50 protein-coding genes (1 of these 50 only partly in view) are annotated in these 57,671 nt (G+C 45.7%); 13 read left to right on the top strand and 37 right to left on the bottom strand.

What is annotated here, in order from left to right:
- Positions 1 to 70: 70 nt before the first annotated feature.
- From JOD82_RS03530 to JOD82_RS03500, 7 genes are all read right to left on the bottom strand, one after another.
- Positions 71 to 808, bottom strand: a complete 738-nt coding sequence (locus JOD82_RS03530; RefSeq protein WP_209947617.1) for an ABC transporter permease — start codon at positions 806 to 808, stop codon at positions 71 to 73.
- Between the two features lie 30 nt (positions 809 to 838).
- On the bottom strand, positions 839 to 1,549 hold the full coding sequence (locus tag JOD82_RS03525; RefSeq protein ID WP_209947615.1) for an ABC transporter permease: 711 nt from the start codon (positions 1,547 to 1,549) through the stop codon (positions 839 to 841).
- Positions 1,542 to 2,468, bottom strand: coding sequence for an ABC transporter ATP-binding protein (locus tag JOD82_RS03520; protein WP_069012244.1), 927 nt, complete (start codon positions 2,466 to 2,468; stop codon positions 1,542 to 1,544). Before JOD82_RS03520 ends, JOD82_RS03525 begins: the two co-directional genes overlap by 8 nt.
- A gap of 190 nt (positions 2,469 to 2,658) precedes the next feature.
- Positions 2,659 to 3,687: an NADH:flavin oxidoreductase/NADH oxidase gene (locus JOD82_RS03515; protein WP_029518752.1), complete on the bottom strand. Its 1,029-nt coding sequence runs from the start codon at positions 3,685 to 3,687 to the stop codon at positions 2,659 to 2,661.
- Positions 3,688 to 4,006: 319 nt separating this feature from the next.
- Positions 4,007 to 5,311: an ABC transporter substrate-binding protein gene (locus JOD82_RS03510; RefSeq protein WP_029518753.1), complete on the bottom strand. Its 1,305-nt coding sequence runs from the start codon at positions 5,309 to 5,311 to the stop codon at positions 4,007 to 4,009.
- Positions 5,312 to 5,417: 106 nt separating this feature from the next.
- Positions 5,418 to 7,064 carry a response regulator gene (locus tag JOD82_RS03505; RefSeq protein ID WP_209947613.1) on the bottom strand — a complete coding sequence of 549 codons (1,647 nt, stop codon included), beginning with the start codon at positions 7,062 to 7,064 and terminating at the stop codon, positions 5,418 to 5,420.
- On the bottom strand, positions 7,057 to 8,922 hold the full coding sequence (locus JOD82_RS03500) for a cache domain-containing sensor histidine kinase (protein ID WP_209947917.1): 1,866 nt from the start codon (positions 8,920 to 8,922) through the stop codon (positions 7,057 to 7,059). Before JOD82_RS03500 ends, JOD82_RS03505 begins: the two co-directional genes overlap by 8 nt.
- 121 nt (positions 8,923 to 9,043) lie before the next feature.
- Between JOD82_RS03500 and JOD82_RS03495 the strand changes: the two genes are divergently transcribed.
- Together JOD82_RS03495 and JOD82_RS03490 are read left to right on the top strand one after the other, a co-directional pair.
- A complete protein-coding gene (locus JOD82_RS03495) occupies positions 9,044 to 9,940 on the top strand; it encodes a carbohydrate ABC transporter permease (protein WP_029518756.1) in 897 nt (298 codons plus the stop codon).
- Positions 9,940 to 10,770 carry a carbohydrate ABC transporter permease gene (locus tag JOD82_RS03490; RefSeq protein ID WP_039271872.1) on the top strand — a complete coding sequence of 277 codons (831 nt, stop codon included), beginning with the start codon at positions 9,940 to 9,942 and terminating at the stop codon, positions 10,768 to 10,770. The genes JOD82_RS03495 and JOD82_RS03490 overlap by 1 nt, the downstream gene beginning before the upstream one ends.
- 94 nt (positions 10,771 to 10,864) lie before the next feature.
- Here the strand turns inward: JOD82_RS03490 and lepB are convergent, their stop codons facing one another.
- Positions 10,865 to 11,485, bottom strand: a complete 621-nt coding sequence (gene lepB, locus JOD82_RS03485; protein ID WP_029518758.1) for a signal peptidase I — start codon at positions 11,483 to 11,485, stop codon at positions 10,865 to 10,867.
- Positions 11,486 to 11,816: 331 nt separating this feature from the next.
- Here lepB and JOD82_RS03480 point away from each other — a divergent pair, with 331 nt between their 5' ends.
- The 3 genes from JOD82_RS03480 to JOD82_RS03470 all read left to right on the top strand — a co-directional run bounded on the left by JOD82_RS03480 (position 11,817) and on the right by JOD82_RS03470 (position 15,991).
- A complete protein-coding gene (locus tag JOD82_RS03480) occupies positions 11,817 to 13,169 on the top strand; it encodes a right-handed parallel beta-helix repeat-containing protein (RefSeq protein WP_069012247.1) in 1,353 nt (450 codons plus the stop codon).
- Positions 13,170 to 13,281: 112 nt separating this feature from the next.
- Positions 13,282 to 14,814, top strand: a complete 1,533-nt coding sequence (locus JOD82_RS03475) for an MFS transporter (RefSeq protein WP_069012248.1) — start codon at positions 13,282 to 13,284, stop codon at positions 14,812 to 14,814.
- A gap of 49 nt (positions 14,815 to 14,863) precedes the next feature.
- Positions 14,864 to 15,991 carry a glycoside hydrolase family 88/105 protein gene (locus tag JOD82_RS03470; protein ID WP_209947611.1) on the top strand — a complete coding sequence of 376 codons (1,128 nt, stop codon included), beginning with the start codon at positions 14,864 to 14,866 and terminating at the stop codon, positions 15,989 to 15,991.
- Positions 15,992 to 16,073: 82 nt separating this feature from the next.
- Here the strand turns inward: JOD82_RS03470 and JOD82_RS03465 are convergent, their stop codons facing one another.
- The 4 genes from JOD82_RS03465 to JOD82_RS03450 all read right to left on the bottom strand — a co-directional run bounded on the left by JOD82_RS03465 (position 16,074) and on the right by JOD82_RS03450 (position 23,517).
- Positions 16,074 to 17,021 carry a polysaccharide deacetylase family protein gene (locus tag JOD82_RS03465; protein ID WP_209947609.1) on the bottom strand — a complete coding sequence of 316 codons (948 nt, stop codon included), beginning with the start codon at positions 17,019 to 17,021 and terminating at the stop codon, positions 16,074 to 16,076.
- Positions 17,022 to 17,217: 196 nt separating this feature from the next.
- On the bottom strand, positions 17,218 to 19,176 hold the full coding sequence (locus JOD82_RS03460; protein WP_483874244.1) for an acyltransferase family protein: 1,959 nt from the start codon (positions 19,174 to 19,176) through the stop codon (positions 17,218 to 17,220).
- A gap of 276 nt (positions 19,177 to 19,452) precedes the next feature.
- Positions 19,453 to 20,802, bottom strand: a complete 1,350-nt coding sequence (locus tag JOD82_RS03455) for a sodium-dependent transporter (RefSeq protein WP_013312591.1) — start codon at positions 20,800 to 20,802, stop codon at positions 19,453 to 19,455.
- A gap of 162 nt (positions 20,803 to 20,964) precedes the next feature.
- Positions 20,965 to 23,517 carry a DUF2339 domain-containing protein gene (locus JOD82_RS03450; protein ID WP_029518765.1) on the bottom strand — a complete coding sequence of 851 codons (2,553 nt, stop codon included), beginning with the start codon at positions 23,515 to 23,517 and terminating at the stop codon, positions 20,965 to 20,967.
- Between the two features lie 523 nt (positions 23,518 to 24,040).
- Here JOD82_RS03450 and serS point away from each other — a divergent pair.
- Complete coding sequence (gene serS, locus JOD82_RS03445; protein WP_209947915.1) at positions 24,041 to 25,330, top strand: serine--tRNA ligase; 1,290 nt, start codon at positions 24,041 to 24,043, stop codon at positions 25,328 to 25,330.
- A 110-nt stretch (positions 25,331 to 25,440) separates the two neighbouring features.
- Here the strand turns inward: serS and hmpA are convergent, their stop codons facing one another.
- Positions 25,441 to 26,670, bottom strand: coding sequence for an NO-inducible flavohemoprotein (gene hmpA / locus JOD82_RS03440; protein WP_209947605.1), 1,230 nt, complete (start codon positions 26,668 to 26,670; stop codon positions 25,441 to 25,443).
- Between the two features lie 344 nt (positions 26,671 to 27,014).
- On the opposite strand from hmpA, the gene JOD82_RS03435 reads away from it, so the two are divergent.
- Positions 27,015 to 28,556, top strand: a complete 1,542-nt coding sequence (locus JOD82_RS03435) for a family 43 glycosylhydrolase (RefSeq protein ID WP_209947603.1) — start codon at positions 27,015 to 27,017, stop codon at positions 28,554 to 28,556.
- A 94-nt stretch (positions 28,557 to 28,650) separates the two neighbouring features.
- On the opposite strand, the gene JOD82_RS03430 is transcribed toward JOD82_RS03435, so the two are convergent.
- From JOD82_RS03430 to JOD82_RS03410, 5 genes are all read right to left on the bottom strand, one after another.
- Complete coding sequence (locus JOD82_RS03430; protein ID WP_029518770.1) at positions 28,651 to 29,361, bottom strand: GntR family transcriptional regulator; 711 nt, start codon at positions 29,359 to 29,361, stop codon at positions 28,651 to 28,653.
- A gap of 207 nt (positions 29,362 to 29,568) precedes the next feature.
- Positions 29,569 to 30,978 carry a glycoside hydrolase family 1 protein gene (locus JOD82_RS03425; protein ID WP_049817047.1) on the bottom strand — a complete coding sequence of 470 codons (1,410 nt, stop codon included), beginning with the start codon at positions 30,976 to 30,978 and terminating at the stop codon, positions 29,569 to 29,571.
- A 72-nt stretch (positions 30,979 to 31,050) separates the two neighbouring features.
- Positions 31,051 to 32,379, bottom strand: a complete 1,329-nt coding sequence (gene celB, locus JOD82_RS03420; protein ID WP_029518772.1) for a PTS cellobiose transporter subunit IIC — start codon at positions 32,377 to 32,379, stop codon at positions 31,051 to 31,053.
- 84 nt (positions 32,380 to 32,463) lie between these two features.
- Complete coding sequence (locus JOD82_RS03415) at positions 32,464 to 32,796, bottom strand: PTS sugar transporter subunit IIA (protein ID WP_013312602.1); 333 nt, start codon at positions 32,794 to 32,796, stop codon at positions 32,464 to 32,466.
- Positions 32,789 to 33,106: a PTS sugar transporter subunit IIB gene (locus JOD82_RS03410; RefSeq protein ID WP_029518773.1), complete on the bottom strand. Its 318-nt coding sequence runs from the start codon at positions 33,104 to 33,106 to the stop codon at positions 32,789 to 32,791. Before JOD82_RS03410 ends, JOD82_RS03415 begins: the two co-directional genes overlap by 8 nt.
- Before the next feature lie 330 nt (positions 33,107 to 33,436).
- Here JOD82_RS03410 and JOD82_RS03405 point away from each other — a divergent pair, with 330 nt between their 5' ends.
- Entirely contained in the window at positions 33,437 to 34,552 is a 1,116-nt protein-coding gene (locus JOD82_RS03405; RefSeq protein WP_209947601.1) for a WG repeat-containing protein, read from the top strand.
- A gap of 73 nt (positions 34,553 to 34,625) precedes the next feature.
- Here the strand turns inward: JOD82_RS03405 and JOD82_RS03400 are convergent, their stop codons facing one another.
- A complete protein-coding gene (locus JOD82_RS03400; RefSeq protein WP_165145680.1) occupies positions 34,626 to 35,063 on the bottom strand; it encodes a hypothetical protein in 438 nt (145 codons plus the stop codon).
- A 327-nt stretch (positions 35,064 to 35,390) separates the two neighbouring features.
- On the opposite strand from JOD82_RS03400, the gene JOD82_RS03395 reads away from it, so the two are divergent.
- Positions 35,391 to 36,776 carry a transcriptional regulator gene (locus JOD82_RS03395; RefSeq protein ID WP_209947599.1) on the top strand — a complete coding sequence of 462 codons (1,386 nt, stop codon included), beginning with the start codon at positions 35,391 to 35,393 and terminating at the stop codon, positions 36,774 to 36,776.
- A gap of 732 nt (positions 36,777 to 37,508) precedes the next feature.
- Here the strand turns inward: JOD82_RS03395 and JOD82_RS03390 are convergent.
- Complete coding sequence (locus JOD82_RS03390) at positions 37,509 to 38,186, bottom strand: cell surface protein (RefSeq protein ID WP_209947597.1); 678 nt, start codon at positions 38,184 to 38,186, stop codon at positions 37,509 to 37,511.
- A gap of 17 nt (positions 38,187 to 38,203) precedes the next feature.
- A complete protein-coding gene (locus JOD82_RS03385; RefSeq protein ID WP_209947595.1) occupies positions 38,204 to 38,734 on the bottom strand; it encodes a matrixin family metalloprotease in 531 nt (176 codons plus the stop codon).
- Positions 38,735 to 39,544: 810 nt separating this feature from the next.
- Here JOD82_RS03385 and JOD82_RS03380 point away from each other — a divergent pair.
- On the top strand, positions 39,545 to 39,724 hold the full coding sequence (locus tag JOD82_RS03380) for an aspartyl-phosphate phosphatase Spo0E family protein (protein ID WP_209947593.1): 180 nt from the start codon (positions 39,545 to 39,547) through the stop codon (positions 39,722 to 39,724).
- A gap of 84 nt (positions 39,725 to 39,808) precedes the next feature.
- On the opposite strand, the gene JOD82_RS03375 is transcribed toward JOD82_RS03380, so the two are convergent.
- From JOD82_RS03375 to JOD82_RS03360, 4 genes are all read right to left on the bottom strand, one after another.
- Positions 39,809 to 40,057: an AbrB/MazE/SpoVT family DNA-binding domain-containing protein gene (locus tag JOD82_RS03375; RefSeq protein ID WP_209947591.1), complete on the bottom strand. Its 249-nt coding sequence runs from the start codon at positions 40,055 to 40,057 to the stop codon at positions 39,809 to 39,811.
- A 268-nt stretch (positions 40,058 to 40,325) separates the two neighbouring features.
- On the bottom strand, positions 40,326 to 40,484 hold the full coding sequence (locus tag JOD82_RS03370) for a hypothetical protein (protein ID WP_176715748.1): 159 nt from the start codon (positions 40,482 to 40,484) through the stop codon (positions 40,326 to 40,328).
- A gap of 9 nt (positions 40,485 to 40,493) precedes the next feature.
- Positions 40,494 to 41,060 carry a hypothetical protein gene (locus JOD82_RS03365; protein ID WP_029518788.1) on the bottom strand — a complete coding sequence of 189 codons (567 nt, stop codon included), beginning with the start codon at positions 41,058 to 41,060 and terminating at the stop codon, positions 40,494 to 40,496.
- Positions 41,061 to 41,073: 13 nt separating this feature from the next.
- Entirely contained in the window at positions 41,074 to 42,585 is a 1,512-nt protein-coding gene (locus tag JOD82_RS03360; protein WP_029518789.1) for a DUF4153 domain-containing protein, read from the bottom strand.
- 147 nt (positions 42,586 to 42,732) lie between these two features.
- Here JOD82_RS03360 and JOD82_RS03355 point away from each other — a divergent pair, with 147 nt between their 5' ends.
- Positions 42,733 to 44,469, top strand: coding sequence for an ABC transporter substrate-binding protein (locus JOD82_RS03355; RefSeq protein WP_069012260.1), 1,737 nt, complete (start codon positions 42,733 to 42,735; stop codon positions 44,467 to 44,469).
- Between the two features lie 209 nt (positions 44,470 to 44,678).
- On the opposite strand, the gene JOD82_RS03350 is transcribed toward JOD82_RS03355, so the two are convergent.
- A complete protein-coding gene (locus JOD82_RS03350) occupies positions 44,679 to 46,079 on the bottom strand; it encodes a transcriptional regulator (protein WP_069012261.1) in 1,401 nt (466 codons plus the stop codon).
- A gap of 213 nt (positions 46,080 to 46,292) precedes the next feature.
- Here JOD82_RS03350 and JOD82_RS03345 point away from each other — a divergent pair, with 213 nt between their 5' ends.
- Complete coding sequence (locus JOD82_RS03345) at positions 46,293 to 46,538, top strand: DUF6953 family protein (protein WP_069012262.1); 246 nt, start codon at positions 46,293 to 46,295, stop codon at positions 46,536 to 46,538.
- 42 nt (positions 46,539 to 46,580) lie between these two features.
- On the opposite strand, the gene JOD82_RS03340 is transcribed toward JOD82_RS03345, so the two are convergent.
- Positions 46,581 to 47,546 (bottom strand): helix-turn-helix transcriptional regulator, encoded by a 966-nt coding sequence (locus JOD82_RS03340; RefSeq protein WP_176715751.1) that lies wholly within the window; start codon positions 47,544 to 47,546, stop codon positions 46,581 to 46,583.
- 106 nt (positions 47,547 to 47,652) lie between these two features.
- Between JOD82_RS03340 and JOD82_RS03335 the strand changes: the two genes are divergently transcribed.
- On the top strand, positions 47,653 to 48,600 hold the full coding sequence (locus tag JOD82_RS03335) for a Gfo/Idh/MocA family protein (RefSeq protein ID WP_209947589.1): 948 nt from the start codon (positions 47,653 to 47,655) through the stop codon (positions 48,598 to 48,600).
- 42 nt (positions 48,601 to 48,642) lie between these two features.
- Here the strand turns inward: JOD82_RS03335 and JOD82_RS03330 are convergent, their stop codons facing one another.
- From JOD82_RS03330 to JOD82_RS03285, 10 genes are all read right to left on the bottom strand, one after another.
- The gene (locus JOD82_RS03330; RefSeq protein WP_209947588.1) at positions 48,643 to 49,659 is read right to left on the bottom strand and encodes an asparaginase; all 1,017 of its coding nucleotides are present in this window, start codon (positions 49,657 to 49,659) and stop codon (positions 48,643 to 48,645) included.
- 229 nt (positions 49,660 to 49,888) lie between these two features.
- Positions 49,889 to 50,656 carry an amino acid ABC transporter ATP-binding protein gene (locus tag JOD82_RS03325; protein ID WP_029518797.1) on the bottom strand — a complete coding sequence of 256 codons (768 nt, stop codon included), beginning with the start codon at positions 50,654 to 50,656 and terminating at the stop codon, positions 49,889 to 49,891.
- A gap of 4 nt (positions 50,657 to 50,660) precedes the next feature.
- Positions 50,661 to 51,377 carry an amino acid ABC transporter permease gene (locus JOD82_RS03320; protein WP_013312615.1) on the bottom strand — a complete coding sequence of 239 codons (717 nt, stop codon included), beginning with the start codon at positions 51,375 to 51,377 and terminating at the stop codon, positions 50,661 to 50,663.
- 30 nt (positions 51,378 to 51,407) lie between these two features.
- Positions 51,408 to 52,217, bottom strand: coding sequence for a transporter substrate-binding domain-containing protein (locus tag JOD82_RS03315; protein ID WP_209947586.1), 810 nt, complete (start codon positions 52,215 to 52,217; stop codon positions 51,408 to 51,410).
- A gap of 143 nt (positions 52,218 to 52,360) precedes the next feature.
- The gene (gene nikE, locus JOD82_RS03310) at positions 52,361 to 53,170 is read right to left on the bottom strand and encodes a nickel import ATP-binding protein NikE (protein WP_209947584.1); all 810 of its coding nucleotides are present in this window, start codon (positions 53,168 to 53,170) and stop codon (positions 52,361 to 52,363) included.
- Positions 53,171 to 53,208: 38 nt separating this feature from the next.
- On the bottom strand, positions 53,209 to 54,033 hold the full coding sequence (locus JOD82_RS03305) for an ABC transporter ATP-binding protein (protein WP_209947582.1): 825 nt from the start codon (positions 54,031 to 54,033) through the stop codon (positions 53,209 to 53,211).
- 20 nt (positions 54,034 to 54,053) lie between these two features.
- Positions 54,054 to 54,884 (bottom strand): nickel ABC transporter permease subunit NikC, encoded by an 831-nt coding sequence (gene nikC / locus JOD82_RS03300; protein WP_080658671.1) that lies wholly within the window; start codon positions 54,882 to 54,884, stop codon positions 54,054 to 54,056.
- Positions 54,884 to 55,828 carry a nickel ABC transporter permease subunit NikB gene (nikB, locus tag JOD82_RS03295; protein WP_209947580.1) on the bottom strand — a complete coding sequence of 315 codons (945 nt, stop codon included), beginning with the start codon at positions 55,826 to 55,828 and terminating at the stop codon, positions 54,884 to 54,886. Before nikB ends, nikC begins: the two co-directional genes overlap by 1 nt.
- 46 nt (positions 55,829 to 55,874) lie before the next feature.
- Positions 55,875 to 57,500: a nickel ABC transporter substrate-binding protein gene (nikA, locus tag JOD82_RS03290; RefSeq protein ID WP_209947577.1), complete on the bottom strand. Its 1,626-nt coding sequence runs from the start codon at positions 57,498 to 57,500 to the stop codon at positions 55,875 to 55,877.
- Between the two features lie 159 nt (positions 57,501 to 57,659).
- Positions 57,660 to 57,671: the final stretch of an ABC transporter ATP-binding protein gene (locus tag JOD82_RS03285; RefSeq protein WP_209947575.1), read on the bottom strand. It continues 765 nt past the right edge of the window; 12 of the gene's 777 nt are visible here — the last part of the coding sequence; its start codon lies beyond the right edge, outside the window; the stop codon is at positions 57,660 to 57,662.

The following is a 57,671-nucleotide window of genomic DNA, read 5'->3' as shown; positions in this document are numbered from 1 at the left end:
CGACAACATTTTACAGATTCATCCAGCCAATCTTATATGGACACTCATCGTCCTTTGCTGCTTACACATTCTACTGTGTCTCTATATGGGTATAGCTTCTTAACGCCAATAAAAGCCCCAGCACAAAAATGAAGCAAATACTGATGATTCCTCCAGGAACATTCGTAAATGTTCTGCCCAGTGTGCCGTGTGGAGAAAACAATAACGGCACGGTCCATGGATAAAAGGTATTTCCAGGTGTATTAACCAAAACAAAATTTAAACACATAACGGTACACATCCCCATAATGGCGGGCACAAATTTTCTCCAGCGAATGGCGAAGAACGTGATGATCGGGATGAGCATAGCGTGCATAATAATCATTTTAGTGAAGATTCCAAGCTGATATATAACGATTTCAAAGGTTAGCGGTCTGTCCGTAATTAACATACCCAATAGCGCAGATAGCGCAAATGCCAACAAAAGGCTAACAGCGATGTACATATAAATAACAAGCAGCTTGCTGAAGTAAAGACGACTCCGGCGAACCGGGCTTGTAAACAGGGCCATATGGGTCCTCTCTTGATATTCTCTCGCATAGATATAGCAAGTCAAAATATAATAGCTCATATACCCAGTTAGGAAATTAATAAGAGTAACAATACTCATAAAATAGTCATTCCAACCATCACGATCTATCGAATACTTGGGACTACCCGTGTAACTATAAAATTCCACCACAATGGTTAATACTAAAATCATTACACTCAACAAAAGAATCTTAGTTCTTTTCAGCTTCAAGCACTCTGCTTTAAACAGGGCAAACATAACAAACCTCCTTTGAAAAGCTCTCTCCATCTAGCCCCTTCTTTGATATGCCCATAGGGATAAAAACAATCCAAGAAGAAAAGTTACTGATAAACTCAACCACGCTATGAGAATATTGACGAATATAATCGCACTTCCTTCATTGGGCGACAAAAGATAGGGTACAATCCACGGATACCATTCACTTTTATACATAAAATTTAAAAATATAACAGTACAAACTACGAGTACAACCACCATAATGCTCTTCCAGCGTATAGCAAAAAAAGAGGCAATTGGGATTAACATCGCATGCATCACACACATTTTGGCAAACACTTGAATTTGGTATACCCAGATAGCCATCGTTAAAGGTCGATTTGTAATAAGCATGCCTAATACTGCAGACAGAAACAGAACGATAAATAGCGACACAATAATAAATCCATAAATAATGATCAATTTACTAAAATAAAATTTTGCCTTGGTGACAGGCGTAGTAAACATAAAGAGGTGCGTGTTTTCCTGGTACTCTCTCGCAAAAATATGACCCGTTAAAATGTAATAACTGACAAATCCGGCTGCAACATTAACGAAAAGAACTATGCCTTCAAAATAGTAGGTCCAACCCCGTTTATCAATTGAATATCGGTAAAAAACGGCGCTTGTTACGAATTCCAGCAACACAACAGCCAGCAATATTATAAAACTCAACAAGAAGGCTTTAGAGCCTTTAAGCTTAATGAGCTCTGCTCTAATCACGTCGCCCACCCTCTCCTGAAATGAGAGTCAAAAAGTACTCCTCTAGCGTCTGCTTTGTGGTGTGTATCTCATAAACTGAAAACTGATGATCTATTAACTGTTTATTTAACGCAGATGTATTTTCAATCGGACTATGAATTCTTAGTTGTTGTGGGGATATCACATTAGATTGAAGCTGCTTCATGTGCTCTTGCAGAAATGCTTGCACTGCTTCTGCATCGTCTACCTTTACATCTGTATATTGCTCAAAGCCTTCCTCTAACCGGCTCAAACGATCTTCCGCTAACAGTTTTCCATTATGTATAATCCCGATGTGTGTAGCTAACTGCTGAATTTCGCTCAAGATGTGGCTGGAAATAAGAATTGTTTTCCCGTCTTCCTCGCACAACCGCTTCAATAGCTGACGAATTTCCTTAATTCCAGATGGGTCCAGTCCGTTTGTTGGCTCATCCAATATGAGCAACTCAGGGTCATGAACAAGCGCCCTCGCAATCCCCAATCTTTGCTTCATCCCTAGGGAAAAATCTTTGAACTTCTTTTTACCGGTATGCTCTAAGCCTACCGTGGTTAAGGTACGTTCTATTCTTCCATCATCCTTCATTCCCATGTACTTACAGCATATTCTCAGATTATCACGCGCACTCAGGTTTTCGTATAAACCTGGTGTTTCAATAATCGTTCCAATTTTGGAAAAGATAGATGGATAATTCGTCTCCAACCGCTCGCCAAATAAAAAAACCTCCCCACTTGTAGGCTCAATCAGCCTCATCAGCATGCGGATGGTCGTTGTTTTGCCAGCCCCATTCTCACCGAGGAAACCGTAGATACTGCCACGCTCCACGTGTAAGGAAATATCGTCTACAGCTACCGACATCCCGAACTGTTTGCGGAGGCCCTTCGTTTCAATAACATACTGCATTTCTTTCATCCTCCTATACACACCAAATATAATTATTATACAGATTGAATCATCCACAAAATGTAAAAACCATCACATTTATTCATTTGCCAATCATTATCCCGATAAAAACAAAACAGGCACCTGACGAAGCGTACACTTCGTTGCAGGTGCCTTGTTTATATATAAACAACGTGGGATTACTTAGGCCTCAGTAGCCACGTTGATATTGTTCAGGTATGGAAGGCTTCTCGCCGCGCAGTGCCACCGCTGCATGAGTAGCCCAATATGGATCACGCAGCAATCCGCGTCCCACAGCGACCAGATCGGCATCCTCATTGCCGATAACAGACTGCGCCAAGGCCGGTTCATCCAGTGCGCCAACGGCGATGACTGGGATGTTCAGCGCCTCGCGGATTTGGCGAGCAAACGGCACTTGATAGCCCGGATAGTTGCCTGGCTTTCTGGCGCCTGCCGGTCCTTCTCCGCCCGAGCTGACATGGATCACGTCTACGCCTGCAGCCTGATATGCTCGGCTCAGCTCAATAGCATGATCCACATCGTATCCACCATCTACATATTCCACCGCGCTGATGCGGAAGATTAACGGCATACCCGCAGGCATTTCCTTGCGCACAGCCTGAATGACTTCAACGCCGAAAAGGGATAGCTCCTGACCATACACGTCATCACGCTTGTTTGTAACCGGCGAATGGAATTGGTGAATCAAGTAACCATGTGCACCGTGAAGCTCAATCGTATCCACGCCCGCTTGAACCGCACGCCGGGCGGCGTCTGCGAATTTTTGTACCATGCCACGGACTTCCTCTGTGGTCAGTGCGCGCGGCTGCTTATAACTCGCATCCGGGTATGCGATGGCCGAGGGAGCGACCGGCTCTGCTGCATCCTCAGCTTTACGGCCCGCGTGAGCAATCTGAATGCCTACCTTGGACCCGTGCGCATGAATACCGTCAACCAGCTTCTTATAAGCCGGAATATGTTCATCTGACCAAAGGCCCAGATCATAATCGGTAATTCGTCCATCCGGTTCCACGTCCGTCATTTCTATAATAATCAGCCCCGTGCCTCCAATTGCTCGGCTTAGGTAGTGAACATGATGCCAATCATTCGGAATCCCATCCTTGGCTGTGACCGAGTATTGGCACATCGGTGCCATGACCACACGATTCTTTAACTCCAAATTTTTGATTGTATACGGTGTAAACAACGAAGTCTTCAAAACGCTCATCTCCTTTTTCATCTCTACCACATAACTAAAAATGCGTTCCAAATTACACGGTCTATTATAAGCACAATCGGCACAGTCCAAACGAAATAAAGAGATTCCCCAACCGGGGCCTCCCTCGTATTTGCACCGTGCAGTCATTATGTATATCGTAAGGTTGTAGATGTATTGCACACAATCTATTATCCACAACCTAATAACTTTTTGCAAGTAAATATTTAAATATTATTAAATATTTTTTTGTTCACACTCTCTCGACCTCCTAACTCTAACACAAAAAGACGCCCTTACGGACGCCTCTGCGAAACCAGTTTTATTGTGCTGAACCTAATTGCACCCATGCCTTCTCAATCTCTGCAACCGCCTGATCCTTGTTCATGTTACCACTGATATAAGCCTGCATCAGCTCGCCAAATTTTTGATGGAATGTATCCAAGGAGTAGTTAACAGACAGATCACCGGACTTCGACGTTTTCAAAATGCTTTCCATTTCCTTAGGCATTTCCAGATCAGGAAGCGGTGCATCCTTAATTGGAGGAATCACCTTCGCTACCTGGGAGAACCAGTTCTTACCGTATTCCGAAGTGTACAGCCAGTTGAAGAATTCAATTGTTTCCTTCGATACTTCGGAATCCTTATTGATACGCAGCGCCTGATCTGCACCGGTAATGATGACCGATTGATCCGCTTTGTCACTCACCGGATATCCCATGATGCCAATCTTGAGATCAGGGTTAATTTTCTTGATCGCTTCCTCATCCCACGCACCTTTACCCGTCATAAATGCAGCTTTTCCAGATGCAAAATCACTTACTCCCGCATTGCTGTCCCGTTCCAGCGGCTTATCTGTGCCATGTTTCACCGTCAAATCAATGAAGCTAAAGAAGTTGTTGTACAGCACTGGGTAGTCCTTGATTTTTGCTTTACCTGCGATAAAATCACTAACGAGCTGCTTCGACTCCACGCCTGCATCCTGTGCAGCAGCATCTACATAGTGCATGAAGATGTGCTTCCATACCCACCACTCTTTATATGCGTTGGCAAATGGAGTAATGCCCTTCGCCTCCAGCTTGGTGACCGCGTCCTGCATTTCTGCAATCGTCTTTGGCGGGGAGGTTATCCCAGCTTTGGTAAGCAAATCTTTGTTGTAAATCAACGAAAACAGGTTCCCCTTCACCGGGAGTCCGAGCACTTTGCCGTCACTGGAACTCATATTCGCTCGAACAGCATCCGTCATGGCTGCTGCTAGCGGCTCATTGGTCAGATCGGCGCTATAATCCGCATACGTGTCGATGTCGCCTCCTGCCGTCGTTTGGAATACATCCGGTGTACTACCTGAAGCTATTTTCGACTTCAGAATCGTGTTGTAGTCTGCCTGCATGATCTCCAAATTGATCTTCACGTTAGGTTTGACCTTCTTATACTCCTCGATATACGCGTTAAAGGCATCGGTATACTCCGGTGAGGCTGTGAACATATTTATTGTAACCGTTTTCAAATCTTTTTTGCCGCCAGCACTTTCTTTCGACGCATCCGTGCCGCCGCTGCTTCCACATCCGCTCAACAAACCGACCGTCAAAAGCAAACTGCCGGATAACGCCATCATCTTCTTTAACATGGATACTCCCCCATTTGTTTGTGATCAACGTCCATGCGATCATTCTAAAAAATATACTCCAATTTAAAAAGGCAGATTAGTGAAGCATTAAGGGTAAAAAAGTGGTTTATTGCAAGCTCACACGATACTCAGACGGTGACACCTGATAATAATTACGAAAAGCCTTACTGAAATAATTTTTATCCTTGTAGCCGAGCATATCCGAAATTTCCTGTATTTTCAGGCTGGAATCGCCCAGCAGCTCCTTCGCCTTGTCCATCCTAACCTTCTGTACATATTCGTGAATACCGTAACCAAACTGCTGCTTAAACAGCTTCATCAAGTATTCCCGACTCAAAAAATAGGTTTCAGCAAAGAACGAAATTTTAATATCCTCAAAATAATAACGGTCGATGTGCCTTTTGATGTCTGTTATGTCAAAGGGCTGGTTCCCCGCTTGAGCATGTTGGACCCCAGCAATGTAAAGCTCCAGCATCCGATTCAATCTCTGACCGTAGTGAACAAAGCTCGTAAAATCAGCAGACAAATCGCTTTCCCCCATGTGCTCCGGTTCTTCCAAAGCTCCATCTTGATTCAACGCTGATGTAGACGCACCCAACTCAATCGCTGCCTCTTTCAGTAGAAAATGGAACTCCCGCATCAATCGATCAGCATCTTGTAAACGGAAAACAGGACCTGTTGCCAATTGTTTCAGCAGATCACCCAGCAGTACCTTTGCCCGGTTTGCCTGACCTGTCTGAGCATCCTTTTGGATCGACAACAGTTGCTCCGTCCATGACATTTCCTCTGACGCAGCCATTTGCCGGGGCACCGTATGGAGAATAGATTCCCCTTCCAGCTTCAATACATCCGTGCTGTGAATGAGCGTTTTGGCATCCCTATAGGCAGAAGCCAGCTCCACTACGTCTGTACAGAGCTTGCCCACTCCGGCCGCTACTACCATACTGAACAGCCCATGCAGGTTCACAACCGCCTTCTGTGCCACTTGTGCCAGTAGGAGGGACATATGTTCTTCATGTCCTGGGGCCAGGGTACAGATCGAAATGACCTCGCGCTCCCGTCGCGGATGGGGGAAGCTAAAACAACTCAACCGTTCATCTGATGTCTGCGCTAATACATTCGTTACAGCAAAATCCATCAGATCGACATCGCCATGAAAACGTGTCCTGCGGATCACATCCCTGTTGAGCAGCCGCAGCACGATCACCCCAAAGCGATTCCCCGGCTGATCCGCTCCGATTAATGGGAGCAACGCCGTATTGGCCTGCTTTTTAAAGCTACCGTCCAAAATGGACAAATACAGCTTCTCTTTCAGCTTCGGCAGTGACATATTCAGCGTAATGTTCTGGCTAATGGACTTGTTTTTGCTTTGCTCTCGGCTTTCCAGAATGTCCACTGCTTTGCGCAGTGCCTGGTTCAGATCCTGACGATTGATAGGCTTGAGCAGATAATCCACCACCCGGGATTGAATCGCCTGCCGTGTAAATTCAAAGTCGTTGTAGCCGCTAATGACAATCGTCAACAGATGGGGATATGCCTTCTCGATGGCACGGAGAAATTCGATACCGTTCAGCTCAGGCATTTTCATATCGACCATCACCACATCTATAGGGTGCTGACCCAGCAGCTCCAGTCCCAATCTTCCATTCGTCGCTTCATAAATATGTTCGATCCCCAGACGGTCCCAGTCCCCGATAATACGAATGGCTTCGCGCAACGGCTCTTCATCGTCAATAATCAATACGTTATACATGACTACTTCCTCCCCGGGGAATTTGCATTCTCATTTCCGTTCCCGTTTCATCCGTAAGGATGAATAATCCTGCCTGATCTCCATACAAAAGCTTCAACCGTGTGTTCAGATTTTTCAAACCAATATGCTCACTCTCCCGTTCTTCCCATTTTTCATGGAATGAATCCAGCACCAGTCTCAGCTTGTCCTCTGAAAATCCAGGCCCGTTGTCCCTGACTGCAATTGTGGCATTTGCATCTGTAGAACTCGAATCGGCTGAAATGACGATCAGAATATCGCTTGATACTTTTTCCAACGCATGCTTGATAGCGTTTTCCACCAACGTCTGCACAGATAACCTTGGAATCGGCAGCTCCATCAGCATTTCCTCCCATACCACTTCGACCCGCAGTCTCACCCCGAATCTTGCTTTTTGCAGACCTATATATCGTTCAATATGCTTGAGCTCCTCGCGGGCAGCTACGATATCCTTGCCGTTGATGGAATACCGTAACGTTTGGGCCAACGCATCCACCATATCCGCCATATCGAACATCTCCCGCTTTAATGCCTGTGTGGATATGGCTTGCAGGGCATTGTACAGAAAATGAGGATTAATTTCAGCCTCCAACGCCTTGAGTATGGCGTTCTTTTCGACCAGCTTCATGCGATAGCGCTCATTAATAAGCTCTTCGGTTCTTTGAACCATTTCGTTAAAATGCAGCGACAAATATGCAATCTCGTCATGTCCCTTCACAGGAGCTGTTGCTCCAAAATCTCCGGTGCTAAACCGCTTCATCTGGGTGGACAGCTTATGTAAAGGTCGGGTAATGGCGTTCGAGGTCAGTGTCACTAATATAATAGACACGCCTAAAAATAAAGCCCCGATGGCATAGCTCCAATTCCGTGTTGTCGTAGCTGCTTCATAAATCTGGCGGTATGGGATGGGCTTAATGAGCTGCCACCCATCTTTTTCGCCAGCATCATAGACGACCAAATACTCCTGATTGCCACTGCGATCAGACCACGTTACTCGCCCGCTTCCTCCCTTGCCGATCTGTGCCAACACTCCGGAATCACGCATCCGCTCATATAGCGGAAAGCTGTTCACATAAAAGGGAACCCCTTTAGGGCTCATTAGCATCAATTGGTCCCCTTTGCCCAGTGGAATGTTCTGCATGATTTCATCCACGGTGCTCGTATTGTAATAAAAGGACAGCACCGCCTGCGGGTGACGGGATGCAATCGACCTCAACACTCGATGGTATGCCATAAAGCTGGCTTGTGGCGCCACATAGCCCATATCAGAGCGGGACCCCACAAAGGATTGAAATGATTCGTTCGTGGTACTGGCCATCGCCTCTTTATACCAAGGAAGCTTGGGAATATCTGTATTTATTCCTTTGCGCACCGTAATGTTATACGTCTCCCTGGTCACCACATAGTATTGATGTCGGTCCGCCACGTACAGATAGATCGCTTCCAGATCGGTACGCGAATAAAACATGCTGCGCAAGTAATTCTCAATGACCATTCTCGAAGCATAGTCCCAGTTCTCATTGGCAATCGCGTTCATAATATCGTTGTAACGTAGCTGCGGAAGAGCCAACTGCTGCATTCCCTCCAAGTAATCCTCCAAATTCTGATTGACCAGCAACAGATTATTGGTCGTGCTGGCGATGCTATGGTTAACCGACTCCTTTTCAATCATCTGATAGGAAATAATTGTGAGTGAGCCCACCACCAGAATAATCACCGAGGTAAAAAGTAGAATGAGCTTGTTCACTAATTTTTGCGTGATTCTCCTCCACATAGAGCGAAGAAACGTTCTTACACGCTCTGACATCATGATAATCGCCCCTTTTGAAAGCGTACACATTTTTACCCTCAACTGTTTTCTTAAATCCATTGGTCCGGCCCTAGAGCTATCCTATACTTTCATTATATCTTAAACAGCTTGGAACGTAAGAGCGGAAAATGTTGAGAAAAAGAGGTGCGTTATGCTGAAAAAAAGGGGAACCCGGGGCGACAAGGGCAGTAAACTGGAATTCGGTTTATTCACACTGCCCGTAATCTTGTGCATTACGATTGCATTTTATATTCCGTTTTTGATGACGATACGCTATTCCCTGACCAAGTGGAACGGCATATCCAAACATCCGAAATTTGTAGGTCTGGATAACTTCAAGCAAATCTTGCTTGGAGACGCCAATTTTGCACATGCAGCCTGGTTTACCGTCAAGTATGCCATCCTGTACATTGTATTGGTGAATGTGCTGGCCATTTTGCTGGCGCTCGTTCTCGATATGAAGTTGAAAAGCTCAGCTTGGTTGCGAGCGGCCTTCTTTATCCCTTATATCCTCAGTCTTGTAATTGTTGGATTCATATGGAAATTTATCTTCATGCAAGGCTTTGAGTCATTGGGTCACAGTACAGGCTGGGGCATCTTCCAGCTCAGTTGGCTGGGTGAGGAAGGGCTCGCGTTTGTTTCCATTTTGGCGGTATCGATCTGGCAATCCATTGGCTTTTACATGGTCATTTATATTGCAGGCTTGCAATCTGTGCCAGAGGATCTAAAAGAAGCTGCCATTGTCGATGGCGCGGGGCCGATTCGGAGATTTTTCAGTATTATTCTACCGATGCTTGCACCTTCCATTACGATCTCAGTCTTCATGGCACTGACCAACTCAATCAAAGTGTTTGACGTCATTTTATCTCTGACCGGCGGTGGGCCGGGAGGTACGACATACAGCATTGCGTATGATATTTACCGGGACACGTTCCAGAACAATCTGTATGGCTACGGAACAGCCAAAGCATTGATTTTATTCGTTGCAGTCCTGATCATTACGATTATTCAATTGTCTATTTTCAAACGCAGGGAGGTTGAAGCCTGATGCAACGCAGCCGTACGGGACGTATTTTGCTAGAAGCGGGCATGATTGTATTATCACTGTTATTTTTGTACCCGCTGTTTCTCGCCATTAACAATTCGTTCAAAAGCTTCGCCGAGGTCATGACCGACGTCATTGCCCTGCCTAAGCAGCTTTCGCTGGATAATTACGTATATGTATGGAAATTCATTGACTATCCACGCCTATTTCTGAATAACACCATTATTACCGTCGTCGGACTGGCAGGTATCGTACTGATATCTTCCATCGCGGCCTACAAGCTGGCAAGAACCAAGAGCAAATGGAGCTCCGTGATTTACATGCTGTGCATTATGCCGATGCTGATCCCGTTTCAGTCCATCATGCTCACTGTCTTGCGACTAGCGAAAGACTTAAATCTGGCAGACAGCACTTGGGGACTTGGCTTGCTGTATTGGGGCTTCGGCGCTCCGCTGGCCGTGTTTATCTATCACGGCTTTGTGAAGGGCATTCCGGTCGAGATTGACGAAAGCGCCAAAATCGATGGGGCCTCGGGCTTCCGGCTTTTCTTTTCCGTAATTTTCCCCTTGCTGAAATCAGTCACCGCCACCATTGTCATTATCGACGTGATGTGGATTTGGAACGATTTTCTGCTTCCGTTACTCATGGTTAACGGCTCGCCCAGCACTAAGACACTGACGCTGGCCGCCTATACCTTCGTCGGACAGTACACATCCGACTGGCAATACGCCATGACCGCGATGGTAATGGCTGTGCTGCCTTCGATTATCGTATTTATTTTTCTGCAAAAATACATTGTCAAAGGCGTTGTTGCCGGAGCCGTCAAAGGCTGATTCAACTACACCCTTACAGATGACCCAAAGAGGACTTGCGTAAACTTTACGCAAGTCCTCTTGTCTTCGTGATGTCCATGCCTGTACTCTGGCCTTATTTATGCTTAACCCATTGCGCGCTATCCACCGGCCAAAAAATCACATCCGCACGGCCAACAATATCTTTAATAGAAACAAAGCCAATAGCACGACTATCCCTACTATTATTGCGGTGGTCGCCCATCACAAAAATATACCCCTCAGGTACCTTGGAATCGGTTATGGTTCCATTTGGAAAGTCCACATTGTTATATAGTTCTCCCTTGGCGTGCGCATCCTGAATAGCTCCCTGAATGTATGACTCCTCTACTTTCTTACCGTTCACATAAAGATTGTCGCCTTGATACCGAATCGTATCGCCAGCCACCCCAATAACACGCTTAATAAAGTCTCTTTGTTCCTTTCTCACATGGAATACAACAACCTCACTCGGCTTGGGATCACGAAAATCGTAAATCACCTTGTTCACGACTACTCGTTCATCTGTCTTGAAATTCGGTTCCATGGACGCTCCCTCAACAATAAATGGCGCAAATAATAGCCAACGTATAATGAACACGAGCACAATGGCTACAATAATGGCCTTAAGCCAATCGATCATCTCCTTTTTCACTCTTGGCTGCTTTTCCTGCAATTGTTCGACAGTTGAATCTGTCAAATGATTTCCACTCTCCATGCGCTAAAACCACCCTTTCCCACAGTCTTCATTCCTATTATATGTATAATGTTTAAGTATAATCAAATTTTCCCAGTCTGACAAAAGTGCATTTTTAGTTGAAACAAAAGTGTGAACTTTTTTTCACAACATTAAAAAAACAGTAAAAAACTGTTGATGCAAACGTTAACATATATTACACTGTGCATATACTTCATAGAGCGTATTAGACATAGGTTAGATCAATCTGTCACCCCAGGAGGTGTCCTGTTTTTACTGGTAAGACAGCATGAGCCACTTTTATATATGCTATCTTCTTTTAAAATAAGAACTCAAATGAGGAGGAATTTACATGTTTAAACGGAATGATCGTCCAAAAAACGGATTTAACGCTCTAAGACTCAGTGTTTCTTTTGTTTTCGCCTCTTCTTGTATTATTGGAACCGCTTACGCAGATACGTTACCCAACGACACCCCTTCTTCCGCACTCACAGAAGAGGCAGTTAGTACAACTGACTCAACCACCGTCTCCACAACGTTAGCGGCAGGAGATTTGTATGTGGCGCCAAATGGTAACGTGTCCAATCTGGGCACCATATCTAGTCCTACCACACTCGAAGCAGCTCTTACACAAATTGCTCCTGGTAAAACCATTTACCTGCGCGGTGGCAACTACACCTACTCCTCAACGATTACAATTCAGCGTGAAAATAGCGGCAATAACGGCTCACTCAAAGGGTTGGTCGCTTACGGTAGTGAAAAGCCGGTACTTGATTTCTCTGCTCAAGCCTTTGGTTCAGCCAATCGTGGACTTCAGCTTAACGGAGACTTTTGGCTGGTAAAGGGCCTTGAAGTAAAGGGTGCCGGAGATAATGGTATCTATATCGGCGGTAGCAATAACCGAATCGAAAACGTGGAAACCCACCACAACCGGGATACTGGACTTCAGCTTGGGCGTTACTCTCCTAACGCTTCCACTAGTGAGTGGCCTTCGAATAATTTGATTTTGAATTCTTACTCTCATGATAACGCTGATCCCGATAATGGTGAGGATGCCGATGGCTTCGCGGCCAAATTGACTGTAGGATCAGGCAATGTGTTTGATAACTGCTTGGCTGCGTACAACGTAGACGATGGTTGGGATTTGTATAGCAAAACAGAAACAGGCCCTATCGGTGAGGTAACCATCTTGAACAGTGTGGCCCACCACAACGGGCAGACCGCAGATGGAACGTCTACCGCGAACAGCGACGGCAATGGCTTTAAGCTGGGTGGAGACAAAATCAAAGTCAACCATATTGTGAAAAACAGTATTGCTTTCCAGAACAAAAAACACGGCTTCACCTACAATAGCAACCCCGGCAGCATTACGTTGACCAATAATACCTCGTGGGACAATGGACAAAGTAATTTTGCTTTTGACAAGGGTGATCACGTGTTCATTAACAATCTTTCCTTTGAGGGAAGCGCCAGTGACAAAACAAGCGGTACAGATCAAGACAACTCTAGCGTTTGGTGGAAAAACAAAAAATCGACGAATGCCAAAGGTCTGGTAGTCAGTGCAGACGACTTTGTTAGTCTCACGCCTTCTATCACTCGAGGTGCAGACGGTTCCATCCAGCTAGGTGATTTCCTTAAGCTGGCCAAAGGGAGCGATCTGATCGGCTCGGGTACTCCGAGCGGAAAAAATATAGGGGCACGTTAAAAGCCCAGCTTAATCAGGACGCCCTGGCCCATCTACCAACTTAGACAATTCTGCATAATATAGCGACCGGTGATTGTCCTCATAACCAGACAAAATATGAGGTGAACAGATCATGGAACGAAGAATCACACTGAAACATACACTCGCCTATGGAAGCGGTAACATGCTGGGAAGTGGCGCACTTGCGATTAGCGGTGCATGGTTAATGTACTTCTATACAACCTTTTGCGGACTGTCTCCCGTTCAGGCCGCGGCCATTTTCTCTGTTGCTAGCATCATAGATGCAGTCAGCAATCCGGTCATGGGCTTTATCAGCGATAACTTTCACCGGACCCGCTTGGGCCGTAAATTCGGCAGACGACGCTTTTTCATCATGATGGGTATCCCGCTGATGCTCGTGTATCCGATGCTTTGGGTAGATGGGTTGGGCTTCTGGTATTACCTGAGTACGTACGTGCTGTTTGAACTGGTGTATACCTCAGTCATGGTGCCGTATGAAGCACTAGCGTCAGAGATGACCCGCGACTTCGGCGCACGCTCCAGATTAACTGGATGGAAGGCCATGTTTGGCAAAATTGCCAATTTTGCCGCTGCCTTTATCCCTGGTCGCTTTATTGCTGAGTATGGCAAAGACTCTCCATTGCCTTTCTTTTATACCGGTCTCGTTTTTGCAGCTATTTTGCTGATTGCGATGGCATTCTTGTACAAAAACTCCTGGGAACGTCCAAGTGAGGAACTGCAAAAGGAACTGGAAGGTGAAGCTCCGCTTTCCTTTATAGATTCGATGAAAAAGTTGTTTATCGACATTTCCTCTACCTTCCGGGTCAAGACGTTCCGTCATCATCTCGGGATGTACCTGGGCGGCTTTTCAGCTGAGTGGCTGTTTACTTCTGCTTTTACGTACTTTATTGTCTTCTCCTTGTTTCAAAGCTCGGAGATGGTGTCCAATCTGAATAGCTTTAACTCTGTCATTCAATTGATTTCTACCTATTTCTTCATCCAATTCTGTGTGCGTAAAGGATTCCGTATGCCATTCATCGCTGCACTCGTTGTCGTTTGCTTTAGCGTAGCAGGCTATGGCCTGCTCTATATAACGGGAGCCTCTAATACGATGGTATGGCTATATGTCATCACACTGTTCATGGGACTTGGTACAGGGGGCGTCTACTATATCCCTTGGAATCAATATACGTTCCTTGCCGATGTGGATGAAGCGTTGACTGGCCGTCGACGGGAAGGAATTTATGCAGGTATGATGACTTTTGCCGGAAAAATGGTGCGGGCCGTTGTCGTCTTCATTCTCGGCTGGGTGTTACAGCACTTTGGCTTTGTATCCGGGGCTGATAGTCAGCCCGTCGCTGCTCAGCACGCCATCTTTTATGTACTCGTGGTCGGTACCATCGTTCTCGCGATCATCGGTATGATTGCTTCTGTCGTGATGAAGCTGGATATTGACAGCCACAAGAAGCTAATCGCCGAAATTGACCGCCTCAAAAACGGTGGTTCCATGAAATCAGCTAAACCGGAAGCCCGGAAGGTATTCGAGGAACTGACAGGTTTCCATTACGATCGGTGCTGGGGTAACAATAATGTGGGCTTCAAGAACAAACCCGTTGACCCTAAGACACACACTCCATCTATGTAACAACAATAACAATTACAGATTAAACATTTACTAAAGAGGTGACTGTATCATGGCAAATCCAACATCACAACCAACCCCCAGCCCTACAAAAACAGATTCTTGGGCTGTACGTATGAGCGATTCCGTTCTACAACGGAGCCCGGAATTTTATGAAAAATGGGAATATGACCATGGCGTGATTTACAGAGGTCTGGAATGGGTCGGCGAACTGACAGGCGATCCCAAGTACATGGAATTTATAAAAAAACATATGGATCATTTTGTTGACGAAAATGGCGTAATTCAGCGCTATAAAGTAGATGAGTACAATATTGACCACGTGAATAACGGCAAGCTGCTCTTCTCTCTGTATCGTGCCACAGGAGATGAACGATACAAAAAGGCTGCCTACCAATTACGCAGTCAGTTGGAAAAACACCCACGCACAAGCGAGGGCGCATTCTGGCATAAGCAAATTTATCCGTATCAAATTTGGCTCGACGGCTTGTACATGGGTGCCCCGTTCTACGCTGAATTTATCCGCGAATTCGGAGATCCGTCAGAGTTTGACGATGTGACCCTACAATTCAAGCTTTGCTACAAGCATACGCGTGATCCTGAAACGGGTCTGCTCTACCATGCTTGGGATGAGAAGGGTGAGCAGCATTGGTGCAACCCGGAAACAGGCTGTTCCAAAAATTTCTGGGGACGCTCGATGGGTTGGTTCGTTATGGCACTCGTTGACGTGCTGGACTATATTCCAGAGGATCATGCAGACCGTCCTGTCCTGATCGATATGCTGACGGAAACACTGGAAGCCCTGCTGAAAGTGCGTGATAAAGAAAGTGGAGTCTTTTATCAAGTGCTCAACCTGGGCCATGTGAAAGGCAACTATCTGGAAGCCTCTGCTTCCTGCATGATTCTTTATGCTATTGCCAAGGGCGTTCGCAAAGGCTATCTGCCAGAGCAATATCGTCAAGAGGCAGAAATCATCCGTAAGGGAATTATCGATGAATTTATCACGATTACTGAAGAAGGACTCGTGAATCTGAACAAAACGGTGCAAGTAAGCGGTTTGGGTGGTAAAGATCGTCGGGACGGTACCTTCGCTTACTATATCAGTGAGCCGATTATAACTAACGATCCCAAAGGTATTGGCGCTTTCATTCAGGCGATGGGTGAAGCGGAGCGCATCTAAACGATGCGGACTATATACTCTTAGATAGCACAAAGGACGGTGGCGATCAGCCCCGTCCTTTCCTCATTTATGCCTATCTTACTTACTTCATAACTTTAAATTCATATCCCTGTTTCTTCAGATATTCTATGATTTGCGGCAATGCTTTGGATGTTTCTTCTTTACCATAGGTGTCATGCATGAGTATAATTGCTTTTTCTCGACCTTTGACTGACCTTATAAACTGGTTGATTAGTGCCGGTGCTTTCTTGGATCTTCCCTCTGCATCCTTCGTTAATACATTCCAGTCCACCTGATGGTAATCCTTTTGACGCAAAACCTTATCCAGAGCAGCCATTCCCTGTGGATCTCTTCTGTTCCATGTCATGTGCCCCCCAGGGAAGCGGATCATTCTGGTGGAGAATTCTGGCCCCAGAATACTTTTTAGAACCTGATTGTTCTTCTCGATCTCCTGCATAACATGATCCGTATTTACTCGTCTGTTCGGATATAAATATTTATAATTATGTGAGTACGTATGGTTTCCTATCGCGTGACCCTCTTTGACAATTCTTTTGATAAGGTTCCTGGTATGCTCATTTTCATTGGCTTCTTTACCTACAATAAAAAAAGTTGCCTTGACCTTCTGCTTTTTCAGAATATCCAATATCTGAGGTGTGACCGTCACGGATGGTCCGTCATCAAAGGATAAGTAGGCCACTTTTTTACCATCAGCTCCATCGGGCATTTGTCCTAGCATTTGCTGATTTAAATATTTTTCAACAAAGGCACCGTCTTCTACATCGGGATCGTTTTTTGGAGAGGCCGCTTTACCCTTTGCCCCTGCGCTGGATTTAACGTTTGATGATCCGGAATCCGTTTTTTTAGCAAGCTCCTGGGTCGGCGCGTGTGGCTTACTATCCGAAACCTTTATCGCAATGAAAGTAATGCAGCCTGCCACAAATAATATAATAGCAATCAGTATCAGCCTTCTTCTGTTCCTCTTCAAGCGGTGCTCACTCGTTCTACTATGTGAATAGCCCTTTTCCATTAGCTTATGTACCTCCACACTAAAATAAGAAAAACCACCGGATCAGGGTGGATGTACACACCTTAGAATGGACATTGGAAAAACCCTTAGGTTTAAGCCGGTGAAAATTTAGGGATGCACTTCAACCAGAGGACAACCTACTCCCGGTGGCTTTCTTGTCTTGCATTTGCATAATTACGAGTATCATTGCAGTTTATTACGATTGTTTCGTTAGGACCTGAGCTAACAAGGACGCATAAGCTTTAGCACCTTTAGGTTTTAAATGTACTCCGTCATGCTCGAAATATGAATTTTTACCAGAGCTTGCTGCATACCAGTCAATCATTGTAATTCGTGGGTCTTGGGATGCAGCTTCGGCAAGATGCTTGTTCACAATACTCTCCCATGGCCGAGGCACACGGGTATTCACGAGTATAATACGCTTCGTATCCTTCAGACTGGCGAGCAAATTCGCCAACTGATCCTTAGTGAAAGCGCCGTTCGTGCCCAGCTCAATGATAACTGTCTTACCTAGCTGTCCGTTCTGTCTTAGCTGCTCCAGTACGGCAGGCGCTTCGGCCATCTGACGACCGATCCGCCCATCTACAACAGCTCCCGGGAAGGATTCCTGAAGGTACGACTGTACATCTAACATGACAGAGTCTCCAATGGCGGTCACACTCGACCCATCACCTGTCATAGGCGTATCTTCTTTGGGTTTGTCCGAAGGTTCCGACGGTTTCGTAACATCATCCGTAGTACCCACCTGGACCACCGTGTTTTTAGGCGTCTGGGCTTGAGACGGGGCTGGGGTCTGCGCCTTGCTGCCCCCGGACCCTTGCAGCTTGGTGGCTTGGGGCTCCTTGGAAGCCACGGATACCGTTCCGTGAAGCGGCGGCATCGCTTTTGCCTTTGCGACTGGCTTCTCATCACTTGATGCCGCCTGAATCGTTGCATCAGGAGAAGCCACGTACAGGTGGACGGTACCCATGAGAATACCTGCAAAAAGCACAGCCGCTGTAGTTGTAGGCATCCATCTCCACCGCGCCTGTCTACGAACCGCTGAACGGATTTCTGTAATCCAGTGGCGGAATCCTCCATGGCGAATCGGCTCCTCGATATATTTAAACGAGAGAGACGCCAGCAATACGGTAGCTAGCAATTGTAAAATGATACGCGTCACATGTACGCCATCGGTATCTACTTGAGGCGTCGTTAGCGTAATAACCGGAAAATGCCACAGATACAGACCGTAGGAACGGGCTCCAATCCAGCGTAGCGGCTTGATTCCAAGGAGACGACCAAGGTGGCTTACCGGATGAGCCAACGCTGCGACCACAATAGCAGTGACCAAGGCTATGCCCAGCAGGCCGCCCCGGTACAGAGATGGGTCGTATTCATTCGAGGCCCACGCCCAGTGACAAAGCAGCAGCAAGCTTATTGCACCGATGCTGTCCAGAAGCATACGCGCCTTAGCAGAAGCTTGCTCTTTCAGCTTGCCGCTTGGCCACACCAAGGCCAGCGCTGCACCAATTAGTAAAGCAAATCCACGCGTATCCGTGCCGTAATACACCCGGCTCGGGTCGCTTCCCGGTACGTAAATCACGGCCATCAGGAGCGCAGATATTAACGCCAGACAAGTCACCCAGCCTGCAAGCACAATACGCTTGGGCATGAATTTTAGCCCGAGCGCCAGCAGTAAAGGCCACAGGATATAAAACTGCTCCTCCACCGCCAGTGACCACAGATGCCCAAGCGGAGAAGGGGGGCCGAAACTTTCAAAATACGAAACCTGATGGAAAATAAACCACCAATTGCTCATATACACCAATGCTGCAGGAACATCTCCGCGCAAGGCCGTTAGCCGTGACGGATCGAAGAGCAACGAGCACAGGACGATGACAGCCACAACCGTCAACATGGCAGGCAGCAACCTTCTGGCACGACGCAGCCAGAAATCTTTCATTTTAAAACTATGATATGTATCCCACTGACTAACCAAAATATCTGTAATCAGATACCCCGACAACGTAAAAAACACGCCTACACCCAACAAACCACCCGGCAACCAATCCGGATTCAGATGATACACAATGACTGCGATGACCGCCAGCGCTCTTAAACCATCCAAACCTGGCATATAACGACGTTGTGACGACAACCGATTAGACTTCATTTCAGCCGCCGTCCTTCTTGCAAATTCAAGCTCCCTGTCTGTTTCAATGCTCTTCTGCCCTTTCCCTCTCCTGCACATCGTCTGTGCGATGCCTTGTAGCCTTTTCATTCATTATATAAAACTTCATAATCGTAATGATTTCATTGAAGTTAAAATTAATGACAATGTTTTTATTATATCATTCCTTTCCACAGTTAGGTAACCACTGATAGATATACAAAAAAAGGCATCTCTTCCCTTAGGAAGAAAATGCCTCTTTATTCGGATTCTATTCTCTTAAAATTTGATGATACCTGAGGTATGAAGGAAGACCAACAACATCAGGATCGGTGCAACATACCGAAGACCGAATAACCAAACATTGAACCAGAAGGGTTTGATGTTCGCATGCTCAGCCGCAGTCTTCCAGTAGTAACCTGTGAATATAACAATCAACAAACCGCCTAACGGTAAGAAGATGTTGGACGCGGTGAAATCTACGAAATCAAAGAATGATTTATCCCCCACTTTTAACTCTGGCACCAGCCCCATGGACAATGCAGAAGGGACGCCCAGCATCAAGCACAGGACCGATACGACGATAACGGAGCGAACCCGGCTCCAACGCATACGCTCCATGACATAGGCTACTGGAACTTCCAGCAAGGATACCATAGAACCTAACGCAGCAACCGCCAGCAGTACGAAGAACAAACCGCCGAAGAATGCACCAAAAGGCATTGCCGAGAATGCAGCCGGTAAAGCAATGAAAACCAGCGATGGTCCTTGAGCTGGATTAATTCCGAAGGAGAAGGTTGTAGGGAAAATAATCATACCTGCGATAAACGCATAGATTAAATCTCCACCACCAACTGCCAGCATGGCTCCCCCCAGGGATTGACGGCGATCCACATATGCACCGTACGTGATCATAATCCCCATCCCCAGTGAGAGTGAGAAGAAGGCATGTCCCAAAGCAACCAATGCAGACTCTATACTTAGCTTAGAGAAGTCAGGATTCAGAAAGAAGGATACGCCCGCACCAGAGCCTGGCAGCATAAGAGCGTTAATCATCAACACGAGCAGCAGGATGACCTTGGCAGGAATCAAAATTTTATTAAACTTTTCAATCCCGTTCGATACCCCAAGCGTAACCACGACTGCTGTAAATGCAAAAACAACTAACAGCCAAACCAACGGCGCATAGCCGGAGGAAAAAGAAGCGAACTGTCCAGCAAAATCATTATTTGAAAACAGATTTCCGCTAAATGCCTCTACGGCATAATGCAGTGTCCAGCCTCCTACAATGGCATAGAACGACAAGATAACAAACGGCACGATAACAAACATGATGCTCATCTTGCCCCAAATCGGATGGCCGCCTACTTTTACCATTGCAGAAGCAGCACTTCCTCGACCTGCACGACCAAGCGCAAGCTCTGCTAAAAGTACAGGCAAACCAACAAGCAACAGGCAGACAATAAACAATAAGAAAAATGCAGCTCCGCCATATTGTCCTGTAATATACGGAAATTTCCAAATATTACCTAGTCCTGCCGCACTTCCGATCGCCGCCAATATAAATCCAGCTGACGAGAAGCGTTCATTTTTATCAGACAGGCTATTCTGCCCCTTGCTCAAATTCATTATATCCCCCTCATTCTCTCTACTTACGCATAAACATGAGCATGCGTACATAAATAATTTTTACTCATTATAGCGTAAGTAGGATGTAAGGTCATGCATAATTTTTCACTATTACCGGATTTATTTTCATAATGTTCGGTATCTACAAAATACAACAGAAAACTACATATTTTCTTCAACATCCTTCTTTATTATGGTCTCTCCCATGCGATTAGATACTTTTTGATAAATATACGAAATCGCCAACAGTACAACACCAAAAGAGAAGTAGGCTACAATCGTGCTTCCTGTCGTTAATAGATGCAGATCATACAACAGCAGCTTACCTGTCGACAGCAAGGTCAAGCCCAATCCAAATCTGCGAATGTAGACCACTCGCTTGAGGAAGCCGTATACAATATACAAAATGGCCAGCAGTAAATACACCAGACTGAACACAAGACCAGCATCCCCCAGGCGGAACTGAACTCCGAGGAAGGCGGTTATGATGCCCAGCAAATATACACCCATAATGACCGGATACAGCTCATTACTTCTATAATGTCGGGTCATCAGTGCGTTCAGGAAATCCCTACTGCTGAAGAATACCAGCACATTAAAGGCTGCAAGTACCACCAACGCCACATAATCAGCAGCCGTATTTTGCGCATAATTTTCATGCAAAGTTGGAATCGCTACGGTGGCCACCAGTGCCAGCGCATAGCCTATGACGTACAACGCCAAGCTGTAGTATTTAATCACCCGATCGTACAGCAGCTTCACTTTAGGCAGGAAATAAGCCAACACCAGCGATACGCAGGTGTACAACAATACTTTGTACAAGGTGTAATGGGCAAACTCGTCGGATACAACGATGTTATACCAATGCCCGGCTTCATACAAAAGGTAGAAATACACGTTCACCAAAGCTACATATTTAAATCCTTGCATGATATGCATTTCGTACAACCGATTGTTTTTGAAAGCATTCGGACGGCTGAATTCAATCGCATAGAAGACGGTAACGACCAACATTCCCAGTGTAATGAGCGTATATTTGAGTCCAAAATAATCCGTCTCAAATCCTGACAACAGATATATAGGGAAATCGACGAAAAAGAATGCGCCCAGACACAGTAATAAAATGCCCCAGCCAGCTCGTTCCAATTCCTTCAACCGGTAACGGTGGCCATATAATGTAAGAAGAACCGCTTCAATCAACCACCCCATGGATAACCATCTAACTCCAAACTGGAACGGAATCATAAGGATGGCAAAGGTCAACGAAGTCGCATAAAATAATATTTTGGTTTGTTTCTCCTCTGGAATATATCGACGGACCCATTGTCCCAGACCCCCGTACACCAAGCAAAAGACGAGAGCCAACAAGCCTTTATAATCATCCAGGCCTGCATCACCGAACAGAGAATACAGAACGGAACAGCTCACGACTGTATTCAGAGCCAATAGGGAGAAATCCAGCCATGACAGTTTTGTTTTTAAACGGAACGGCACCCACAGTGTCATCCCGAGGTACATCGCAAATGTAATGACTGCATACAGCATGCTCGCTACGGCGCTTTCCGATAACCACGCCAGCACAATCATCAAGGGCGTATTAAGCAAAAAGCTGATATATTGCACGACGACCCACCGTTTGCGGAAGGATACAAGCAGAATCAGCAAGTTTAACAGGAACAAATAGCCCATGGCGATATACACGGCGTTCCCTTCCAGCCCGTTCGCTGCCATATAGGAAAAGAGCGGAAGATATCCCCCTACTAAACCAAAAGAGCATATCGTTCGGGATTCATACCTTAATGACAGTAGCACAGCGGTCACTGTAACGAGTACGGACAAGCCTATGCCTGTATACATTCCTATGATTTCTAACAAAAAGTAGCTGTAAAAAATCGATCCGTACAGTACAGAAATACCGCCGCCCAAAATACCGAGCGCAAAGGTCTGCTTCTGCTTGCGGTACAGCCATTCGCCGCCGCCCAGCATCAGCGCTCCTAGCAGAAAGAAGGCAACGCCCTTCATATTTCCTGTAAACCAGTTCGAGTATGAGTATTTAAATGCGGCTCCCACACCCAATATAATGAGCAAAATCCCCAGCTTGTTGATCCAGTTCAAGCCTAACTTCATTTCAAACTGATTTTGCTTCATGCGCTTCTGCATCGTTTCTTCGCTGATCTCTTCTTCTCCGAACTGCTGGAACTCGCTTGCCGTCTGATGAAGCAATTTGCGCTCGGCCTCCTGAAACCGCCTGCGTTGCTCCATGATTCGGTCTCGAATCTCCTCTGAGAACAGTCGTAATCGGGCGACGATCTCGTCCTGATCTTCTTTAAGCTCATGCGTAGTTTGCTGAATAAGCTGGTCCACTCGGTTTTTAGCCCCATATTCAAAGGATGTCAGCCGATTTTCCCCTTCTGTGGTTCTGGAAGCAAAATAGGTCTCCAGCTTTTCACGCGAAATGCGAATCATATTCGCCTTTTCGCTCAGCATTTGCTCCGTCAGCGCAGTGCGCAATTTTCCATTTTCCTGCTCAATATGTCGTACTCGCTCTTCCAAGTGAATGCAGCGAGCCTGATAATCCTCGAACTTTTTTCGCAGAACCTCATTCTCCAAAATGATATCTGAGGCTTCATAGTCTGCGATTAATGTTTGATACTCCTTGAGCAGCTTGTTCTGTTCTTGGCGGATCGTATGTAAACGATCTTTAAAATCCTCCATGTTCTCCTCCATCGCTGTCCATTTTGGTAATCATTACATTTTACATGAAATTAAAAAGGCATTATAGAGACTATAGCCTAGTTTGAGCGTTAAATTGGGGCTTTTACTTAAATTTTCTTCCAGTTTCATCATCACAGAAAAAGCAGAACGGATATACATAAGAAATAAAGCCTACCTTTTCCCTTCGCAAACATGAAACCCGCATGGATGTGTTGCAGAGTCATGCCCTTGATTACCCTGCCGAAAATCAGTATACTAACAAAAAAGCAAACGATATTATGCCTGTGAAGAGCATCCAACTCGGAGGCGTTTACGCCAAGGACCATACGTTAGCGTAGGATATGGCGATATGTACCTAAGTAAACCGGACCCGCCCGTTACAGCGGAGCAAAGTGGATTGGAGAGTCATGACATCTGTCATGCTGTCCGGTCAATTTGGGTGGCACCGCGAGATCAAAGCGCTCCTCGTCCCTTATGGATGAGGGCGCTTTTTGTATTTTTATCCGAAAAGGAGTGCGGTGTCATGTTGGATATCAAATGGATCAAAGAGCATCAAGAACAGGTTCAGACGGCAGCAGACGGCAAAGGAATACAAGTATCGGTCGCAGAGCTGTTGACTCTGGATGAGCGGAGAAAACAGCTGCTTCAGGAAGTGGAACAGCTTCGCCAGAAGCGAAATCAGTGTAGTCAGGATATTGGTGCGCTAATCCATGCTGGTAAGAGTGAGCAGGCCGAAGGAGCAAAGCATCAGGTCAAAGAAATTAACGGACAGCTAGATCTTCTGGAAGCCCCGCAACAGGAAGTAGAGGAACAGTTTCAACAGCTTTTGCTTCTGATGCCTAATATCGTATCGCCAGATACACCACGGGGGAGATCAGATGAGGATAATGTAGAGCTGGAGAGGATTGGAACGGTTCCGAACTTCGGATTTGAGCCAAAGGATCACATGGCGCTTGGTGAGCTTCACAAGCTTATCGACGTCCCTCGGGGTGTCAAAACAGCCGGTACCCGTAACTACTATCTGACGGGAGCAGGGGTTGCATTGCATCGGGCTGTGCAGCAGCTTGCGGTGGATCTGCTGACTGAACGCGGATTCCAGTTGCTGGACGTTCCACTGATGGTACGTGCAGAGGCGATGCGCAGCACTGGTTTCTTCCCGCTCGGACTGGATCAGACGTACCGCATCACAGGAGAGGATCAGTGGCTTGTAGGCACTTCGGAAGTGCCGCTGGTCTCGTATTACAGCGGTGAGATCGTGGATGTTACGGACCCGATTCGGCTGGCAGCCGTGTCCGTATGCTTCCGCAATGAGGTCGGCTCGGCCGGAAGAGATGTGCACGGACTGTATCGTGTGCACCAGTTTGCCAAGGTCGAGCAGGTCATCATCTGTGAAGCCAGCCTGGACGCTTCAGAGAAGATGTTTCAGGAGATTACTCGCAATGCGGAGGACCTGCTTCAACTGCTGGAACTGCCCTACCGTAAGATGGCTGTCTGTACAGGCGACATGGCGCAAAAAACCTACAAGCAGGTGGACATTGAGACATGGATGCCTAGCCGTCAAGCTTACGGCGAGACACATTCGTCGTCGCAACTGCTTGATTTTCAGGCGCGTCGTTCCAACATCCGCTACCGTAATGCGGACGGCAAGCTGCGATATTGTTACACGCTCAACAACACAGCGGTTGCTTCGCCCCGGATTTTGATTCCGTTGCTGGAGCATCACCAGCAAGAGGACGGTTCGATCCGTATTCCGGAGGCTTTACGTCCATATATGCCGCGAGGTATGGTATTTTTGCGTACTCCCTTGTTATGAAAACAGGAGTGCACTTTGAAAAGTAGTACCCCATGAGCAGGATTTCCCATTGTATCATCGCAAAAAAGACGAAGGACAAATATCCTTCGTCTTTTTGATGTTTCATTGTGTCATTGTGCTTCTGCTTCCCAAGCGCTGGCAGGGCCAAAGAATTCATAGTGGATATCCGAAGCAGGGATATTCCACTCCTTCAACAGGCCGTATACCGATTGCATGAATCCCTCAGGGCCGCAAAAGTAATATTGTGCGTTACGTTCCGGTATCACGGATTGCAACCAGGCCAGATCCAAACGACCTTCCTTGTGAAAAGCCTGTGCCAGCCGATCTTGCTCCGTTGGTCTGCTGTAACACCAACGAACTGCAGCCTGTGCATGTGTGGCGACCAGCTTTTCCACCTCATTGCGCAGAGCATGGTTATCTCCGTTGACTGCTGCGTGGACAAAGGTGACAGGCCGATGCGGAGCAGATTTCACCAAGGAAGCCAGCATACTGACCATTGGGGTTAGCCCGACCCCGCCGCTGATCAGCACGACAGGTCTGCGATCTGCCCGATCCAGCGTAAAATCACCCGCCGGTGCAGATACCTGAAGCACATCGCCCTCTTGTACCTGCTCATGCAGATATACGGATACTTTACCTGCCGGACGTGACTCTACGGCATCCTCGCGCTTTACAGATATCCGGTAGTGGGATTGGCCCGGTGCATCCGAAAGGCTGTATTGACGAATATGGGTATTATGTTCGCCCGGAATTTCCATTTTTAAGCTGATATATTGCCCAGGCTCGAATTCAGGCAGCACCTGTCCATCCTGCGGCACCAAATAAAAGGACGTAATTTGGTCGCTTTCCTTAACCTTTTTCTGCACAACAAAGCTCTTAAAGTCTGACCAGCCTCCCTGCTGCTGTCCAGCCTCCTTGTACATTTCAGCTTCCATGTCTATAAATACATTAGCGATCACACCATAGGCCTCAGCCCATGCGGCAATGATCTCGTCTGTAGCCGCATCTCCCAGTACGTCTTTGATCGCAGCGAGCAGATATTTTCCGACAATTGGATAATGCTCGGGCTTAATTCCCAAACTGCGATGCTTATGTGCAATCTGACGTACCACCGGAATAATTTCCTCCAGACGGTCAATGTGCTGTGCAGCTGCGTATACAGCATTGGCCAGCGCCCCTTGTTGACGTCCTTGCTTCTGATTCGCGTGATTGAATATATTGAGAAGCTCGGGATGGACCTCAAACATCATCTGGTAAAAACGCTTGGTGATTGTAGTTCCATGTACCTCCAAAACAGGTACAGTCGATTTGATCGTTGCAATGGTTTGCTCACTTAGCATCTTTGTATCCCTCTTCTCTCCAAAATAAGATCAACAAAGGGTGTATCAACATATGCCCCATTTGTTAATCCTCAATTTAAAGCAAGTATACCCAACTAAAGTAACCGTTTATGTGATTCTAGTCACTTTAAATTTGAATTATTCGAACATGTCAATGACAAAACGCACATTTAAAAACAATTCCGATATAACTAACGCACTTTCCCCTAACAACAGTTTCACCATTCTAAAGACTTCAATTTATTCCACTTGTAAACGCTTCCAATTGGGATAAAATCGAAGATGAGGTGCCGGACAAGCCGTTACGGCCCATCCTATTCGTGTTAAAGGAGGCAGATGATATCGTGAAGTGGATCCACAGCAGCAAATGGTTAGCCGCATGGATTTGTATCCTGTTCGCAGTGTCCAGTGCGGGTCTTCAACCCGACGCAGCCCATGCCAATACAACAGGAGTTACGCAAGCAACCTACGGGACCGAAGTGAACCAGGCGCTGAATGGTTTGGACGTCGCCAATGCCGAACTATCCCTGAGCGCAACAGCAAGCACGGCCATTACGAACGGAACGGATTGGAAAGACACCGCAGGTAACCCCATTCAGGCGAACAGCGGTAATATCCTAAAAGTAGGTTCCACTTATTATTGGTACGGCGAGCACGCCGAAAACTGGAAATTTGAAAAAGTGAACGTGTATACCTCAACCGATCTGAAAAATTGGTCCTTCCGCAGCACTATTCTCACCAAAGGTTCCGCCCCTGAGCTAAATTCGAGCAAAATCGAACGTCCCAAAGTCATCTACAACAAAACCACCGGAAAATATGTATTATGGGCGCACTATGAAAATGGCACGGACTACTCCCTAGGTCGTGTAGCCGTCGCTACCAGCGATACACCCGACGGAAATTTTGCCTACCAAGGCAGCTTTCGCCCGCTGAATTACGAGTCTCGTGATATGACGGTGTTCACGGATACTGACGGTAGCGGCTACCTTATTACAGCTTCCCGTAAAAATGGCGGCGCCAACGATACGATGGCGATCTTCAAGCTGACAGCTGATTATACAGGCGTGCAGTCGTTTGTTGGCTGGATTTTTGAAAATGGCTATCGCGAAGCTCCTGCTGTTGTGAAAAAGAACAACACCTACTACCTGTTCACCTCGCAGGCATCCGGCTGGTATCCGAATCAGGGCGCTTACGCAACCGCCAGTTCCATGACGGGAAGCTGGTCTGCTCTATCGCCCTTCGGTGATCCGGCGGCTTATGGATCGCAAATCCACTCCATCGCCACGATTACGGGTAGCGCGGGAACCAGCTACATCTATATGGGCGACCGCTGGAACCCGCTCAATCTGAGCGACCACAAATTCATCTGGTTACCACTAACTCTGAATGACGCCAACAAAACAGCAACCCTGAACTGGTACAGTAGCTGGGATCTGGATGCTGCCACAGGCACAGTAATTCTACCGTCCCTTGTGAATCATGCACAGGGCAAAACAGCGACTGCTAGCTCAGCCGCATCCGGTTCTCCAGCTTCACTGGCGAACGATGGCAACGCCCAAACCTCGTGGAAGGCTACTTCCGCATCCTGGCCTGCATGGTGGCAGGTCGATTTGGGCAGTTCCAAGACCATCCGCGAAGTGGGTATTTCATGGTTTATGTACAAAGGATCTGAAGCGTATTATAAATACAAAATTGAATACAGCATGGATGGAGTCAACTACTCCACGATTGATCGCACAGGTAATACCACATATGGTTTTACCAGTGACAAAGTCAATTTTCAAGCTCGCTACGTGCGAATCAACCTTGTAAATGCAGTGCTATTCAATAATCCGAACAACTGGTATACCCCGACAGTGCATGAAGTCAGATTGCTTGGCAATTAACTTGCTTCATTAAAAAGAACATGACAGGAGAATCCCATATCAAATAGGCTTCTTCTGCCATGCTTGCTTTACCACCTGTTTCGTACTCATTCGCTCAACGTATCCGATTTACTGTGGTAAACACAAATTTATCATACCGATGCCGTGAGAATGAGTATTCAAACGGTATACCCGTATCCAGATAACCTACCTGCTCAATTTCTAAAACCGGATCATCCACACCACAGTCCAAATACTCCCAATCTAGCTCAGTCGACTTGGACGCGCGGATGGTACGATGTGAACTGACAATATTAAGGCCCAGCTCCTCCTTAATATGTTTGTACACTGAGCCGTGCAACACCTGCTCGGTAATACCGCTGATCAGCTTGGTAGGCATGTATGTGCGCTCTATCACATAGGGCTCGCCCTCTACAATACGCAGACGGACGACATGATACACAGGAGAATTGGCATCAATAAATAGATGCGCCGCTACCTCTTCAGATGGAAATTGAACGTCAAACGCTATGATTTTACTTTTGATTTCTTTCCCGCGCAGTACGTTTGTCAGCCCCAGCATTTCATTCACAACGACATTAACCGGGACATTGTAGACCGATTTGACGATAAAGGTTCCGTGTCCTCTTTTACGATTCAACAGCCCTTCCGACACCAACGTATCCAATGCCCGCTTAATCGTCATCCGACTTACCCGGAACTCACTGGCCAGTGAAATTTCATCGGGAATCGGATCATCACTGCTATAGGTCTTATCTATAATACGCTTCTTGACCTCTTGTGCAATCCGTTCGTATTTATTCATCTGTCTACCACCTGTACTAAAATTTGTTTTATGTCAGCATTTTACCAAAAACATCGGTAGCGCTGGTTCTTTTGGTTCTGCAGGCGGGGACATCGAGGTATTACGGTATAAGTAAGTATACCGAACAATATACTTTCTCACCAGCAGTATACAGAGTAACTTGGCACGGTGATAAAAAAAAGGCGGTCCAGAGGACCACCCACCACCTTAGAATCCGTTATTTTCGATCACTTGTTTGAACCAGTGCCCACTCTGTTTAACGGATCTTTTGCCGCCGTCCTGAAGATCGACAGACACAAAACCATAGCGATTCTTATAAGCATTCGTCCAGGACCAGTTGTCCATAAACGTCCATAAGTGATAGCCTTTCACATTGGAGCCCTCCAAGATGGCCCGTTGAACCCATTTGAGATGCTCACGGATAAAATCAATGCGATAGTCATCATGGATCATGCCGTGCTCATCCCTGAATTTTTCCTCGCCTTGAACACCCATCCCATTTTCTGAAATGAAGCATTCAATGTTGCCGTAATTCAGTCTGACATTGGTCAGAATGTCGTAAATGCCCTTCTCATAAATCTCCCAGCCCCGCATCTCATTCATCTTACGGCCAGGCATAGCGTAATAATCGAAGAATCGTTCCGGCACAAAAGGCGCGTCCGGATTCGGCAGACTTTCGCGAGCCTTGACTCTGCGAGGCTGATAATAGTTAATCCCCAGCAGGCCCACCGTGCCTTGACGTATAATCTCCCGGTCCCCGTCTTCCATCAGCGGTACAAAGCCCTCTTGGCGCAACAGTTCCACGAGCAAAGGGTTAAATTCTCCCGTCACAGATGGGTCTAAAAAGGAACGGTTAAAGAACGCATCGCATATTTCAGCAGCCTGCACGTCTGCCGGGTGCTGACTACGCGGATAGGTCGGCGTCAGGTTCAAAATAATTCCGATTTTGCCCTTGTAGCCTCCCTCTTTGTATGCCTTAATGGCACTCGCGCTCGATAACAGGGTATGGTATCCCACCTGTACAGCTTTACCGAAATCCACTTCATTCGGATAATGGAAATCGTACAGATAGCCGCCTTCCACTGGGACAATCGGCTCATTATGCGTAAACCATTTGGCCACACGATCTCCGAATAGCCCAAAGCAAGTGTTAGCGTAATCTACGTAAGCTTCGACCGTCTCCCGGTTCACCCATCCTCCTTTTTCCTGTAAAGCCATCGGCAAATCAAAATGATACAAACTCACAAATGGCTCAATCCCCGCCTGATGCAACTCTGCAATGACGGCATTATAGAAATCAACCGCCTTCTGGTTCATCGCACCCCTTCCCGCTGGAAACAGACGCGACCAGGAAATAGAGAACCGGAAGGAGTTGTGACCAAGCTCTTTCATGAGTGCAATATCTTCTTTGTAACGGGTATAGAAACGGGACGTTTCGCCAGGTCCAACCCCGTCATAAAAACGGTTCGGCTCCTGCTCAAACCAATAATCCCAAATGTTCGGTCCTTTGCCGTCTCCCTCCATGGTTCCTTCTGTCTGGGTAGCCGAGGCCGATGAGCCCCACCAGAAGTCGGATGGAAAACGGTATTGAATGGTTTGCTGCTCGATATCTTTCATTTCGGTATGATTCACAGCTCTACTCCTCTCTCTTTTGCATGAATAAGCTGCTAATCCAGCAGCTTATTCACATTACATTCCAACAGTTTGATCCTTACCTGCAATGGCTGCTTGGTTAAGCTCCTCTTCCTGCTCTTTACGAACGTTCATCCGATCAATAAATTTCAGGAATGGGAACCAAATGACAAAAACGACAGCCATATTAAACAACTGCAGTACGCCTCCCATTAGAGATCCCGTAGCCATCATTCCACTAAAGAACAACGGCATCGTCCAAGGGACCTGTATTCCGTTAGGCGGTGGTACAAGCCCGGTGGACATCGCGAAGTAAGTAATCAGCGTAACGATCATTGGAGCAATGACCCATGGGACAAAAATAAGCGGATTCATCACAATCGGCAAACCGAAAATGACGGGTTCATTGACATTGAACAGACCTGGTCCAATGGCCAACTTACTGACCTGCTTCAATTGCTTGCTCTTCAGGAAGATCAGAATCGTGAGCACGACTGCCAGTGTCATACCTGTACCACCGATACCTACGGTATAAATATCCACAAACTGCTTGGTGATAATATGCGGCAGTTCCGCTCCTTTGGAGTATGCTTCATAGTTTTCAAGTGCCAGCGTATTCCAGATCGGCTCCATAACCGAGTTGATAATGATTTGACCATGAAGACCAAAGAACCATAAAAGCTGAACAAAGAAAATAGCAATCAATGTAGGGATAATGCCACTGCCCAAATGTACCAGCGGTGCCTGTACGGCATGATAAATCAGATCATGCAGGTTATTATGAAGGGTCAGTGTAACTACAACATTAATGATCAAAAATATGCCCAATGTAATACATGCCGGAAGCAAAGCGGCAAATGACTTGGCAACTGCCGGCGGAACGCCTGGAGGCATTTTGATAATAATGTTCCGCTGTGTCACTCTTCGGTAAATTTCACCAGCTATAAAAGCAACGATCATGCCAAGGAACATGCCTTTGGCCCCAATCCGATCCAACGGAATGACACCAGCAATCGTGGCACCGCTTTCTTGTGTCAGCACAAACGGGGTGAGCATCAAGAAGCTGACCAACGCGATCATGCCGCCGAATATGGGCTCGACCTTATAACTTCGGGATAAATAATAGCCGATCCCGACAACCACGAATAAGGTCATGATGTTCAGGGTCGCACTCGGCGCAATGTTCAGCAGACTGTTAAAAGTCGCATAATTACCGTCGCCCATCCAACCTTTTAGAAACGGCAGATTGATAATAACGACAATGATGGAGCCAAAAACTGTTAATGGAAATGACAGCATAAATGCATCACGCAGTACAGTAAGATAGCGGTTGTTGTTCAGTTTACCGGCAATAGGTATCAGTATCCGGCTTAATTTCTCAAACAAAGCCTATTCCTCCCCGCGAAGTGACTTGCATCAATAGGGTTGCAAGCTTTTCATGTCCTCAATTTCACATACTTATATGTTTCGTTATAAATTTCTGGATTTGAACAGCTCCAGCAATTCTAGAACCAGGTCTTTCATGGTAACCGTGGACATCAGATGATCCTCGGCATGCATCAGAAGGAGCGAGAAGGGAGTTTGGGTACCTCCCGCTTCCTTCTTAACCATTTGAAAATGGATATCATGTGCAGCACGTAAATCCTGCTTGGCTTGTTTGAGCAGTTCGTCCGCACCTTCTACATTCTCATTTCGGTATTCGGTCAGCGCCTGAATTACTTTACTGCGAGCGCTTCCACTATGAAGAATAAGTTGGAAACTAATCTGTTCTTCCGTCAGTTCAGCTATATTGACTTTATCCATTTTTGCGTTCCACCAGCTTCACGGCCTGTTCATAGGCTTTCTTACCGTCAACCATTCCGTAGGCCATCATGTCGATCACTTCTACGTGAATACCATATGGAGCTGCTTCCTTTTCCAGTTGTCCTTTCAGAAAACTCATTTGTGGTCCAATCAATACCGCGTCAGCCTTAGCCATGTCTTCTGCCGCCTGATCTTGACCTACTGCCCAAATTTCAGCCTCGTCCCCAATGGACTTAGCATATTCCTGCATCTTAGTAACCAGCAAACTTGTAGACATACCTGAGCTGCACGCCAGTAAAATTTTTTTCATGATTATTCCTTCCCTTCAAGGTATTATTGGATGTTAAGTACTAGAAAACGTTTACAGCGTAATTATAAATCCAGTCTTTTGATTTGTCTATACATTTAGGTTATATGTATAGACTTTTTTTAAAATGACACGACTTCTCCACTTTTTTTCTTAAAAATGAACGTGATCTCTTATCTTTAATCTCTCAGTAATAGCTGAAAATTAGAAAAATTTAGAATATCAAGAAACATTCCTACATTTTTATCGTCTATATTATGGAAGACCTTACGTATGAGGGTAAGATTTTCCGAAGCCCAAAGTTAAAAAATCAACTCACAAAGGAGCTTATGCATGTTAAAAAAGTTAGGATTAGCTGCATTGATTCTGGTTACTAGCCTCTCCGTTATTGGAACAGGCTGGGCCGCATCCAGCACAACAACCATTGAAGTTTCTAAAACTGCTCTGGATTACAACATTGCTCGCCCGCTGAGCGATGGTGCTTTTCATGATGGCTTATTGGCCGCTGAAACATCCGCTGGAAACCTTGTGTATTACAATACCAAAGGAGCAAAAGCTTTCTCACTTCCCGCCGAGCTTAAACCCGTTGGCGATTTTCATGAGCAGCGAGCCGTCGCCAAAAATACAAAAACCAATCTCTATGGGTACATGAACACCAAAGGAACACTAGTCATCCCTTGCCAATATACCGAAGCCAATTTCTTTTCGGAAGGAAAAGCCAAGGTCACCATAGCAGACACCAAAGAAAATGCAATTATAGATCGAACGGGAAAAATCCTTTCTCATTTTAAAGAAAATGTGGATTCAGAATATATATTTACGGACGGTCTGGCTCTTGCCTACGCCCCCAACACTGGCAAGATCGGTTTTGTGAATGCCTCTGGTCAACTAGCGATTCCTTATAAATACAAATACAGTCGTGGTTTCTCGGATGGCTTGGCTATTGTTCAAAATAGCAAAGAGCTCTACGGGTATATCAATACAGCAGGGAAAGAAGTCATTCCTCTTCAATATAAATCTGGCGGAGACTTCTCGGAGGGATTGGCCCCGGTGCAAAATACCAAGGGGAAATGGGGATTCATCAATAAACAGGGGAAAGTCGTGATTCCCTTTAAATTTACGGATGCTCAGAATTTTAGTGAAGGCCTGGCGAGTGTGAAAAATGCAAAAAACGAAATCGGATTTATTGATAAAAACGGAACGCTGGTCATTAAATATCAACTTAAATATGATGTTACCTCTCCGTTCAAAGAAGGCTTTGCTTTAGTCGGTAAACAAACACAATCATCCGTCTCAGACGGCAAATTTGGCTACATCAATCGTCAAGGGCAACTGCTGACTAAACTTGAGTACAGAGCGGAATCCTCCTCCTTCTCCAATGGCTATGCTGTTGCTTTTATCAAGCCAGGCAAAGCTTTCATTGTATCTAAACATTCCGTTTCAAAATAAAAAAGACGACCCCGGAAACAGATCGAGTGGATCTGCTTCCGGGGTCATTAAATTTCCAATATATCGAATATAATTAGTCGTGTGTGTAGAATTTCACTCCAGGCAGATCTGCTGCCACCCACGAATAGTTAATGGTGTTACTGTTATAATTCTTGGTCCCCGCCTGAGCAACCTGTACTTCTTTCAAAATCGTAATCGATGAACCCTTCGGTCTGACAACGACTACATGACCATGTCCATCCTCTTTTTTGATCCCGATCGTAGGATACCCGAGATTAGCTCTTTTTTGAGCATCCTGAAAGGTTACAGAGTACCAGCCCGGCGCTTTTTTATTCAGTAAAGCATCAGCCATTTGATTGGCTAAGCCGCTTGGCAAGGGTGCTGACATCGCAGACATCACGTCTTGAGCGAAAATATTACATTTCGTTCCACCTACTGGCGAATACTTCTTGTTCGTTTCTACCTTAAAACCGTCAATTACAGATGCGTAAGTACTTGCACTTCTAGCCATTGAAATTCCCCCTGAATATAAGTTGTAGAGGAAATGAACGGAGTCGCTTGAACATCTGAATGGCTCCACATTCAATTGATGTTGGCCTCCATTCCCTCTCAACTATTAGGGTGATTTCCGGCTTACTTTAACAACGCAATACGCAAGGAAATAATCCTAATTCACAAAAAAGTAATTAGTAGAAAAGTATATATAATACATCCATAAGATGGTATAATATCTCCCAGAATGGATTTATATTTTAGCATCGGATTGTCCCAATAAATATCCTTATAGATCGCTATCTAACGGAATACATAAAATGTTACGTTAAAGGGGTTGTTACACTTGGAACCTACAACCACGATACGCGCAGAATTGGAAAACTTCATGAAACAGAACGAGTTAAACATTACTCAATTCGGTCTGGTGGCAGGTATAAACCCGGGTACAGTAAGCGGGATCGTCACAGGCAACCGTACACTTTCCGTTCAACAATTAGATCGTATTACAGCCACGTTGGGTCACCCCAAAGGACATTTTTACAAGAATTATATTGAGGAATTTTTGAGTGCAACAACCCCTAACATACGTAGAGTCAGGCCCCTTTTCTATCATTGTGCAGAATTGAACATGTTGGACTGCATTGAGCAGGTCGTTAACCTGCTCATGGAAAAGCTGGCATACGGCGATGCCCTGTTTACCATAGCTGAGGACTTTTTCCAACAAGGAAAGTTTGCAGCGTCCATCAGTCTTTATGAGAGCGTAGCCGTTGGTGAGAAAAAGCAGCACTCCGAGCGACTAGCCCTTTGTCAGTACCGCATTTTTATGGCAAAGCAAGGAGACGATCAACAGAAAAACCATCAGGCTGCTACTCAGTTTGAACCTTTCATCGAACGTCTGGATGACATAGATCAATTGGATGCCTTAAGAGATTTAGCCAACACATACCGTTCATTGCGATTATTTAACAAACTAGAGGAACTGATACCTGTATTGGAGAGTAAGGCCGAAATTCAATATTCATTGAATGAGAAACGCGAAACAAGAAAAAAATCCAAAATGCCGTTATTCTTCTATCGCGCCCTTCCGCATTTACTACGTGCTTGTGTTAGTGAAGCGACTGGGGATTATAAGCAGGCATTACAACATACTTACGCTTATAGCGATTTAAGTTGGGTGAGGGAGAAGGATAAGGAAACTCAATATTGGATAAACCGATTTAAAGAATGGGCACAAGCTAATACTTATGTAAATAAGCTGTTATCTGGAGATATAAGTATACTTCCTGAATATGTAGCGTATATTGAATCTAAAAAAGATGAATTGCTTCCTGCTTTATTAAATATAATAGAAGCAGCCAATCGATTTGATATTAATGTGGATCATATATTACAGAAATTCAAAATTGAGATCAAAACATTAGCTGAACAGCATAAAGATGAACGTGTGTATACTAAACAATTTATTTCAGAACGTTTTGCTCGTTATCTAAATGAATTAGCTGATTACTATTTACGTAAAGGTATGTATAGCGTGGGTTTAGACTTTGTTTTAAGTAGTCTAGAAAAATCTTCTAAGCTGAAAAGTAAAGAATGTATAATTAGGTGCGTAGGAGTATTTGAACGTTTTAGAAAGCATGCATCTTCTGAAACTATAGCAACCTACCAAAATCTGATTGATGAGGTGTATAAAGATGAAAAAAAAACTAGGAATAATTCTTCTAGCAACTAGCTTTGTGTGGGGATTGTTCATCCCAATACATCCCCAAGAAAAATTACCTACCCAACAGCTTATGGAACAACATGGTGGCTAATTAATTTTAAGACCATTCTTGTAAGTAGATCTATTTTATTGCGGATGGATTTATATAAGCATACAAAAATCCTTTATAATGTAAGCCCGGCTTTTTGAGCTGGGTTTTTTATATAGGATTTATAACCTACTCTTTTCAGAAAAATAATGGTGAATAGTAATGCTAGTAAGCGGGCCATAATTGAGAACTACACGCCAATTTTATATTGCATCTTCAAAGAATAACATAAAGCGTCTTAACTAAGAGATTGGATTTCCAATGAAGGCGTCCTAAATGATTCATTTTAGCTTTTTCATTTGAGCTAATCTTTTGTTTTTATTGAAGAGGATCTTTTATGGTAACAAATGAACTGCTTCGAGAAACGGGGCTTCCCTCTTCAATCCTTGGGCGCTTTCTATCGAGAATATCTATATAAGCCTGATCGACTTACAGTTAAATTGCCCTCTAGTTCTCCTGTAGAATTGTTGCCTTCGTTACTTTTGAAGGTGGTTCAAGGCGGGTAGCTGAATTAGGTTTTTAGATTAAAGCAGTCTAAATCCCCTATATTTGAGGTTTAGACTGCTTTACAAAAATCTATATCACAAATTGGTATTCAGAGTTTCGCATCATCCGATTGAAGTCCCTCCGGAAATTTATGCAGAATGCTCATATTAAGAAGCTTCATACTTGGAAGTAAATCTTTTTCGATCTTTATCAATTTCGTTTTTATACGCATCCTGATACTTTTTATACTCATCTGTTTTGGTTAGTTCATTAGCAATGCTCTCTTCACTAAGTTTCTGGATACTGTTTTTCGAAAAGAAATCTGTTTTTACTTCTATATTAGAATTTGGCCCTGATACTAACAACGAACCATCGGGCTGAGTCGCAGCAGTAAATACGTATGCCTTCCCTTTTTGTGGGAGAAAGTCATCTTCATATAAAAGATATGTGCTCTTATCTTCACTCAATCCCCCGGACTTTTGAAGAGGAATGGAAACATCTTTCTTTAGATTACCTTTTATATTATCAAGCACTTTAATGGAATAATTCGTATAGGGACTTTTCAATTCTTTTGGCCCATCTTCCGTTTCTTTCGTTACAGGAAATTTATAATCAGTTCCAGTCATTTCTTCTACAAATCCTACAAATACATAATCTGCAAAACCTACAACCTCTTTAGGGTTATCTACATTTATATCAAATGAAGCATGTAAATAACTGGTTGGAACCTCGCCAGCCTTCGTTATATTCTTGTCTACATTACTATTGGAGCAACCGGAAGCCAGCATGGAAATCATTGCGAAAAGAGACAAGAAAATAAAACTTTTCTTCATGTTAATTATCATTGATTGTACCTCCTTAATTAGTATTTTTTATAAGCGAGATCGTATGAAGCTTTATCATTAGCGCTGAGCGTTGTTATAGACGTAACATACATATACATTACATCACTACTTGTATTATGACCCAATCCAAGAGCATGACCAAGCTCATGAGTAGCAACATTTTGCTTTTGATTAGAGCTATAGGTATTCATTCGATATTCATTGAATTTCAATGTACCCGCTGAAGAAGTTACACCGGCAGTTGTACTGACTTCGTAATAATCGGATAATGTAACATCTTCAATAGTTGATACATAGTCTGGCCTAATAATACCAAACTTATAATTTTCCCAAGAATTTACTCCTGCATTAAATGAATTTTGATAAGCTGTACTTCCTCCCCATTCTAGGTGCTTAGTAGAATCAACTAAATCCCACGACAATAAGGATGTGGTAGCAGCAGATGCTTGCAAAGAAAAAAACAATGAACTGTGTAATGATAAAATAGTAAGTGCAGCAATTGTAACAATTTTTTTAGTCGTAACTTTGCGAATATTCCCCTTCTTCATTCTATATCCTCCCTAAATTTTAATATAATCTACTTTTTTCACAAAATGATTTTATAGATTAAATTTGAACTATATATTTCTTAAAACGTTGAGGTTTATAGTTAGCCCCATACCTCTAATTTTCCATACATGAACACCTCCTTTTATGGTGTGCTCCCATTAAGATGCATGAGGTTTGCACACAGCCCTTTGAGTCCCTCTATTCATTAGACACTCATTGTTGTAGTTCTAAGGTGAGCGGAGAGGATTAAGTCGCCCCTTATCCCAAACTATAGCAGTAACACCTCTTTATGTCATTTACTATAAAACTATGAAAATACCAAAATATATGACATGTTTATGTACCTTGTTTTATGCTCTATTATCCGTCTGAACGTATGCAGGTAATTCCATCCAAGCTTGATGCAACAAGCCTTTTATAATAATTTGAGTTTAAAAGAGTAGTCGTACTTTGGGTTATAATCAGTAATCTTTAAAAATATTAATTCAAAAAAATCTGAATGTTCCTTTAGTGATTGATGGGATTGGTAGCCCAAATCATCGGTTCCAACTAGGTATTTCCATGATCAAATAGGATAAAACCTCCCGTATATTCAACTCTTGGGTTAAACATTACCCATTCGGTCTGGTAGCAGACATAAATCCAGGCACGGTAAGCGGGATCGTCACGGGCAACCGTACAATTAGATCGTCTTACAGCTCCTAAAGCTGGTTTTTAATTTTTAGAAAAGATATTCCTCATGTACTTTCACTTTTCCCATAAATACACATGGCATCCTAAAATAAGTATCACCTAAGGAGGGGTGTATGATGGGAAGTGAAGAAACTTTGCAACAACGATTGGAGAAAAATCGACAGCGGCTCTATGATTTGCAAGCGAAATATGGACTAGAGCATATCTATGTACTCCGTCAATCTATGGTCTTGGACGAACTGATTAATCAATACAATCGGATATACTATGCAAAATTAAAAAAGCCGATTGCTTGAAGGCAATCGACCGGGCGAGAAACTTGTGGTGGGTCACTCGCCCTTTTATTGTAACATACATGCCAAATAATCCGATTGCCAGCTTTATCGTTTATTTTTCAATTCATTCATACAAGAGATACAGATCCAAGCATTTTTAAAATATGTAAGATGTTGAGGTTCGCCACATAAGGTACAAACTTTCCCCGTGCATTGTCGCATGATCAAACCACTCTCCGTCATCCAAAACTCCATCGCTGTATGCTTGCCAATCCCCAGACGCTTTCTTATATCCACGGGGATGACAATCCGACCTAAGCTATCCAAGTCCCTGACCATTCCTACGCGATCCAAAAAACAACCTCCTTATTTCAAAAATATCAGTAGCTCAAAAATAGGCATAAATGCTTGAAATAAGGAAATATTTATCATCACATGGAAAGAACCGGAAAAAACCGTGTTCAACATGGAGAAAATATACAGCGCCTTGCCGGGGGAAACTTCCCAGCAAAGCGCACAGTTACGCGCTAAAGGAGAATCATAGGTACGTTCATGCTTTTTGCCTTAATAAGCGAGACTCCCTCCCGAATATCCAACGATACGAGCGGGCAGAAGAAAAAGCCTAATCATCACTTAACTGAAGGCTTTCTTCACTGATTACGGTTGGAACGATAAGCTCAGGAGTAGTCGTAGGCTTAGCTTGTGTTAAATAGTCTGCTGCCCCCACCATCAGAGCGATGCCGATAAATAGCACGATCCAATTACGATTCTTTTTTATCATCTGTACCTCTCATTCTTCACTTCGCCCGTTCAGCCACTTGAACCAATGGAGCAGATGACTGAATCGGTATTCATGCTGCAAAGCATACGTCCATACTTCAGGCTCTTCACCGGGTTCCTTCCAGACGAGCATGGAAAAGTGACCCTCTTCCTCGCTTGCAACCGACAGCAGCGAAAGACGATCATCCCCGAATCGGTATGGAGCCGATTCCACCCAGTAATTCCGCATATCGCTGATCCAGCTGCGAAACTGCTCTGTACCTGCGATCCGCAGCACCTCATCCGGCAGGAGCAGGTGCTCGTCGATGTCCTTCCAATCCCCCGCATATCGGTACCGCGCTGCCAGCATCGGACTGAGCGGTCGGGTTTTACCCGGGGCCAACGTAGGCATATAGGCGACGGGAACGACCGGACCGATACTCTGGATAGCATAAGACCGAGCTTCCTCCTCACTCATTCCGTAGGACATCGCCTCCGCAAGAAAATGGTTTCGTCTTACACCAAATTGATGCTGATACTGTGACATCTCATCCTGTAGCTCCAATACCATACCCTCCACTGTATCTGTTCCGATCATTCCCAAACACCTCTCATTCCAAAATATAGTTGTGCAATTCTCGTTGCGCTCGATACTTTGCCCAATTGAATTCAGACCAAGCCGATTCTTCTCTCGTCATGCTCGTCAAACGGGCTTGTAAAAACTCATCCAGCGCTCCATGTTCCTTACGGCTAAAGTCAATCAGCAGCGGAATCGCGTCCGCCGATAGCTCACTCAAATATTCCTTATCTATCACCGATGTCGTGCGATACCGTTCGAGATTATTTTCAGCAATCCGTATATCAATGCCCACATAGTTCACGACGACATAGGCGACCAGAGCGAGTACAATATAATATTTCGCCAACGGCAGTTGACGGAAATGAATGCGCATTGCTGCAATAAGCAGTAGCAAGCCCAGAAAAATCATAAACGCGTGTACCAAATAGCGGGTGTACGTATAGCCGTATGCTTCTTCGTACATAACCAGCCGGGTATATCCCGAATACAGCATCACACCCGAACAACCCACGAGTATGTACAGCAGGCCGCTGTTCATTTTTTGCACTATACCTGAGCCAAATTCAGTCCACTTCAATACACTGATCATCAGCACAAAGTTGATACCTGTTACCATAACCAGCTCCCCGAATCCTCTTCTCGCATATTCGGCATACGAGGTTCCTTCGGGCAGAGCACCTTCCCATGCACCAAACAAATATCCGAACTGCAACACGACGAACACAACATACACCAAATTCATGACAATCAGCACCGTAGCGGTAATTACAGGATCAAACTTGATCGCAACCGGCTCGTGGTAAGGTACTGTTGATGACTGAGTTTCTCTCTGCGTATTACGCGGAGCAGGCTGTACAAATCCCCACAAGTAACAGAAGAAACAGAAGGTGAAAAAGCAGATCCAGATCAGCCGCGGCAAACCACTCCCAAAGGTCAATGTGCCAATCCATTCGGGTATGCCAGATAACAACTTTTCGAACATCCCGTCTGCCGAAGCCAGCAGAGATATAATAATGAGTAGCAACGGCAAGGCAATAAGTAGACCGATTATCACTTTACCCAATACACGCTTACGCTCATCCTTTACATTCCGAAAGGCTGCCGTCTTAAACATTCGAAACGGAGTCACGATATGGCGAAAATTTTGATAAAACCAATGGCTTAGCGCCTGACCGATAATACCGGGTTCTGACCAGCCATGCCTTTTCTCCCCGAACAGCAGCACCATATGTACGCTAATCAGAGCAGGTATCGCCAGCGCATTTAACACATATAGGATCGGATTATTGAACAGCACGTATGTCAATGCCAGCATGAAAATGATCACAAACAGCAAACGCCCTATCCATGATTTGAGCTGGAAACGATCTCGATTAAAGGCATACATATAGGCGTAAAACCCAATAACAAAAATGGGCATAGACACGCCCAGCCCATGTCCGAAGAACAGATATTGATGAACCAGCGCCAACACAATTGCGCCAGCAAAGGCAGACAGAAACGACGTTTTCGGCAAAGACGTTCCATTCATCTTGTCATGCATGATAAATACCTCCGCAAATATGCTTTATAACCCTTATTGTAGATGATAAAATAAGAAGATAAAGAGAAATTAATTCAAACAAAATTTCCTATTTTATAAAAGTGGCTACGCTTTTAATCAAATATAGGGGAAACGGAGCAACCTTGAATGAAACTCCATGCCCAATTTTTACGACTTCACTCACACGCAGCTGACGACAAGGACGAAAACCATACTATAGAGACGACGCTGGATGAGCTAGCAGCTATTTTTGACTGTACTCACCGCAACGCCTTGATGATCATTCAGAAAATGGAGCAGCATGACTGGATACAATGGACTCCCCGCCGAGGCAGAGGCCGCCGCTCCAGTCTGCGCTTCCTTATTCAGCCGGAAGACATTGCCGTGCAATCCATGATGCAAGCCATAGACCGCCATGATATCAAACGCGCGCTGGATGAGATCCGAGTTCATTCGCGCTCCTCCACCATGCAAGAGCATTTGCAAGGCTGGCTGCTAAATTATTTTGGGCACCACGCGGAGGTGCGCAGTGATCAGCAGCAGATCGACACGCTGCGTCTGCCTATTCGCCAGCAACTTTATACGCTGGACCCGTTGTACTTGAACTGGCTTGCCGAGTCCTTCGTATCCAGCCACGTCTTTGATGGCCTGGCCCGTCGGGCGAACGAAAGCGGCGAGATTTTGCCGGGATTGGCGCACGCTTGGGAGGTGGACACCACTCGTACACAGTGGACTTTTTTCCTGCGTAAAGAAGTGCTGTTTCATAACGGAAAAATACTCACCGCTGAAGACGTCGTCTATACCTTTGAGCGACTGAGTCGGGCCCCGGGAAGGAGACTTTACCATTTTATCGTCCGGCAAATTCAGCACGTCCAGGCGTTAAGTCCGACGATGGTACGTTTCGTACTAAAGGAGCCAAACGAGCTATTTCTATCCTTCCTGTGTACCAGCCGGGCTGCGATTGTGCCGCGTGAGCTTAATCAGGTGGGTGAAGCCGCCTTTGGCATCCACCCTGTCGGTACAGGGGCATTCAAAGTCACGGAAATGAACGAGAGCCTGTGTACACTGGAGGCTTTCGCACCTTATTTTCAAGGCCGAGCTCATCTGGACCGAGTGGAAATTGTCCAACTCCCGTGGGCGACTAAGCTGGAATCGCCGGATACGGAAGACACCGCTTCTTCTTTTCACATTATCCATAATCCCGTATCGGCGGGAGATACGGATACCGCATGGAGCCAGATTCACTCAGCGGCTTCGGTACGCAAATTTATCACATGTAATACACACAAGGATGGACCGCTGCGTAACCCAGAAATACGTGCCCGCATTGTAGCATGTCTGGATCATCGCTCCCTTCCTCCAGCAGTAAATTCATCTAACGATTCTTTTGAACCACTGGCGGCACTGCAAATTGCTACCATTCCCGAGTATAAAGCGGACGCAGACCGGGTTGCGGCTCAGCTCGAATCCTGTGGGTATACCTGTAACATCGTGGCCGCATCTATGAATGAATTCAAAAGCTCATCTATCCGTATGGAGTCAGACTTAATCATCTTTTCTCTCTTTCGTGACCGTGATGAGCAATTACGCCTGTTTGACTTGTATCTGAATGTATCCGGACATGTTGAGCCTCATAGCCGTGTGGATATCGAAAGACTGCTGCGTGAAATTGCACGGGAGGCCGATCACACTGTTAGGGCGCAGCAATTTGAACATATCGAAACTCGGCTCATGGATGAGCACCAGCTGCATATTTTATATGAAAAACCCGTTCAGACGGCCTATCTCCCTTCTGTGCGCGGCGTATCTTTTAACAGTCAGGGCTGGGTGGATCTGCGTCATGTCTGGTTTCCACCTGCTGTACCTCCATCATCCAAGCCTTGAGCCAAGCGGTCCATTCAAGCGCATCGGATGACCAAAAAAAGGTATCCTCTTTTCACAAGAGGATACCTTTTGGGTTACGACAATCCAGACCTTTTCAAGTAGATGGTTCAAGGGATGAAAGCGCCCATCCCCCCAACCCATGACTGTGGACATCGCTAGGATCTTCCATAGGAGGGGTAACGGGTGGAAAATTCAACAGGATAAAAACATTAAATGCGAGCAGAGAAAAAACGATCTTTTTTATCATGGATGTACTCTACCTCTCCAAGTAAGTTTTTATATTCCTCTTTGTCCTGAGAAGTGGCAGTATGCCGATACTTTTCAAATAATCCTACACATTTGATGGTGACAGGATTACCATTCAGCACGACGGAATAAGAAAGGCTCTCAAGCAAGAATTTCATACCTTTGGTATAACGGTGTTTGTTGAGATCATAACAAGCCATCTCTGCCAAAAATCGTGCATAGAGATCTGCTGACATTTGCTCCGTATAAGTGCCTACCTTAACATGCTGATCTGCAAATGCCTCAATTTGTTTTTCAAAACGTTGCAGTACATGGTCTACATTAAAATCATAACGGTTGGCCGCTACCATAATTTTATGTAACCCCACGAGAATTTCGCCTTCGTTTTTTTCCAAATAATCTACATACTGTGGAATCACATCCAGACTGCCGGACATCAACTGGTATAAATACCCGTTGGCCTCAGCCCAGTTGCTACAAAGGGCCTTCAAACGCCGAGCTTCTTCCGTATCCTCTTGCACCCAGCTCAAATCAGAGTATAGGGATACAAATTCCAGTGCCTTCTGATAATCCCCGCGCTCATCCCACACCCCGGCACGCAGCACGTAAGAATATACAATATACATAAACAAAGGACCCTTAGGTTCCTTGCCACGCTCCGGTCTTCTGGTATTTCCGTATTTTTGCTCGTATTGTACCTTGGCTTTTTGAGCCATTTTTTCAGCATACCATTCTACTTTATCCCAACGCCGCAAGGAGGCATAGGTATTAGCCAAGTCTCTTAAGGCATCCAGTTGGTCTGCTTCACCCAGTCGGTCCACAAAGCTTTCGAAATGTGTGGCTGCCCATAAATTTTCGTCCTGGTCATCACCAACGGCAATCGTAAATAAACGGTATTGGCAGAGCGCCAGACGCTCTGAATGTTGGTACTTCTCACTTTCCGAAACATTTTTATAAATAATTGCAGCAGCCTCGAGCTTACCTTCGCTGAATAATTCTTCTGCTGTCTCAAACAAAGCTGGGGCGTATATGAGATAGTCCATCATAAACTCCACGACTTGCTTAATACAATCCAGTTTGTTCAGCTCTGCACAGCGATGCAAAAAGGGACGAACCCGTCGCCAATTCGGTGCCGTATTCCGTATAAATTCATCAATGTATAACTCATAGAGGCTCCCTTCTTCAAGCCCCATGCCTGCACCAATCCTATCCAACAGCAGCATCGCAATCGGACGATTACCGTTAATAATGGCACTGATCGTTCCTGCATTAATACCTGTGTTCTCCCCAAACTTACTAATCGTAATTCCTTCTCGTCTGATGTACTGTTCCAGCTCTGCGCGAATTGTGGTTGTTTCCTTCAAACCAGGCACCCCCAGGGATTACTTGCATGATTACAATACAAAAAAAGAAAATTCCCGTGAATATTCCCTTAATTATACAAAAGAAAGCTCGCTTAGCCAACCGCTCCAGTAAATTTATATCAAAAAATTCAATAATTCTCCGAATTGCCGTATACTACGGGGAGGTGAGCCGAGCAGCTACACCCAATCGGTACGCAGGAAAGGATACGACAAATGGACAACACCCCTACAGCAGAACAAGAAATTGCACAATGGATGGTCGCGCAGATCCGTGAAGTGGGCACCCTGAAACAAGAAGATGCAATTGCATATGTACGCTCTGAGTATGGAGAGCAGTATGTGTTTATAAGCGAGCATGGTCATGTATCTCTGGAAAAAGAAATCAAAAAAGCATTTCGCAAGCTTCATGGTGGCAGAATCGCCTGGGATCGTGACGGATTTCTCTGGGCCTGGACTTAACAAGCAAAAGCATCTGCCCTAGGCAGGTGTTTTTTTAATGATTTATCCATATATCCTCTGGAGTCGGTTAATTTCTTCCTTCACAAACTGTCGGAGTATTACAGGCTCCACAACTTCAACCCTGCCAATCCAATCCATAGCATCGCGGCAGGCCGCTTCATAACTATACATGTTGACCGTTAGAATGAAATGAGTGCCTTCCTGTACAGACTGGATGATTTCCATCCTTTTCGCTATGATTTCCGCTTGCTTCTTATTCGTTCGGATCAGAACGGGATAGTATTCTTTCTCTGCACAAAGCTGCTTAAACGCGGTTTCTTGTCTCATCCAATGATGCTCCAGCGAAAAATCCTCCGGAACCTCAAAGACTTCCGCAGACGGCTGAACCTCCTTGATTCGCTCACACTTAAAGGTCCGAACCTCCCGCCCAACTTCACAGAAGGCAATGAGGTACCAATCTCCTTTTTTCACCACAAGTCCGTAGGGATGCACATGACGGGAAGAACAGATTCCGTCAGCTTTTTCATATTGAATGTTTATTTTATGGGACCCCCACACCGCAGCTCTTACGGACTCAAGACAAGGAATGGCTATACGTTCCGTCCACCACGGCGTATCATCAAAATAAAACCGCGCTTTGGCTTTCTTAATATCGGACTGATACGAGTCTGGCATCGTCTGTTCCAGTTTGAGCAGAGCATTCTTTAACTTCAAACCCGATTCCGTGGGCCCGCCTGTATAAATGCCCATCCCTGTTAAATACAACTGAATGACATCCCCGCCATTCAACTGTTTCAGGTTCGCCGTATAACCCTCCATTAAATAAATTCCGCCCTTCGGGCCGGAAGCGGTAACAATCGGAACGCCGGCTTCAGCCAGGAGGTCGATATCCCTGTAGATGGAGCGTACAGAGGTTTCCAGTGCCAACGCCAATTCCTTGGCTTTCATTCTCCCTCTAGATTCGATACATAATAAAATCGCGATTAAACGATGCAGTCTCACAATCATTCCTCCACAATAGATGGTTAACCCGAATTGAAAAGATAATGCAACGATTGTTGACACCCTGTTGGCAGTAATAGGTGTGTATCATAGAAGTAAAGGGGTGTAATGGATGATGAATATTGGAATATTGGGGACGGGATTCGGCGCGTATCATGCCTCACTGTTAAACAACCATCCCAAAGTAAACAGAATCACGGTATTTGGAAGGAACGAAACCAAGCTACAAAAGCTGAAAGAGGAGCTAAACGTAGAAGTCACACAAAATATAGAGGATATTCTGCTGGACCCAGACGTGGATATCGTCGATCTATGCCTGCCCTCCCAGCTGCATAGGTCCTATGCCGTGGATGCGCTGAAGCACGGTAAGCATGTATTTTGTGAAACACCGGTTTGCTTTGATCTCGAAGACGCTCTTCTTATGCAACAAGCTGAGAAGCAATATGGCAAAAAGATTCTGGTCAACCAGTTCATTAAGTTTGATCCCGCCTATACCTATCTGTATGAGGCATACCGCCAACAGAAATACGGGAAGCTCATCTCCTTATCTTTGAAAAGAGAAACGCCTCCTCTGTGGGGGGATCTTGGACTAAGCTCCATTCCTACTCAGTTCATGATTCATGAACTGGATTTATTGACCTGGCTATTAGGCCCCTGTGATCCTTGTACAGTCTGGGGTACAGAAGTTACTCATCCTGAACAAGCACAGATTCGGGCTTACTTTCAGCATCGGGATACTTTCACAGAAGTCATCGCCTCATCCCACTTGCCGGGAAGCTACCCATTCACAGTGGCCTATGAGGCTTATTTTGAAAAGGCCAAGCTGGTATTTCATGAAAGCGACGAAAACGATCTTATACCTACCGCATTATATGAGTATACCGTATCAGGACAGCAAGAAATCAACCTCGAATCTGCCAATCCATATGAAAAAAGCTTGGATCATGCACTTGAATGCTTTGGTGGACATCCGGAAAGCCTGATTCCACTGGAATCGGCTGTACAAGCGCTGAAAGTAGCTATTGAGATTAAAAGCAGACTGGGGCAAGCCCAGCGTTAACCCGGTATTTTTGCAAAATCCTCATCTACGGAAATCAGCTTCCTATAAGGAAGCTGTATCCGCAGGCAAGGAAACTTCGTCCGCGTAGTTCGTTGCCATAATCTTGGCTACCCCTGCCGGATCGGTCGTCTGCCCCAACGCCCACATCATTTTCGTCACCAGCGCTTCCGTTGTCATGTCATACCCCGGAATAACACCCTTCTCCAGTACCTTTTGCCCCACCTCGTAAATCGTCAAATCCCCGCCCTCATAAGGACATTGAGTAGTCACGACAATACTCATACCGTCCTTCATCAATTCCTCGATTTTGCTGATTAGGCTCCTTTCTTTAAACGGGACGCCACCCATACCAAAGCCCTCAATGACGATACCTTTATAGCCCAAGCCCTGAATGGCATCGAAAATCGCCGGATTCGTACCCGGAATCAGCCTGAGCAGAAATACCTCCGAAGCATACCCGTCGTTGTATGGGTGACGAGCGGTACCGCGATTTGCAAATACGCCCTCCGTATAGATCACCTTACCGTTCTCCACGAGTCCGATATACGGATAGTTAATACTCTCAAAAGCATTATAGCTGCGTGTTCTGATCTTCGAACTGCGGCTACCGTTGATAATTTTGCCGTTAAACACGACAAAAACCCCGGCCACCTCGCCACATGCGGTCAGGAATGAGTCGATTACATTTTTTTTGGAATCGCTGTGCTCCGCCAAAATAGAAACCTGCGAACCTGTCACGACGACGGGTTTGTCTACAGTTCCCAACATGAAGCTCAAGGCTGAAGCCGTATAAGCCATTGTATCCGTGCCGTGTGCAATGACAATACCGTCGTATTGGTCGAGCGAACGATGTACCATCCGGGCGATGGAAGCCCAATCCTCAGGTTGTGTATTTGTGCTATCAATGCTCATCAGATTATGGGCATCAATCTCGCAAATCTCCTTCAGCTCCGGAATTTCCGCCAAAATATTTTCAGCCGATTGGGTCGGTGTCAGGCCGTTTTCCTGATAGGAGGAAGAAATGGTCCCTCCGGTATTAATGAACAAAACCTTTTTCATATCCAATGTTCCTTCCCGATTACATCTTCACTGTATTGTTCTTAGAATTTATCATGAATAAGTGTGATAAGCTACTTTGCAATGGAAAAGAATGGAGATATGAGGGGCCAAAAAAGCACGACAAACAAGCGCGGGCTTTCCTTCCTCCTGCGACTTGTCTAACGTGCCTTTTACATAGGTACAATAAGTCTACAGCGCTGCACACACCTATAAGCCATCCACGTACTTCTTATGGGGATACAGGCTGCTCCTGTGGCGCTCTCTGTACCAACGCTTTGCCCAGAAACTGCCGTGTCCGTTCTTCCTTCGGATTGGTGAAAAACTGCTCCACGGGTCCCTGCTCCACGATCACACCATGCTCCATCAGCACAACCCGATCCGCTACATCTCTCGCAAAACCAAGCTCATGCGTGACAATAATCATCGTATTGCCTTCACTCGCCACCTTTTGAATCACGGACAGCACTTCATCTACCAGTTCAGGATCAAGTGAAGATGTCGGTTCATCGAACAACAACACCTGCGGATTTAGTGCCAAAGCACGGGCAATCGCAACTCGCTGCTGCTGTCCACCCGAAAGCTGGGCAGGATAATAAGTCATACGATCCTTTAACCCGACCTTTTCCAGAATGCCTTCACTGATCTCCCTCGCCTGCTTACGATCCAGCTTTTTCACACTGGTCAGACCAATCATCACATTATGGAGTGCATTCAAATTTTTAAACAACTGATATTGCTGAAATACCATGGCCGTTGCCATCCGTAGTCCGAGAATATCCTTTTTTCCCGCCTTGGCCGCGTCTACCTTTACACCGTCAATTTCAATGACACCACTGGTCGGCTGTTCCAAAAAATTAATGCTGCGCAGCAGCGTGGACTTCCCCGATCCGCTTGGGCCCAGGATCACTACGACTTCTCCCTTGCCCACCGTCAGGTCTATACCCTTCAACACGTGATGCTGTCCAAAATGCTTATGAATTTGATGAAGTTGAATCATACCCTTACTCACTTCTTTCGTAAATTCGAATACGCTTCTCCAGCACGACAAGCCCGCGCTCAATAATAATACATACCAACCAGTAAATCAGAGACACCGCAACATATACCTCAAAAAAGGCCAGCGCCCGCGCGCCCATAATTTTAGCCTGTCCCATCATATCGACGACACCGATCATAAAAATAAAAGACGTATCCTTCACCGTACTAATCAGCGTGTTTCCCAAATTGGGTAAAGCCACCGTTAGCGCTTGTGGCAGTACAATTTTGAGCATAATCTGTGTTTGGCTCATACCAATGGAATTGGCAGCCTCAAATTGTCCCCGGTCGACGGAATGAATCGCCGCCCGGAACGTCTCCGACAAATATCCCCCGAGGTTCAATGAAAATGAGAGCAACGCAAACAGCTCGGGCGGAATGACATAGACATTGAATTGCTGTAAGAATCCATATTCGCTCTGGAAATAATACAGAAACTTGGGTATTCCGTAATATACGAGAAACAGCTGCACAATGAGCGGTGTTCCCCGAATGTACGAGACATACAACGTAGACAATGGCGCCAAGACAGGCACCTTGTATATCCGGATTAAAGCCGTAGCTAACCCGATGATCCCACCCAGCAGCATGGACACAAACGCAATCCATAAGGTCACGGGGAGATACTCGACGATCTGGGGAAGGCTTTTCAACATATAATCAAGATCAAACAGCTTTTCCATAGGAACCCCACTTTACCCTTTACATTGTTATTACTGAGGAATAAATTCTCCACCTGTCCACTGTTCAGACAATTTTTTCAGTGTTCCGTCCGTTTTCAGCTCTTTAATGATCGGGTCGATTTTAGCTTTCAGCTCTTCGCCCTGCTTATCCTTTTTAAACACCAGGTTGATGTTATCACTTTGCACCGGCTCGCCCACAGCTTCCACCTGCAAACCTTCCTTCTTGATCGTTGCCGCCGCCATAACCGGATCATTCACATAAGCGTCCACTCGGCCATTTTGCACGTCTTGAAGGTTATCGGACGAAGTGCCTGTATCATTGTATTTCAAAATAATTTTATTCCCGTTCTTCGCATTATACTGTTCCAGCAACTGTGTGTAGGAGTCGCCTACCGAGGCTGCTACCTTCTTGCCTTCCAAATCCTTGAGGGAATGAATATCCATTCTACCCTTTTTCACAATAATAACCGACTGAGCCGAGAAATAAGACTCATCCGAGAACAAATACTTCTTCTCACGTTCAGGATTTTTGGCAACTTCATCTGCGATCATCTGAACTTTATTCGAATCCAGTGCAAGGAATATCGCATCCCAGCCCGAAGGTACAAATTCAATCTTATAGCCGTCCAGCTTCTTGTCGATCTCCTTGACTACTTCCACATCGTATCCAGTCAGCTCGTTTTTATCATTCGTAAAGGCAAACGGTGGGTAGTCATTTTGTGTGCCTACATAGATCACCTTGTCCCCCGATGCCACATCCTTCGAGGAACATCCACTCAAAGCACCCGTTAATAACACAAGAGATAGGCCAATCGCTGCTACCAAAGCAGATTTCTTCATATTATGACATCCCCTTTTTAATATCCAAGTAATTTACTATGATTTTATATTATAACGGGTTATTCAAATAATACAACAAGTAAATTTCATATTGATTATTTAGCTATATGTTGCACAAAAAAAGGACCCTTGCGGGTCCACTGTTATCCATGAAGCGGAAAACGTTCTGCTGGATGCTCTGGCAAAATGGACGAGATCAACCGTCGTACAGCGGGATGAGCAGAGTCCAAAATCTGATCCTTCTCATCACAGCGCTCGATCAATCTCCCGTGCTCCATCACAGCAATGCCATCGCAGACGGCGTATGCCGCCCGAATATCATGCGTGATGAACAGATATGACAATCCAAACGAAGATTTCAGTTCTCCCAGCAGGGTTAAAATGTGCATCTGGTGAGCCATATCCAGACTGCTGACGGACTCATCCAGCACGATCAGCTTTGGTTTAAGCGCAATCGCCCGTGCAATGTTGATCCGCTGCAATTGTCCGCCACTGAACTGATGCGGATATTTAATCCGATCCTCTGGCTTGAGGCCAACCCGTTCCAGTAGGCTTTCGACTGTTCTTTTTTGTTCCTGCGCCGATAACCGTTCGTAATTGTCCAAAGGCTCCCCAATAATCTGCCCAGCGGTCATTCGGGGGTTTACAGCAGAGTGGCAGTCCTGAAATACGACTTGCATATCCCGTCGCAGTCCCCTGAGGACCTGGGGACTCGCATTATAAATGTCCTGTCCCTGGAACAGAACCTGACCCTCCTGCGGCTTCTCCAGCCCTAGAATAATCTTGCCCAGCGTGCTTTTACCAGCTCCACTGGTTCCAAGTAAGCCCAGGCAAAATCCACTCTCTATAGTAAGCGAAACGTTAGCCAACACAGGGGGACGTGGTTCAGAGCGGCCCTGCCATTTGCGCCTTCCATAGCTATGGGTTACTTCCTTCACTTGTAGCATGCGCATTCGCTCCCCTTTTGAAAGTGTGACCGTCGAACAGGCGACTAACCACCTACCTGATTCATGCCCCGAAGGGACAACTTGGGTCTGACATGCAGCAGCATTTTCGTATATTCATCCTGCGGGTGATTGAACAACTGATGGACCTCAGCCTGCTCAACAATACGACCCTGCTGCATGACAGCCACTTCATCCGCCAATTGGGAAATGACGCCCAGATCATGCGAGATCAGCAAAATGGACGTATTGTATTCCGTACGCAAGCGATCCAGCTCTCTTAGCACCTGTAGCTGATTGACCACATCAAGCGCCGTCGTTGGTTCATCGGCAATAACCACTGCTGGCCGCAGGCACATGGAAATGGCGATCATGACTCGTTGCAGCATCCCGCCACTCAACTGAAACGAATAACGCTTCATCAGCTTGGCTGGATCGGGCAAATTCATATTCTCCAGAGCCGTTATGGCAAGATCACGGGCCTGTCGTTTAGTTAATCCGGTGTGCGTGCGGACCGTTTCCATAAACTGAGCTCCGATCGTATACACTGGCGTAAAGGCGCTCATCGGATTTTGCATAATAAACGCGATTTCCTTGCCCCGAATACGGCGCATCTCCTCAGCCGCCATTCCGTTAAGCTCACGCCCGTTCAGACGGACACTTCCTTCCACGTCCATCGTCTGGCGATCCAGTAATTGGAGCAACGCTTTACAAGTCACCGTTTTGCCGCTTCCACTCTCGCCGACAAGACCCAGAACTTGTCCCCTTCTCAGCTCAAAATGAGTTGGCTCCAGCAGAGACACCGTCCCTGCATCGGTTCTGAGCTTCACCTGTAAGTCGCTGACCTCCAGCACCTTCGCCCTGTCGTCCATCGTTGTAACTCACTCCTGTTTTACTGACGTTTGGCAATTCCGTATCGGTCGGACAGCGCCTCCCCCAATATATTGAAGGCCATCACCACCACCAGAATCATGACCCCCGGATAGATCATTAATTCCGGATGGCTGCGGATGTATCCCGTTCCCTCATGAATCATCGCTCCCCATTCGGGAGTCGGCGGTTGGATGCCCAAACCGAGGAACGACAACGCGGAAATATCCATGATCGCCCAGCCCATTTCCAGCGTACCAATGACCACAATCGGCCGCAGCACATTCGGAATAATATGCCGCCGGATAATGGCTCCTGAGGAGGACCCGCTGATCCTTGCGGCAGCTATAAAATTCCGTTCTTTCAGACTGACGACCATATTGCGGCACATTCTGGCATAATACACCCACTGCACCATCATTAATGCAAGCAGCACCTGCATGAGGCCCGGTCCAAAAATACCGACAATGCCCAGCACAAGCACCAAATTCGGAAACGCCATAATACCTTCGCAAAACCGCATCAGCACACTATCGACCCAGCCGCCCACATAACCCGCAAGCGACCCGACCACAACGCCGATGCTAAGCGAGGACAGGAAAATTAAGGTTGCAAAGCCTAGCGAAATCCGTGCGCCATACAGCAACCGGGATAAATTGCACCGACCCAAATGATCGGTTCCCAGCCAGTACTCTTTGGAAGGTCCCTCCAGCTTGTGCAGTAAACTGACTTTAACCGGATCATGGGGAGCCAGCCAAGGAGCTAGCGCCATAATAATAAAAAGAGCAGCCAGTACGACAGAGCAGACCACGATTACCTTTTGACCTTTGAACATTGTACGCAATCTTATCATCACTGCTCTGCTCGTCCCTTCGATGAAATTCGGGGGTCCATATACAAATGCACCAGATCAACGAGCAAATTGCATACGATGAACAGGCATGCCGCCAAAAACACATAGCATTGTATGACGGGAATATCCCGGTTAAAAATCGCCTCCACAAAATAACGGCCAAACCCGGGCCATGAAAACACCTGCTCCACAATAATCGTTCCGGTCAAAAGTTTACCCAGGTTCATACCCATACTTGTAATCAGTGGAGCAATGGCAATTTTCAGTACATGCTTGAGCATGATCACCCGCTCACGGATTCCTCTAGTTCTGGCATACTGCACATACGTTTCCTGAAGCTGCTCCAACACACTGGAACGCAGCAGGCGCGTATATAAAGCAATCAGAACCAGCGACAGGGTTAACGTGGGCAGCACCAGATGCTGCCACGTTCCTCGCCCCTCTACAGGGAGCCAATCCAATCGGACAGAGAAAAAGAAGATTAACAAATATCCCAGCCAGAACTGGGGAATAGACGCCCCAAAATATGAAATTCCTCGACTAAGCATGTCGATCCAGCCATTTTTACGCATCGCCGCTAGCACGCCCAACGGGATACTCACTAGAATAGATAGCACCATACTGCTCACAGCCAATTCAAAAGTGGCGGGCAGCCGAACTTTGACCTCATCCCACACCGGCTTGTTGGTCAGATACGAAGTACCAAAGTCCAATTGACTAATTCTTTGAAGTGTATGCATATACTGCGTCAGCAAAGGCTGATCCAGCCCGAATTCATGTCTTTTCTGCTCCAGAATCTCTGGGGTAGGATAAATATGAGCAGCCGTCAAATAGGCCTCGGCCGGATCAACTGGTGAAATATGAATCAGTGCAAAGGTAACGAGGGTGGCAAAGAGAACAATAGGAATGACCGCTACCATTCGCTTCCCGATATAGCTGATCATGAGTTGTCCTCCTATCCTGTAAACGAACGTTACCCTTCGGTTTTAACTACTTCCCGATTTCAAGCCCACCAAACGGATTTTCATCCCGGTTGGCCGGGAATACAAAGTTCGTAATCTTTTTCTGATACACTGCCGTTTTCTTAATATACGAAATAGGCACAATGGCAGATTGCTCCTGAAGCGTCTTCAGAATCGAAGCATACAGCTCTTGGCGCTTGGTTTCATCTGTCGATGAGAGCGCCTCGTGTACTTGCTGATCCAGATCTTTCTTCATCGGAAGGGCGCTCAGCGTCTCGGAAATTCCGAAGCTCTTCTTGGCAATGACGTTAATAAAGGAATGCGGATCATAAGGCGCACCATAGTTATACCAGAAGTACAGATCAAACTGGTTGGATCTAAGGCGCTTAATTTGAACCGTCAGCTCCAGTCCGGTCAGGTTCACTTTGACACCCAGTTCTCCCCATTCAGCCTGAATGGTTTCAGCCATCGCCTTTTGGATTGGATCGGTTTTATCAAAAATCAGCTCAAAATCCAGCTGTTGTCCGTCTTTTTCCCGTACTGTACCGCCTGCGGGCAGCTTCCAGCCAGCCTCATCCAGCAACGCTTTGGATTTTTCCACATCATAGCCAACAGGCTGTAGGTTTACATTCGTATACGGATAGTTTTTGGATAAAACCGTATCCGCTTTTTCCTCCAGCCCTGAAGTCACACCTTCCACCATTGCCTGCTTGTTAAAGCCATGCTGGAGGGCCAGACGTACCCGAAGGTCTGCCAGCTTGGGATTGGACGAGTTGAGCAACAGACTTCTTGTTCCGACAGGCTCGGACAGCGTGGTAATATACTGATTCGTGTCGCGAAGCTGTTTGAAGGCATCCAGACTAATGACACCCTCTCCATAAATCAGATCCAGGTCGCCTTTTTCAAAGGCCATCACACGGGTTTCGCCATCGGGAATGATTTTTACCGTAATTTTATCCACCTTCGGTGCAGTACCCCAATAGTTCGGATTACGCTTAAAGGTTGCATACTCATCTTGCTTGTATTCATCCAGCATCCAAGGTCCTGTACCTACAGGTTTCTTGATTCCTTTGGACGTATCTCCATCATCCGGGAACCCAGCTTCACCCAGAAAACGGAACGGACGAACGACAGACAAATCCTGAAGCACTGGGTAGTATGGCTCTTTGAGCGTCATTCGGAAGGTGCTGTCATCTACAGCTTCAGTTTTGTCGAGAACGCCTACTATACCAAGCCAGCTGTGCGTTTTCTCATTTTTCATAATAGCGTCAAAATTCTTTTTGACAATAGCCGCATTAAATAGTGTCCCATCCGAAAATTTTACACCTTTGCGCAGCTTAAACGTATATGTCTTACCGTCCTTGGAAATAGTCCAGGATTCAGCCAAAGCAGGTTCCAGCTTGCCTCCTTGCTTGTAGCTGACTAACGGCTCATAAACCATGGATTGTGCAAAAAGTTGGGAAGGATTGTATACATGAGGATTCATCGTGCCAATGTCACGCGGCCACGATAGCGTGATCGACTTTTCATTGGCAGCTCCGTCAGTAGAGGTGGATGCAGGTGTGTTCTCCTGCTTTGCGCAGCCCAAAACAACGGATAATAAGAGGAGCGTCACCAACATAAGGGTAGCAGTCTTGCGGTGTCGAACGGACATCAATGTATTTCCCCTTTTCTATATGTGTGATAATGATTATCATAATCATATTTAGAATAGGTATCACGCTCAATTTTGTCAACACTATTCGACAAGCAACCCTCTTATTTCTTTTAAATTTGTAGAATGAGGATTTTGCAAAATCCTAAATTCTATGGCTTAATTCGCCAA

Source organism: Paenibacillus sp. 1182 (assembly GCF_017833915.1).
In the GTDB taxonomy this organism is placed as follows: Bacteria; Bacillota; Bacilli; order Paenibacillales; family Paenibacillaceae; genus Paenibacillus; species Paenibacillus polymyxa_D.
Note: the sequence above shows the minus strand (reverse complement) of the source record. Positions and strands in the feature narration are given on the sequence as shown.

Bases quoted from the DNA above. Each gene is read 5' to 3' on its own strand.
- JOD82_RS03530 (WP_209947617.1), bottom strand. From the start codon at position 808: ATGTTTGCCCTGTTTAAAGCAGAGTGCTTGAAGCTGAAAAGAACTAAG.
- JOD82_RS03520 (WP_069012244.1), bottom strand. From the start codon at position 2,468: ATGCAGTATGTTATTGAAACGAAGGGCCTCCGCAAACAGTTCGGGATG.
- JOD82_RS03510 (WP_029518753.1), bottom strand. From the start codon at position 5,311: ATGTTAAAGAAGATGATGGCGTTATCCGGCAGTTTGCTTTTGACGGTC.
- JOD82_RS03505 (WP_209947613.1), bottom strand. From the start codon at position 7,064: ATGTATAACGTATTGATTATTGACGATGAAGAGCCGTTGCGCGAAGCC.
- JOD82_RS03500 (WP_209947917.1), bottom strand. From the start codon at position 8,922: ATGTGTACGCTTTCAAAAGGGGCGATTATCATGATGTCAGAGCGTGTA.
- JOD82_RS03495 (WP_029518756.1), top strand. From the start codon at position 9,044: ATGCTGAAAAAAAGGGGAACCCGGGGCGACAAGGGCAGTAAACTGGAA.
- JOD82_RS03490 (WP_039271872.1), top strand. From the start codon at position 9,940: ATGCAACGCAGCCGTACGGGACGTATTTTGCTAGAAGCGGGCATGATT.
- lepB (WP_029518758.1), bottom strand. From the start codon at position 11,485: ATGGAGAGTGGAAATCATTTGACAGATTCAACTGTCGAACAATTGCAG.
- JOD82_RS03480 (WP_069012247.1), top strand. From the start codon at position 11,817: ATGTTTAAACGGAATGATCGTCCAAAAAACGGATTTAACGCTCTAAGA.
- JOD82_RS03475 (WP_069012248.1), top strand. From the start codon at position 13,282: ATGGAACGAAGAATCACACTGAAACATACACTCGCCTATGGAAGCGGT.
- JOD82_RS03470 (WP_209947611.1), top strand. From the start codon at position 14,864: ATGGCAAATCCAACATCACAACCAACCCCCAGCCCTACAAAAACAGAT.
- JOD82_RS03465 (WP_209947609.1), bottom strand. From the start codon at position 17,021: ATGGAAAAGGGCTATTCACATAGTAGAACGAGTGAGCACCGCTTGAAG.
- JOD82_RS03460 (WP_483874244.1), bottom strand. From the start codon at position 19,176: ATGAAGTCTAATCGGTTGTCGTCACAACGTCGTTATATGCCAGGTTTG.
- JOD82_RS03455 (WP_013312591.1), bottom strand. From the start codon at position 20,802: ATGAATTTGAGCAAGGGGCAGAATAGCCTGTCTGATAAAAATGAACGC.
- JOD82_RS03450 (WP_029518765.1), bottom strand. From the start codon at position 23,517: ATGGAGGATTTTAAAGATCGTTTACATACGATCCGCCAAGAACAGAAC.
- serS (WP_209947915.1), top strand. From the start codon at position 24,041: ATGTTGGATATCAAATGGATCAAAGAGCATCAAGAACAGGTTCAGACG.
- hmpA (WP_209947605.1), bottom strand. From the start codon at position 26,670: ATGCTAAGTGAGCAAACCATTGCAACGATCAAATCGACTGTACCTGTT.
- JOD82_RS03430 (WP_029518770.1), bottom strand. From the start codon at position 29,361: ATGAATAAATACGAACGGATTGCACAAGAGGTCAAGAAGCGTATTATA.
- JOD82_RS03425 (WP_049817047.1), bottom strand. From the start codon at position 30,978: ATGAAAGATATCGAGCAGCAAACCATTCAATACCGTTTTCCATCCGAC.
- JOD82_RS03415 (WP_013312602.1), bottom strand. From the start codon at position 32,796: ATGGATAAAGTCAATATAGCTGAACTGACGGAAGAACAGATTAGTTTC.
- JOD82_RS03410 (WP_029518773.1), bottom strand. From the start codon at position 33,106: ATGAAAAAAATTTTACTGGCGTGCAGCTCAGGTATGTCTACAAGTTTG.
- JOD82_RS03405 (WP_209947601.1), top strand. From the start codon at position 33,437: ATGTTAAAAAAGTTAGGATTAGCTGCATTGATTCTGGTTACTAGCCTC.
- JOD82_RS03400 (WP_165145680.1), bottom strand. From the start codon at position 35,063: ATGGCTAGAAGTGCAAGTACTTACGCATCTGTAATTGACGGTTTTAAG.
- JOD82_RS03390 (WP_209947597.1), bottom strand. From the start codon at position 38,186: ATGATAATTAACATGAAGAAAAGTTTTATTTTCTTGTCTCTTTTCGCA.
- JOD82_RS03385 (WP_209947595.1), bottom strand. From the start codon at position 38,734: ATGAAGAAGGGGAATATTCGCAAAGTTACGACTAAAAAAATTGTTACA.
- JOD82_RS03380 (WP_209947593.1), top strand. From the start codon at position 39,545: ATGGGAAGTGAAGAAACTTTGCAACAACGATTGGAGAAAAATCGACAG.
- JOD82_RS03370 (WP_176715748.1), bottom strand. From the start codon at position 40,484: ATGATAAAAAAGAATCGTAATTGGATCGTGCTATTTATCGGCATCGCT.
- JOD82_RS03365 (WP_029518788.1), bottom strand. From the start codon at position 41,060: ATGATCGGAACAGATACAGTGGAGGGTATGGTATTGGAGCTACAGGAT.
- JOD82_RS03360 (WP_029518789.1), bottom strand. From the start codon at position 42,585: ATGCATGACAAGATGAATGGAACGTCTTTGCCGAAAACGTCGTTTCTG.
- JOD82_RS03355 (WP_069012260.1), top strand. From the start codon at position 42,733: ATGAAACTCCATGCCCAATTTTTACGACTTCACTCACACGCAGCTGAC.
- JOD82_RS03345 (WP_069012262.1), top strand. From the start codon at position 46,293: ATGGACAACACCCCTACAGCAGAACAAGAAATTGCACAATGGATGGTC.
- JOD82_RS03340 (WP_176715751.1), bottom strand. From the start codon at position 47,546: ATGATTGTGAGACTGCATCGTTTAATCGCGATTTTATTATGTATCGAA.
- JOD82_RS03335 (WP_209947589.1), top strand. From the start codon at position 47,653: ATGATGAATATTGGAATATTGGGGACGGGATTCGGCGCGTATCATGCC.
- JOD82_RS03330 (WP_209947588.1), bottom strand. From the start codon at position 49,659: ATGAAAAAGGTTTTGTTCATTAATACCGGAGGGACCATTTCTTCCTCC.
- JOD82_RS03325 (WP_029518797.1), bottom strand. From the start codon at position 50,656: ATGATTCAACTTCATCAAATTCATAAGCATTTTGGACAGCATCACGTG.
- JOD82_RS03320 (WP_013312615.1), bottom strand. From the start codon at position 51,377: ATGGAAAAGCTGTTTGATCTTGATTATATGTTGAAAAGCCTTCCCCAG.
- JOD82_RS03315 (WP_209947586.1), bottom strand. From the start codon at position 52,217: ATGAAGAAATCTGCTTTGGTAGCAGCGATTGGCCTATCTCTTGTGTTA.
- nikE (WP_209947584.1), bottom strand. From the start codon at position 53,170: ATGCGCATGCTACAAGTGAAGGAAGTAACCCATAGCTATGGAAGGCGC.
- JOD82_RS03305 (WP_209947582.1), bottom strand. From the start codon at position 54,033: ATGGACGACAGGGCGAAGGTGCTGGAGGTCAGCGACTTACAGGTGAAG.
- nikC (WP_080658671.1), bottom strand. From the start codon at position 54,884: ATGATAAGATTGCGTACAATGTTCAAAGGTCAAAAGGTAATCGTGGTC.
- nikB (WP_209947580.1), bottom strand. From the start codon at position 55,828: ATGATCAGCTATATCGGGAAGCGAATGGTAGCGGTCATTCCTATTGTT.
- nikA (WP_209947577.1), bottom strand. From the start codon at position 57,500: ATGTCCGTTCGACACCGCAAGACTGCTACCCTTATGTTGGTGACGCTC.